The sequence below is a fragment of the Rhizobium leguminosarum bv. trifolii WSM2297 genome (genome assembly GCF_000271845.1).
Window position 1 is genome coordinate 6,828 of sequence record NZ_JH719394.1, and the last position, 55,750, is coordinate 62,577.

Sequence of the window (55,750 nt, forward strand, 5' to 3'; positions counted from 1 at the left end):
GCCGATGCGGCTCATCGGGTCCTCCACAGGTGCGATGCAATGAGTGGGTCGATCGAGACCGGTGATCTGATCGGTATTGAACACCGTGTAGGTCTTGAGGAATGGAATATCCCGTTCGATCTCCGCGCCTGTTTCCGTCGTCTCGGCACGGATGAAAGAACTGGCGAAGACAACGGTGGTGCCGGTTTCGCCCTTGCGGACGGCAGCGCCGAGTTCTTTTGCCTGGCGAAAGGTCATCCAGGTCGATGACGCAAAGCCGCGGGCGATGGCTTCCGTCCAGAGGAGCAGAACATTGATCCCGGTGTAGGGTTGGCCGTTGTGGCGCAGTGGCCGGCTGACCTCGGCTGTCGCATCTTTCGTCGTCCACGGTCTGGTCCATGGCCGTACGCCCTGTTCGAGATCGGCGATGATCTTGGTGGTGATGCGGCTGTAAATGTCTGATCGTTGATTGGATTGCTGCGTGCTCATGTCTGAACCTCCGTTTGGAGGTCGCGGCCATCGCGACCTGCTACGGCGGTCTGAAAGCCAGGCAACAAGCGCTGCCTGCACCCGCAGGGCCGCAACGAAGTGGAGGACGGCAAAGCCGTTGCTGGCGGCGCGAGCCTGGCAGGACCAAAAGCCGGGGCAGGACGCGATGGCAGCACCACTATCGTGAGTCCGTGACGGAGGCAGAGTGGCAAATCCAAGCGGCATCATGTCGCTCGCATCGCACATGAACCCCGATCGGGGATCGTTTACCTGCTCGGCCCTCTCACCCGATCGATCGCGGCAGAGAACGGCCGTGACTGCATGACCTGTATCCCGCATGTCCACACTACGGCCGAGCCGACACGGCCATTTGCACCGATCACGATGGACATCGCAGTTCTCCCGATAAGGCTGAACCCGAATTCCGCCTCACTTGGATTCGCAATCGAGACTGATCAATTACGGCCTGGGGCGAAGGACAGAAGCTTAGCCCAGCCACATCGATCGCCGAAATCGAATTCGGGGTTGGACGGACACGGCAATTTCCGCCACGCATCCCGCAAGGGCTGCGCGCTGCAGTATTTGAGCTGAATTGGGCGGGCCAGCGGCAGCTGAACGCAGTTCTAATTTTTTTGCGCCCGTACCCTTGAAATCGAAATTTCCGGAAACCAAATCGTTTGCCGCCAGCCGCTGACAACAGGGCTGGCATTGCTGGGAGCGCAAAACTTTCGGCGCTTCCGTACCCATGTTGCTTCAAGGAGGATATGGCTATGGCAACATCTTATGACTATGCACCACTGTTCCGCTCAAGCGTCGGTTTCGACCGGGTCTTCAATCTGCTGGAAAACGCCCAGCGCGCCCGCTCTATCAGTGATTGGCCGCCCTACGACATCGTCAAGACCGGCGATGACAGCTACCGGATCTCGATTGCGGTCGCCGGTTTCGCCCAGAACGAGCTCGATATCACCTTTCAGTCCAACCTGCTGACAGTGACCGGCAAGAGGCAGGAAGCTCCTACGGACGGCTACCTGCACCGCGGCATTGCCGCCCGGCCCTTCGAGCACCGGTTCGAGCTTGCCGATCATGTTCGGGTCGACGGCGCCGATTTGAGCAACGGCCTCCTCTCGATCGATCTGGTTCGGGAGATTCCGGAGGCCCTGAAGCCGCGGAAGATCTCTATCCAGAGCGCGCCGGCACTGAGTTCCGAAACGACGCCACAGATCGAAGCGCAAAAAGCGGCTTAATCCACACTGTCCACTGAAAGAGGGCGCCGTTGCGACGGCGCCCACCAACATCCGGGTCGGGAAGGAGAGAACGATGAAACCCGATATGTTCAGAGAACCTATATCCATTCTTGTCGGTCTTGGTTTTCCGGCAGAAGTGCGTTCAGTGATGGACGCCTACCGACATCTTATCGAATGGCCGGTGTCACAGAGAGACACCGCCCATTCAGTTGCGCTGAAGGCCTGCAGCGCTGCGCTGCGCGGTGAAATAGAAGCGGAAACCGCGCGCGGCCTATTCGCCGCCTTTGCCGAAAAACACGATCTGCTGGCACCTGATATCGACGCCATCGCACCATCCCGTCTGCGGCGCGACGGCGACCCTCACGCGTGCTGAGGTGGACTGATGATGAACGCCGTGGTGCAGGAGATCGTCAATAATGCTGTCGCGATGGGACCTTCCGTCCTGATGCCGGAAGGGCTGCAGTTTCGGCGGCCAATCGATGTGGTGAACGCGCCTGCCATTTCCGTCGATGACAAGCGGGCAATCCTTGCGGCATGGGCGTCGGACTTTTACGCACTGGACTCCCGACCGGTGCTGCGTCATGTTCCAGGCACGCCCGAGCCGGTTTCGATCGATGACCTCCAGTCTGCGCTCAAGGAACTCGACCGGCGCTACGATATCTGATTGGGTCTCACCTACACGGTCTGTTATCGACTTGGCGTGCCAACGTTGCTGCGGTTCCGGCGCGGGAATGAAAGTCTGAAAAACATTCTTTCGGGTGGTCGTCCATACGGTTGGCCTTATCGCAGGAAATCCGAGAGAGCTTCCGCCAGAGCGGTCGGGTTTTCTTCTGCGACGTGGTGGCCGCTGTTAATCCCGAAGCCCGTCACTTCGTCGGCCCAGCCACGCCAGATCGCAACCGGATCCCCGTAGATCTTCTCCAGATCATCCTTTGTCGACCACAAGCACAACATGGGACAGGTGACGCGTTTGCCTGCGGCTCGATCCGCACGGTCGTGTTCGTGGTCGATCCGAATTCCGGCGCGGTAGTCTTCGACCATGCCGTGGACGGCGCCAGGATTGTGAATGATGTCGAGAAGGTCGTTATAGGACTCGGCGCCCATCAGGTCGGGGTCAAGGTTGGAATACCACGCGACTGGGTCGGCCAGAATGGCCCTCTCCGGCTTCTCGGGTTCGGCAAAGAAGAACCAATGATACCAATCCCTGGCGAATTTCCAGTCGGCTCGTTCGAGATGCTCGAGCACCGGCAGGCCGTCTACCGTGACAAGGCGACGGACGACGCCCTGGTGGTCCATCGCCATCCGGAAGGCTGTGAGCGCCCCACGATCATGCCCGACGACATCGAAGCTTCGGTGGCCCAATGTGGTCATCATCTCGACAAGGACTGCCGCCTTGGCCCGTTTCGAGGAGTGCGTGCTATCGGCCGCGTAAGGGGGAACATAAGAGCGACCAAAACCTGGCAAATCGGGGCAGACGACGGTGAACCGGTCGGCGAGCAGGTCTGCCACTCCTCCCCACGTCATATGGGTTCGCGGATGGCCATGAAGCAGTAGGACCGGCTGCCCCGAGCCGCCATGCCGGACCCGGAGGTTTCCGGAGCTAGTCTCAATTTCGGTAAGTTCGAATCCATCGAACATGACGCTAGCTCTCGGACGCCAGAGGGCCCGGCTTGAAGTCGCCAGGAGCATCGGCATGGGACAGACTCGCGCCGGACGTGATCGAAGAACTCTCTTCGTCCCAGTCGTCCTTCGATGGAGCGACGCCGGTGCCATGGTCGGCCAACCAGGTCTGCGGCCGGTCGCCGGTCTTTCCCTTCACTTTCGCTTCGGGACAATTGCAGTCGCGATGGCCGTCTGGTCGGGCGTCCGCCTTTGAATGGTCTTTGGCCATTAATGGCTCCACAATTTTCGATCGTCGACTTCGATCATTCGTCAACTGGAGCACGGCGCCGTCGAGGCAAGGTAGAAGCTGGCTCTCACAGATCGTCGGCTAGACCTTTTCCTTTATGGCCTAGAGAAAGAGCCTCCATAAGGAGACGCCGAATTGCAAACGCCGCGGACTGGAAGCTCCGAGTGTTAAGGGCGAAACCAGCGCAGACTGAGGCAAGTAACGAGGAGGCATGAAGGGCTTTGGAGCTCGCACTCTGAACATACTGCCTGAGACACTAGGGCGCCGGTCGCTGGTGTTCCTCCATGGCGACGCCGGCGAATTAGCCCCACCCGGCCAGCCTGATGCGTCCAGCCGGGTGGGACCTAGAACGCTATTTGCCCATCATCTGCTTCGCGTTTTCGGGCGTGATGGCTGTGGTATCGACTGTTACCGTTGGTTCAACAGACGATGCGCAGTCGAGCAATATCGACTTTGCCATGTCGATCGCCTCTTTTGCTCCTGTAGGATATGTAAAGGTCGCGGACCAATCGCCCTTTGCGACCGCTTCAATTCCCCCCGCAGGCCCAGGCAAGCCATCGGTTCCGATGATCTTCACGCTTTTACCGGCACCTTTGGCTGCAAGCAGAGCACCGGCCGCCATCATGTCATTGCTGGCATAGACCATCTTGATGTCCGGATGAGCCTGCAGCATGGCCGCGAACGCCGTTTGCGCTTTATCCGGTAGCCAGTCGGCCGCCTGTTCTGCCACGATCTGGATTTTCGAATTGGCCTTCACGCCATCTTTGAAGCCATTGAGCCGCTCGACTGCCGGTGTGGAACTCGGCAAGCCCTCCAGCACGGCGGCCTCGCCGCCATCTGGAAGAAGCGTCTTGCTCGTATATTCGCCCGCTGCCAGCGCAATCTTATAGTTATCGCCTCCGATGAAAGCTGTGTAGTCCTTGCCCGCTTCACCGTTCGTCTTGCGATCGAGTTCGATGACTGGGATTCCCGCGTCCATTGCCCGCTTGACAGCGGGTGTAAGCGGAGCCGCCTCGAAAGGCGAGATCAACAGAAGGTCGACCTTTTGAGTGATGAAGTTGTCGACCTGCGACGTCTGCGTGTTGACGTTGCCTGCCCCGTCGGCAATCTGCAACGTAAACTGGGGGACTGCCTTGGCAGCTGCTTCCAGTTCATCGTTGACGTGCTGGCGGTAGGGTTCGGCATTGTTTGCCTGCGAGAAGCCGATGACGAATTCGCCGTCTTTGGCGCAAGCCTTCACAAGCGGGTCGGCAGCCTGGGCCACGCCAGCGATGCAAAGGCACGAGCCGGCAAGGAGTGCGATGCGTCCGGCATTCGAAAGTCGAAGTGCATTCTGTGTCATTACTTTCTCCTCCACATTGGTCCCGGATCCACCTTCCGGGAGATGCCGCCACACTACCTGCCCAATCCTTCGCGGCGACGAACGAGGGATTGAAGGACTGCCGCCAGAACGATGATTGCCGCTGTGGCAAGCAACTGCATGGCTGGCGTGATGTTGTTGAGCTGAAGAATATTGGCTAAGGCGCCAAGCATGATCGTACCGGCGATCGTTCCGACCATAGAGCCCGACCCGCCAAACAGGCTGGTCCCTCCAATGACGACAGCCGCGATCGCCGTCAATTCATATCCGGTCCCATCATTGGCACTTCCGAAATTGAATTGCCCGGCATGGACGATGCCGGCCAGCGCGGATGCAAAGCCGGTAATGGCGTAAACGGCAATCTTGATTGCCGAGACCGGAACACCCGAGATGCGAGCGGCGCGCTCGTTGCCGCCGACGGCATAGACGTAACGGCCGAACCTCGTCGTGTTCAACGCCAGCGTTGCGATGCAGGCAAAGATCAAGAAGACGATCGTGGCCACGGGAACGACGTTGCCGAACAATCGACCGCCGAGGACCGCAAAGATGGGGGGAGCCAGCCCAGGGCCATCGCCATAGGAGATATTGATGTACTGATTGCCCGAGACAACGAGCGCCAGCCCGCGCGCTGCCTGCAAACCGGCAAGAGTAACGATAAATGCCTCAAGCCGAAACTTGCTTGAGATCGCTCCCTGGACCAGGCCGAAACAGGTGCCCATCAACAGCACTGCCAGCACCGTTGTAATCAGTCCAAACCCGCCCGAGACCATCAATGTTGCTGTGACGACGCTCGCAAGACCAAGGGTCGCCCCAACCGAGAGATCGATCCCGGCGGTTATGATCACGAAGGTCATCCCGATTGCGATGATGCCGGTCTCGGACACCGCGCGAACGATGTTGGCGATATTATCGGGTTGAATGAACAGGATGACCCCATGGCGACGCGGCGAGAAGATGATGCCGCCGGCAAAAACCAGCACGAGGCCGATCAGACTTTGGAAGCGGACGATGACCGCAAGCGGATCAATGCGCTTTGCGGGTTGAATTGGAGAACTCGACGTAATTTGCTGTTCGGACATCATCCCTCCCTCCCGTTGGCGGCTGCCAGAACGTCGTGTTCGCTGACCCCGCCGGAAAATTCGGCAACGCTGCAGCCGTTGCGTAGGACCACTATTCGATCGCATAGGCCAATCAGCTCAGGCATTTCGCTTGAAGCGACAAGGATGCCCAATCCATCCGAGGCAAATTTGCGCAGGCGAGCGTAAATCTCCCCCTTCGCTCCGACATCCACACCGCGGGTCGGCTCGTCGAGAAGCAACAAGCTCGGATTGCCCAGCACTTCCTTGGCAAGCACCACTTTCTGCTGGTTGCCGCCAGACAGAGCACCCACCGCGATCTCCGGATTCTTAGGACGGATGTCGAAATTACCGAACGAGCTCTTGATCGCGTCATCCTGTCGACGTGCAGACAACAAGCCGTTTGGGGAAATCCGGCGAATGACCGACATAACCAGATTTAGGCCGACGGACATACGCAGCATGAGTCCGGCGCCGCGCCGATCGTCGGTCACGAATGCGAGACCAGCCCTGCGCGCGGCGGCGATGGATCTAAGCCGTGCCGGTTTGCCGCCAATTGTAACCTCACCCTGCCATCTGCCCGGCACGCCAGTCCCGTAAAGAGCGCTCAGAAGTTCCGTTCGCCCTGCACCCATCACCCCGGCCAAGCCGACAATTTCACCGCGGTGAACATCCAAGTCGATCTTCAATGGCGCCTGCCACCCGGGTGACGCACGGTGCGGGCGGAATGACGCCTGCCGCATCCTCAGCAGCACGTCGCCGACCCGATCCGACCGAGGCGGGTAAAGCTCGTTCAATGGACGGCCGACGAGAAGCTGCACCAACTGGGCTTGTGGCGCGTTCGGTTCGGTAACGCCGGCGACCTTGCCGTCGCGCATGACTGTCACTCGATGGGCAATCTGCGGCACTTCCTCTAGGCGATGCGAAATATAGACGATACCGACGCCTGACGATGCGAGCCCGCGCATAATATCGAACAATCGATCGACTTCGCCGACGGTCAATGCCGCTGTCGGCTCATCCATGATCAGAGCGCGGGATGCGTAGGACAGCGCCTTGACGATGGCGACGACTTGGCGCTGGCCGATCGAAAGTTCGCCGACAAGCTGGGCGGGATCGATCGATCGGTCGATTGCCTCCAGTCTTGTGCGTGCTTCGCGCAGCATCGCCTTGCCGTCGAGCATGCCGTGTGGATGGACAAGCTCACGGCCAAGAAAGAGATTGGCCGCGACGCTCAAACTCGAAACGAGATCCAATTCCTGGAAAATCGTTGCAATTCCTGCAGCTTGTGCATCCCGGGGGCTGTGAAATCGGGCGGGTTTGCCATCGATGAAGATCTCTCCCTGATCCGGCGTGTGCACGCCGGACATCAGGTTCATCAACGTTGATTTGCCCGCACCATTCTCTCCAAGCAGAGCATGGATTTCACCAACTCTAAGATCGAAGTCCACCCCGCGCAGCGCTTGAACACCGCCGAAATGCTTGGTGACCCCCTTCGCCGAAAGAACAACCTCGTTCATGCCGCTTCTCCACACGATTCACGCACCCGCAAAACCGGCGACAGCCGAACGGTCTCGCGGGGGCGGTGCTTGTTGCCGATCCGCGCAATCAGCAAGTCCGCCGCCCTCCTTCCAATCTCATCGCAAGGCTGAGCCATCAGCGTCAGGCGCGGCTCGAAGTAATCTGCCCATTCGAAGTCATCGATTCCGAGCACCGAAATGTCCGCGGGAACGCGCAGGCCCCGTTCCCGAATGGCTCTCATCGCGCCGATCATCGCAAGATTGTTTGAGGCAAGGATGGCTGTCGGTGGCTCCCTCAGCTCCAGCAAGCGGTGCGTCGAAGCAGTGGCGTCAGCAGTGCTGCGGTTGCCGTCGCTGATGAACGCATGAGGGACCTTAATTCCCTTCTCCGTCATAGCTGCGCGGAAAGCCTTGGTGCGCTCGACGGTCGTCGCAAATCCAGGCTGGCCGAGGATGATCCCGACCCGTCGGTGATGGAGCGTGACGAGATGGTCGACCAGCATGCGAATTGCCGCCGCGTTGTCGGTTCCGACCTGATCGAAACGATCATCGGAGAGCCTGTCAACGAGCACACAGGGAACATCGCATTCGACTAGATAGTCCAGCGACTTTTTAGGGGCGCCAGAAGCGGCAAGGATAATCCCGTCGACACGACGCTGATGCAGATGCCGGACGAGCTCCAGTTCACGATCTGGATCGTCCTGGGTATCACACAGAAATACGATCAAGCCTCGCTTGGAACATTCGGCTTCAATCGCGCAGATGATGTCGCTGAAGTAAGGGTTGGAAATGGCGGAAATCACTAGGCCGACGGTGCCCGTCGACGATAATTTGAGAGAACGCGCAACCGCGTTCGGGATGTATCCGATCTCGTCCACCGCCTCCATGACGAGCTTCGCCTTCTCGGGCGACACGTAGCGCGTCTTATTGAGCACATGGGAAACCGTGGAGACCGAGACCCCCGCCGCCTTTGCAACTTCCGAAATCGTGGTCATGAGCGCGCTCCGGCGTTCGCCGTCAGCGCAACAGGAAAGCGTCTCAAATTTTCCTCCCAGGCGGAATTCCAACCTTAAAAAGGCTCTCCGAGGATCCGCGAATATAGTCACGCTAGCGCCATCGAAACGTTTGCGCAATCGTTTTTTTGCCGCTACTGTCCGCCCCGTGATCATCTCTTGGGAGGGAAATGATATGCTGAAAGGCGTCCCACCGTTCGTCACGGCCGACTTGTTGTGGGTTATGGCCTCCATGGGTCATGGCGACGAACTGGCTATCGTAGATCGAAACTTCTCGGGCTTTAGGGTGGCGACGCAAACCACGAGCGGAAAGCTTCTCATCCTGGAGGGGATCGACGCGCCGACTGCAGTTCGCGGGATCCTTAAATTGATGCCTCTAGACACATTCGGCGACACGCCGCTCATGCACATGGAGGCCGTTGACGCGCCAGGTGAGTTGCTGGAAGTGCATAGAGAGGTTATCGCCGTTTGCACTGAGGCAGAAGCGCGTTCGATCGTGAGCCAACCTGTGGAGAGGTTTGCTTATTATCCCATCGCGATGCGATCGTTTGCAATAATCCAGACTGCTGAATCGCGTCCCTATGGAAACTTCATCCTGAGGAAGGGCGTCTGAGGGCCGTCAGACCGTGAGGCGTCCTTGAGCGCGAAGGAGCAGTATCCAAATAGACGCTCGAGTGGGCGGCATGACATAATCGATGCCTATAGACCGCAAGACAGGCTGACGAGGACTTGGGGATGAGGTGTTTTATCTGCACGACATGCGGCACGCAGTTCAGCGAGAGCCTCGAACCGCCGCTGGCCTGCCTCATCTGTGAAGATGAGCGCCAATTCGTGCCGCAAGGCGGGCAAGAGTGGACGGACTTTGCGGCGCTCAGCCAGACGCACAGCGTCATCTGGAACGAGGAAGCGGAAGGCATTCACAGCTTGCAGATTGCGCCCGACTTCGGAATTGGTCAGCGCGCCTTTTTCATCGAGAGACCAGATGGCAATATTCTCTGGGATTGCCTCAGCCTCATTGACGAGGCCAGCAAAGATCGAATTGCCGCCTTGGGTGGTCTGAGCGCGATCGCAATTTCCCACCCTCATTTCTATTCGTCGATGATTGAATGGAGCGCGGCCTGCGGCGACGTGCCAATCCATATCCACGCCGATGATCTTGAATGGACGCAAAGATCCGGCCGGCCCTTACGACCGTGGGCAGGTGAGGCGCTCCAGGTGGGCAAGGCGACCATGATCCGGTGTGGCGGCCATTTCGCAGGCAGCTCTGTGCTTCATTGCCCTTGGCTGGAGAACAGACGAGGCGCTCTCTTTGTCGGAGACACGATGCAAGTCACCATGGATCGCAAATGGGTCAGCTTCATGCGCAGCTATCCGAACCTCATTCCACTGAACGGACGCGCCGTGAAAGGAATTGCTGAGGCGGTCAAGCCATATCGTTTTGAAACAATTTATGGCGCCTTCCCGGGAAGAACGATCGGAAGCGATGGAAATCGTGCGGTGGAACGGTCCATGGAAAGATATTTGACCGCCATTGAAGGCTAACATTCACGGATCACCGCATCTTGAGGCCCCACAATCGCATCAGTTCCAGTGGTGCCGAAACTGTTGCGTCGAGCACGTAGGGATCGGACCGCGCCTTGGACGTTTTCACGGATGGCCTGCGCACCGGCAGACCGTGACCGAAGGCCTTCAATGCGTAGAGGGAGATCTGACCCGAGTCCCGTGGTTTCCATTTTGCGAGCGTGCCCCAAGCTTTCACGGCGGCACTGCTGTGCCCGACGTTTGCTTGAGAAACCGCCAGCCATTGGGAGACCAACGCTTCCGCATTCTTGAAGGTCACCACCCGGTCCTCATCGCCATGCCAGATCGAGATTGGGGGCCATACCTTTTGCCCCGGGGAGACGTTGCGGACCAACTCTGCCCAGTCATCGGCAGTGAGGCTCTTGCCGGACCTCATCGCACGCAGTCCCGACATCGCGTCTCGAGCGGCGCCGAACGGCATTCCAGCAACGATCGCGGCGCCGGCGAAGAGATCAGGATAAGTGGCCACGAGCGCGGACACCATCGCTCCGCCCGCCGACAGCCCGGCGATGTAAACACGAGACTGATCGACCTTATAGCGGGTGGAGGCATGCCCGATCATCTGCCGGATCGACATCAGTTCGCCTCGATCACGCGCGACCGCACTTGGCCGAAACCAATTGAAGCACTGCTGTGTGTTGTTTGCCTTTGTCTGTTCGGGGTAAAGGAGTATGAACCCGCGTTGGCGCGCGAGAGTGGAGAACCCGCTCGCGGCGTCGAGACTTTCCGGCGTTTGCCGGCAACCGTGAAGAACGACGACGAGCGGCGGCTTCTCCGCGGTTGTTTCGGGCGCGAACAGCTTCATCTCGAGTCGACCTGGATTGCTGCCGAACCCTTTCACCTCGTTAAGGGCAGCCTTTGGGGCAGCTCGCTGTGTATTACGTGGTCTGGTTTTTATCGGGGTCTGCCGCAAGGCCTTTTCAACGATGCGTCTGTATTTCCTTTGCGCCTTGACGATCTGCGACAGCGTCTTCGGAAACCTGAACGACATTACAGTTCCTTATCTAAGCCAGCCGTTGACAAGGGACAGCGGTCATTGCCGAAGGTAAACTAGTGCAAGCCTGTCCAGTGACAACGCATGTTCCACAAGCGAGGTCGGCAGAATGGTCTTTTCGCAACTATCTGGACTCGCCGAAGTCGGTCCACCCGGCAGGTGAAGATCTCTCAAACGGCGGTCGAACCACGGTCATATCGCAAGGGAGCTGCCGCGTTCTAGGAACCAATCGGGGTTGTTGAAGCTGGAAAGCGAAGAGGAGTTGAACATGGCCTGGAGAGAGCGGCCGTTGGGGGATTGGTGAGGATGGTCACTCGGCTGGTCCGCAAACATGCGATGATCGCTGCCGATCTTTTGTTCGCGGGCACTGGGCGCGCCGGTCAAGTCGGGTGGGAGCACGGACTTAGACGGCCCAAGAGAAAGGTCTTACACGCAGTGCCGCTCGTTGCTTTGGCAAGGACTGCGGATGCTGTTCGCTCGCAAGAACCTTCTTCAGAAACGGCGCAACCTCGCAGCTATCGGCTCCGGCCGCGTGAGGAAGGCAAGAAGCCCCGCCATCTAAGCTGATCATGCCGAAAGATCAAACAACGAAGTCGAGCTCCTCAGGACCTGGAGGGTGACGCCAGGCGCTACAATGGGATCGTCCGTGCGTGCGAAAGACATCCGCCTCGAGCTTCGCGCGAGACTCCCAGCGCCGGCAGGAAGTCGCTTGCGATCGGGGCGATCGGCCTTGATCATTCTTTCAACCGCGGCTCCGAGACGGCACTCTGAGCTTTCCGCGGAAAAGGCCTCGTTTTTCGATCGGTTCGAACACGGCGTCCGGACCTTCTGGGTCTAGAATTTCGTTATCTGCGAGCCATTCCGCGAGATCTGAAATCTCCGGCGTGACATATGGGATCAACGTACGCGAGGCGGGTTGCGCGCCGGACCTCGGCCTCGTTCTGACTTCTTCAATAGCGCCGATCAGCGATCCACTCCGCTCGACGATTGCCGAGAACTCTTCCACTCCCATGCCAAGGTGCTCAGCGAGCATGTCGTTTCTCAGGTCCAGCAGCCGTTGCGCGAGGGCATCCGATCCGGACGCCTCGAACGCTACGTCGCACTCATTGTCGAACCGCATAGACCGGTTATTAAAGTTCGACGAACCGACACGCATCGCCCGGTCATCGACGATCATGAGCTTGGAGTGGACGTAGACGGGGGCGCCCTGCGCGGTTACGGGATGGTAGATGCGAAACCGATTGCGCGCGTCGTGCCGCCGCATAGATTCCCGCAACCTCGCACGGGCGGTGTCCATGGCGAGCGAACCAAGCCAGTTATCCGCCTCAACCGGATTGATCAGGACAATCTCGGGGCCATCTGGTTCCGCGAGCCTGCGCGCCATCGCCTGAGCGACGATGCGGGAAGCGAAGTATTGGCTTTCGGCATAAATGACGGCCCGCGCCGACATGATCATATCGACATAGAGCCTCTCGACCTCTGTTACACGCTGGCGACCGTCATATTCAGGACTGGTTCGCGAGATCGCGAGATCGACGGCCCCAAAGGCTATCGCGCCGTCGACCCGGGGGAATGCCTGATGCCACTCGGCAGGTTCCAGCTCCTCGCCGCCCGCGAGCTTCCACCGTTCCCGGCAAAGGTCGCCCAGCGCACGCGCGGCCGGGCCGATGCAGTAGCTGGACGCGTCGTGCCAAGGGCCATACAGAGCTCCGTTTGGCCGCTTGCGCCTCGGATCGTTGTCGAGGTGCTCGCGCGTGTCCCAACGATCCGAGGTGACGTCTATACCGCCGCAAAACGCGAGGCTGTCGTCGACGACCAGAATCTTCTGATGGTGCGAGCTGCCTACCGGGTGGTTGCCGTCCAGCCTGACTGTAATACGCGGGTGCAGTTTCCAGCGCAGTAAGTATGGAACATTAGAGAACTTGGCCCAGTTCGCTAGAAAAGCAGGGTTCCAAAGAAGTAGTCGGATTTCAAGATCTGAATTTCGCCTCGCGAGCCAGAGCAAAAAATCACCGACTGCGCGGGGCCCCTCGTCGCTGACATCAGGGTGTCCAAGAGTGACACGTGCATCGAAATCCCAGCCAACCAAGAAGATTGAGCGCTTCGCGGCCTTCATTGCCGCACGCGCTGCGGCAAAATAGCAGTCCGCATCAATCAGTAAAGCAAACTCGTCGGCACGCTCGATCCGCCAGCAATTTTCGGGCGGGTTTAGCAGCGGCTGCGGCGACATTCTTTCTCCATTACGCGAATTGGGTGTCAAGCACGGACGATAGAGGGGACCCTTAACACGCTTCCATGCTAGGTCCCGCAATTCCCCTACACTCGAGCATAACGAGGAGCCCGGGATCGCAGTTCCCGCCTGTGAAAATCTTGCGCTTGTCGGGATCGAAGCCTTGCGGCGCGTTACGGACTCGATGAGGCGATAGTAGACGAGCAGTGAAACCAGCGGCCTTGATCGCCGACCAAAAAGACGGCGCCGGCGCTTCGCAAGATCTAATACCAGATGCCGAAGCCGCGCTATCCTCAGCGAGGTGCGATTTGGCCTTTAACTTTCCGCGGCGACAAGAGGTTGATAATCTGGTCTGTGAACAAGCATCCTCCCGCCGCCACGAGCATCAATACCATGCCAGACACACTCTGAAGCGTGATCGGCTCACTCGCCAGCAGCGCACCGACGGCGACGGCTATTGCCGGTGACACAAAGGCGAAACTCCCGGCTCTCGCGGGGCCGATGTCGCGAAGCAGCTGCATATATATGCTGTATCCGATCAGCGAGCCGAAGATGACAAGAAAGAGCCATCCGGCAATTGCCTGCCAGTTCCACGTCGTTGCCAAGGCGCTTGCTGCGCCTGGCTCAACCATCAAGGAAGCGGCCAAGAGGACACTGCCGCCGATCAACGTCGTCGAACCAGAGAGAAACTTGCTGCCATAATTCGACACCAGCGTTCGCGCGAGAACTGATCCCCAAGCTGACGAGATCGCCGCCCAGGCCACAGCGGCAAGGCCGAACATAGTCGGAGAGCTTGTATTCGACGCCGTTGTCTCCGGTGTGAAGAGAACTGCCAGCCCAATGACGCCGAGCGCCAAGGCACCGAGACGCGTCCAGCTCCATCTCTCCTCGCCCATTGCAATTCCAAACGCCAGCAACGCCAGTGGCGTCAGGGACATCTCCAGAACCGCAGCCGTGCCGGATGCGACAAACTTCATACCCCAGAACAGCGGGCCATAGCAAAGAGTGATCATCAACAAGCTTGCGATCAGCAGGCGTACCATGTCCCTCCCCTGCGGAACGACGATAGCGCCTTTGGCTGCCGCAAACCCGAGTAAAATAAGGCCGGCGGCCATAAAACGCGTCGCTGCGAGCACCATCGGGGGTACAGTGGTGACGCCGACCTTTACAGCGATCCAGGTCAGCCCCCAGACAAGACATAAAACGAGAAACTTCGTTAGGTTGCGCGCAGAGGACATAAGATTTATTCTGCCTTGTAACGGTTTATCTGCACTATTACCGTTACGAACGAAGCGACATCCGACTTGTTCCGAAGGTAGCATGGCAACGTCAACATTCGATATGCCGCTGAGCGGCGGACATGCTGCGCTGGACTTCGCCAACACGGTTGACAGCCGGCGGGGGCGATGGGGTCCTGATCTCCTGCGATCGTATTGTGACATCATTATCTTGGCAGAACGGTCCGCACTGATCGATCAAGCGCAAAAGGGCGAGCTTGTTGCATTTGCCCAAGCCCATCCCAGGAAAGCCGCGGCCGCGTGGAAGGAGGCGGTGCGCCTACGCGAGGCGATCTATGCGATCTTCCTGTCGGAAGAGGCGGACCAGCCATATCCAAATGAGGCGTTCGAAATTGTTCATGACATCGCTAAGCGCGCTCGAGCGCGAGAGGTCCTAACGGAGACAGAGAATGGGTTTGGCTGGCTGCAGCCGCTCACGGACCTGACCGACGTCGTCGGCCTATTTGCCGTGGCGGCGGCCGAGTTGATCACAAGCCGCAATGAACGCCGCATGATCCGGGGATGCAAAGGTGACAATTGTGGCTGGTTATTTCTAGATACTTCGAAGGGCGGCCGGCGTCTTTGGTGTTCCGAGGCCACCTGCGGCACACAGGCGCGCGTCAAGCGTTTTCGGAAAAATCAAAGAGAGAAGTTGCCTTAACTCTTTTGGATATGGCTGGCATGCTGCGCTTGGTGCGCCAGATAAGAGACTTGTCATCATTCTCGCTCGATCATATCTGCGCTACCGCGCACATAACGGGCGGCGACGCCTGCGACGAGCTCGCAACCCAGATTATCTATTTCTATCAGCATGGCGTCAGGAACGAAGACAGCTTGGAACAGCTACTCGCGAGAGTTGCCGACAAACAAAGGCGGACGAAACGGGCGACTACGGCCGCGGCAGTTATGTGGTCAACGCATCTGGTACCGAACACTCGGTCTGGAGCGAAGCCGGTTGTGTCGTTCTCATCCAATGGGATCGGCCTGTGACAATACTGGGCGAGGAAGGAGAATGAATTCGGCGATACCAGTCGTCGATAGGCTCGCAATTGGATATCTTATTCGGAAGCCTCAATTCAAATATGGATCGCGCTTCCCAAGGCTTTCAGCGCCGCCTCCATGACCGCTTCGCTGCGGGTCGGATGGGCGTGGATGGTGCCGGCGATGTCTTCCAGGCGTGCACCCATTTCAATGGCCAGCGCAAAAGCTGCCGAGAGCTCGGAGACCCCGGCTCCGACCGCCTGCAGGCCGAGCACGAGATTGGTGTCGGCGCGGGCCACGACGCGCACGAAACCCTCTTCGGACAGCATCGTCATCGCCCGCCCGTTGGCGCTGAACGGAAACTGGCCGGTGCGGATTTCATAGCCTTGCGCCCGCGCCTCCGCTGGCGAGAGACCGGCGCTTACGATTTCGGGGTCGGTAAAGCAGATGGCGGGTATGCAGCGCTTGTCCCAGGCCCGCTTCTTGCCGGCGATGATCTCCGCCACCATCTCCCCTTGCGCCATGGCCCGATGAGCGAGCATCGGCTCACCTGTCACGTCGCCGATCGCATAGATGCCGCGCATCGATGTGCGGCATCGGTCATCGATCCTCAGATAAGGGCCGGCACGATCGAGATCGAGCTCCTCGAGACCGGTGCCTGCCGTTCTTGGGCGGCGGCCGACAGTCACGAGGATGCGGTCCGCCGGCAGGCTCTGCTGGTGGCCATCGGACGTTTCGACGATCAATGCTTCGCCATCATCGGCAAGGCCGATTGCCTTTGCACCCGTCAACACCCGGATGCCGCTCTCGGTCAGCTTGCGCATGACGGGCCGCACCAGCTCGGCATCGTAGAGGGGCAGCACCTGTGGCGTCGCCTCGACGACCGTCACCTCCGAGCCCATCTTGGCAAAGGCCGTGCCGAGCTCCAGACCGATATAGCCGCCGCCGACCACGACGAGCTTTTTCGGCAGCTCCGTCAGCGACAGCGCCTCCGTCGAAGAAATGACGCGGCCGCCGAAGGGCAGGGTTTGAAGCTCCACTGGATCGGAGCCGGTGGCAATCACCACGGTCTCGGCGCGGATGATCTGCTGGCCGGTTTCCGTCTCCACCTCCACCGTCTTGCCGTCGCGGAAGCGGGCCCGGCCGTGGACGATCTTCACCCGCGCCTTCTGTAAGAGCCCCGAGACACCGCTCGTCAGCCGGCCGACAATGCCGTCTTTCCAGGATATCGTCCTGCCGAGATCGATCGAGAGGCCTTCGACGCGGATGCCCATCGGGTTCTTGCCAACGAGCATCTTTTGCGTTGCGTCGAATTCCTCTGCCGCGTGGATCAACGCCTTGGAAGGAATGCAGCCGACCGTCAGGCAGGTGCCCCCCGGCTTGCCGGCCTCGACGATAACGGTATCGACGCCGAGCTGGCCGGCGCGGATGGCGCAGACATAACCTCCCGGGCCGGCGCCGATGACGAGGAGCTTGCAGACAATTTCTTTCATGGGTCAGCCTTCGATGAAAATGAGCGCAGGCGTTTCGAGCAGCGTACGGATTCGCTGCACGAAGGTCGCCGCATCCCAGCCGTCGATGATACGATGATCGAAGCTGGAGGAGAGGTTCATCATCTTACGCGGCACGAACTGCGCGCCATCCCAGACCGGTCGCGTGGCGATCTTGTTGACGCCGATGATCGCCACCTCGGGGTGATTGATGACCGGTGTCGAAACGATGCCGCCGAGCGCGCCGAGCGAGCTGATGGTGATGGTAGAGCCGGAAAGTTCGTCGCGCGTCGCAGTCCCCGAGCGCGCCGCGTCCGCCAGCCGGCTCATCTCGGCGCCGCAATCCCAGATGCCGCGGGCTTCCGCATGCCGCACCACCGGTACGGTCAGGCCGGCCGGCGTCTGCGTGGCGATGCCGATATGCACGGCGCTGTAACGCGTTATGATGCCGGCATCGTCGTCGAAGGTGGCGTTGACGTCAGGCTGATCGGAAATAGCCTTGACCAGCGCCCGCATCAGGAAGGGCAGAACCGTCAGCTTCGGGTGATCCGGCCTGCGGTCGTTATTCATGGTGGCGCGTAATTCCTCGAGCGCGGTCATATCCACTTCCTCCACATAGGTGATGTGGGGGATACGCGAGGTGGACAGCACCATCTTTTCGGCAATGCGGCGGCGCAAGCCTATCAGCTTGATCTCCTCGGTCGCCGTCTTCCTGGCAAAACCGTTCTTTGCCGCGGCAGGCGCGGTTCCCTGGGTCAGGAATTGGTCGATATCCTCGCGCAGGATACGCCCGGCCGGCCCGGTTCCCTGCACTTGCCTGAGATCGACGCCACTTTCCCTGGCGAAGAGCCGAACGGAGGGCGCGGCAAGCGGCTTTTCAGCCGGTGCAGCCGCAGCTGGCGTCGCCGCAAGAACCGGCGCTGGCGGAGCGGGCTTTGCAATCTCGACCTTCGGCGCTTCGGCAACCGGCGTCTGCGAGATCGCCACGGATTTGGTGTCGCCGCCATCACCTGCCGTCTCGATCCGCACCAGCGGCGCCTTGACTGCGATGCGGTCTCCGACCTCGCCGGCAAGCCAGATGACGGTGCCATTGACGGGAGATGGAATTTCCACCGTCGCCTTGTCGGTCATGACGGCGGCAATCACCATGTCCTCGCGGACCGGATCTCCTGTTTTCACGTGCCATTCGACCAGCTCGGCCTCGGCGACCCCTTCCCCGACATCCGGCATCTTGATGATGAATTCGCCCATGGCTTAGGCCTCCATGACTTCGGCGAGCGCCCGCCCGACACGGCCGGGTCCGGGGAAATAATCCCACTCCTGCGCATGCGGATAGGGCGTGTCCCAGCCGGCGACGCGCACGACCGGCGCTTCCAGATGATAGAAGCAATGTTCCTGCACCAGCGCTGCGACCTCCGCACCGAAGCCCGACGTCAGCGTCGCCTCATGCACGACTACGCAGCGCCCCGTCTTGGTGACTGACTTGACGATCGTGTCGAGGTCGAGCGGCAACAGGCTTCTCAAATCGATGACCTCGGCATCGATGCCGGCATCTTCGGCCGCGGCAAGCGCCACATGTACCATGGTGCCATAGGCAACCACTGTTACCGCCGATCCCACCCGTCGCACCTCGGCCTTGCCGATCGGGATCGTGTAGTGGCCATCCGGCACCTCGCCGAGGTCGTGTTTCGACCAGGGCGTCACCGGCCGCTCGTGATGACCGTCGAAGGGGCCGTTATAGAGCCGCTTCGGCTCGAGGAACATGACTGGGTCCGGGTCCTCTATCGCCGCGATCAGCAGGCCTTTGGCGTCATAGGGGTTGGAAGGCACGATCACCTTCAATCCGCAGACATGAGTAAACAGCGCTTCCGGGCTCTGGCTGTGCGTCTGGCCGCCGAAGATGCCGCCGCCTGTGGGCATACGCACGACGATCGGGCAGGTGAAATCGCCGTTGGAACGGTAGCGGATGCGCGCCGCCTCCTGCGTCAGCTGGTCATAGGCCGGATACATGTAATCGGCGAACTGGATTTCGACACAGGGCTTCAGCCCGTAGGCGGCCATGCCGATCGCCGTGCCGACAATGCCGGATTCGCTGATCGGCGTATCGAAGCAGCGCGTCCTGCCGTATTTTGCCTGCAGGCCCTGTGTCGAGCGGAAGACACCGCCGAAATAGCCGACATCCTCGCCGAAAACCACGACATTGTCGTCGCGCGCCATTGAGACGTCCATGGCGCTACGCACCGCCTCGATCATCGTCATTCTGGCCATGTCAGTACCCCGCCTTCTGCCGCTGGCGGCGGATATGCGGCGGCATCTCGGCATAGACGCCCTCGAAAATGTCGCGCACCGACGGCCTGCCGCCGGCATGCAGCGTGCCATGCGCCTCCGCCTGGCGCTGCGCCTCGATCACCTCGTCGGCAATTTCGGCTTCCGCCTGCACATGCCGCTCCTCCGACCATACGCCCTTGACGATCAAATGTTTTTTCAGCCTCAGCACCGGATCGCCGAGCGGCCAGGCTTCCGATTCCGTTTTCGGCCGATAGGCGCTCGGATCGTCCGAGGTCGAATGCGCGCCGACTCGGTAGGTTACATATTCGATCAGCGTCGGACCGAGATTGCGCCGCGCCCGCTCGGCCGCCCAGCGGGCGACGGCATGGACGGCGAGATAGTCGTTTCCGTCGACACGCAGCGCCGGAATGCCGAAACCGAGGCCACGGGCAGCGAAGGTGCCGGAACCGCCGCGGGCGATGCCCTGGAAGGTGGAGATCGCCCATTGATTGTTGACGATGTTGAGGATCACGGGCGCCTTGTAGGTCGAGGCGAAAACCAACGCCGAATGGAAATCCGATTCCGCCGTCGATCCGTCGCCGATCCAGGCGGCGGCAATGCGGCTGTCGTTCTTGATCGCCGAGGCCATCGCCCAGCCGACGGCCTGTACATATTGGGTCGCAAGATTGCCGGAGATGGTGAAGAAGCCGTGCTCCTTGGAGGAATACATGATCGGCAGCTGCCGGCCGCGTAAGGGATCGCTCTCGTTCGAGTAGATCTGGTTCATCATCTCGACCATCGGATAGTCGTCGGCAATCAACAGGCCCGCCTGGCGATAGGTCGGAAAATTCATGTCTCCCTTGATGAGCGCCTTGCGGAAGGCGCAGCTGACGGCCTCCTCGCCGAGATGCTGCATGTAGAAGGAAGTCTTGCCCTGCCGCTGCGCCATCAGCATGCGGGCGTCGAAGGCGCGCAGCTTCATCATGTTGCGAAGCCCGGTCAGCAGTTCCTCGTCGGAAAGCGACCCTGCCCAAGGACCGACCGCTTCGCCGTCACGGTTCAGCACGCGGATGATCGAATAGGCGAGATCGCGGATGTCCTCGGAGGCGACATCCACCTCCGGCCGCGGCACCGAACCGGCCTTGGCGATCTTGACGTTGGAAAAATCGGGCTGGCCGCCCGGACGGACGGCGGGTTCGGGGACGTGCAGGCTCAAACGAGCGGAATCCACCATATCTTTTCTTTCCTCCCTTGTCGGCCGTGCCCCTCTCCCCAGGAGCGGGACCGGATATGGTTTTTATAGATTCCGGGCGATCACCATGCGCTGCACATCGCTCGTTCCCTCGTAGATCTGGCAGATGCGCACATCGCGATAGATGCGCTCGACCGGATAGTCGGCCATGTAGCCATAACCGCCATGGATCTGGATCGCGTCGGAGCAGACGCGCTCGGCCATCTCGGAGGCAAAGAGCTTTGCCATCGAGGCTTCCGACAGGCATGGCAGTTCGGCCTCCCTGAGGGAAGCTGCGTGAAAGACAAGCTGCCGCGCCGCCTCGATTCGCACCGCCATATCGGCAAGGCGGAAGGCGACGGCCTGATGTTCGAAAATCGGTTTGCCGAAGGCCGTGCGCTCCCTGGCGTAATCGCGGGCCGCCTCGAAGGCCGCTCGCGCCATGCCGACGGCCTGCGCGGCAATGCCGATCCGCCCGCCCTCGAGATTGGCGAGCGCGATGCGATAACCCTCGCCTTCCGCACCGAGCCTCAGCTCGACGGGAATGCGCATGTCGTTGAAGGCGATCTGGCAGGTGTCGGTGGAATGCAGGCCGAGCTTTTCCTCGACGCGGATCACCTCGTAGCCTGGTGTGTCCGTCGGCACGATGAAGGCGGTAATACCCTTCTTGCCGGCGTCTGGATCGGTAACGGCAAAAACGATGATGACATTGCCGTTCTTTCCCGACGTGATGAACTGCTTGGCGCCGTCGATCACGTAATGGTCGCCGTCACGCCGCGCCCGGGTCTTCAGGTTCGAGGCGTCGGAACCGGCCTGCGGCTCGGTGAGCGCAAAGCCGCCGATCCACTCGCCGCTTGCAAGTTTCGGCAGGAAGCGTTGCCGCTGTTCCTCGATACCGAATTTCAGGATCGGCACGCAGCCGACGGAACTATGCACGCTCATGATCGTCGAACAGGGGCCGTCGCCGGCGGCAATCTCCTCAAGTGCGGCGGCATAGGCGAGCACACCGGTATCCGACCCGCCATAGGCTTCCGGCACCAGCATGCCGAGCAGCCCGAGCTCGCCCATCTCCTGCAGCTCTTCACGCGGAAAAAGATGCTCCCGGTCGCGCCTGGCTGCCCCCGGCGCCAGCCGGTCACGGGCAAAGTCGCGGGCGAGATCTGAGATTTGCTGCTGAAGTTCGGAAAGGATCATCTGCCTGCCCTCCCCTCAGCCCGCTCGATGGCGACAGCCGTCGCCTCGCCGCCGCCGATGCAGAGCGCGGCCATGCCGCGCTTCAGGTCGTAGCGCTGCAACGCCGCAAGCAGCGTCACCAGGATGCGGGCTCCCGAAGCGCCGATCGGATGGCCAAGCGCGCAAGCGCCGCCATGTACATTGACCTTTTCATGCGGCAGGTCGAGATCGCGCATCGCCGCCATGGCAACGACCGCGAAAGCTTCGTTGATTTCGAAGAGATCGACGTCCGAGAGCGCCAGGCCGGTACGGTCGGACAGCTTCTGCAACGCGCCGATCGGCGCGGTGGCGAAAAGATTGGGCGCCTGTGAATGCGTGGCATGGCCGAGGATCGTGGCGAGCGGCGTCAGGCCGCGATGCTCCGCCTCGGAGCGGCGCATCAGCACAAGGGCTGCCGCACCATCGGAAATCGAGCTGGAGTTGGCAGCCGTCACCGTGCCGCCGTCGCGAAAGGCCGGCTTCAGCGTCGGGATCTTGTCGAGCTTGCCCTTGCCGGGCTGTTCGTCACGGCTCGCCACCTGCTCGGTCTTGCCCGATTTCACCCTGACCGGCACGATCTCGCTTTCGAAACAGCCATCGGCAATCGCCTTCTGCGCCCGCGTCAGGGAGGCGATGGCGTAGCTGTCCTGCGCCTCGCGCGTGAACTGATAGGCCTCGGCGCAATCCTCCGCGAAGCTGCCCATCAAACGCCCCTTGTCATAAGCATCCTCCAGCCCGTCGAGGAACATGTGATCCACGACACGCCCATGGCCGAGCCTGTAGCCGCCACGCGCCTTATCAAGGAGATAGGGCGCATTCGTCATGCTTTCCATGCCGCCTGCAACCGCCACCGAGGCGCTGCCGGCAGTGATCAGATCATGCGCCATCATCACCGCCTTCATGCCGGAGCCGCACATCTTGTTGACGGTGCTGGCCCCGGTCGAAAAAGGCAGGCCGGCGTGGATCGCCGCTTGGCGCGCCGGCGCCTGCCCCAGGCCTGCCGGCAGCACGCAGCCGAAGACGACCTCCTCGATCGCCTCGGCTTTGACGCGGCTGCGCTCAAGTGCCGCGCGGATCGCCGCTGCCCCGAGATCCGGTGCGGCCGCCTCCTTCAGCTCTCCCTGAAAACTGCCGATCGGGGTGCGTGCCGCACCGACGATAACGATGGGATCTTGCTGTGCCATCTTTCCTCCTTCGGGCAAGCGCTTACCGCGCGCCCATCCGTAATGCCCCGTCGAGGCGAATGACCTCGCCGTTCAGCATGTTGTTTTCGAAGATATGTCGCACCAGCCCGGCAAACTCCGCCGGCCGGCCGAGCCGCGGCGGAAAGGGCACGCTCTGGCCGAGTGCGGCCTGAACCTCGGCCGGCATGCCGGCCATCATCGGCGTCTCGAATATGCCGGGCGCGATCGAGACGACGCGGATGCCGTAGCGGGCAAGCTCGCGGGCGATCGGCAAGGTCATCGCCGCCACCCCGCCCTTGGAGGCGGCATAGGCGGCCTGACCGATCTGGCCGTCGAAGGCGGCAACCGACGCCGTATTGACGATGACGCCGCGTTCGCCTTCCGCATCCACCTCTGTGTTCTGGATCGCCACGGCCGCAAGCCGGATCATGTTGAATGTGCCGACGAGATTGATAGCGACGGTGCGCGCAAAATTCTCCAGCCGGTGCGGCCCGTCGCGGCCGATGACCTTTTCGGCCGGCGCAACGCCGGCGCAATTGACTAGGCCGCGCAAGTCGCCGAAAGCGTCGACGGCAGCAGCAACCACCGCCGCTCCATCGTCGCCATTGGTCACATCGGCCTTGGCGAAGCGGGCATCGCTTCCGAATTCCCGAGCGATCTCCTCGCCCGCCTGCGGATTGAGATCGGCGATCGTCACGCGCCCGCCGGCCTCGACAAGCGCACGCACTGTTGCCGCCCCGAGACCGGAGCCGCCGCCGGTGACGATAAAACTTGCTCCACGGATCAGCATTTATCTGTTCCTCCCTATCGTCCGCGCCCTCCTCCAAGCGCAACCGACAGGCATGATTTTATTCGCTCCACCTATTGCAAGCGATGACAGAACTGCTTCATTATTTCGGCCAGTTTTGCCATAGCGGGGTAGAAATGGCCGAGATCGAGCGACGGATGATTGCGCCGGGTTTCGTCGAAGAGGCGCTCGACAGCCTGCGACGGCTGGGCAAACCGACGGAACCGATCCTTGCCTGCGTTGGGCTGCCGGTCGTCATCGACCAGCCGGTTTCGGCGGAAACCTATGGCGCGCTCTGGCTGGCGATCGCTGCCGAACTCGACGACGAGTTTTTCGGCATGGGCGCCCGACCAATGCGCAGCGGCAGTTTCACGCTGCTTTGCCATTGCGTGCTGCACGCGCCGACGCTTGGTCATGCGCTGCGCCGGTCGCTGCGCTTCCTCGATGTTGTGCTCGACGATCCCCGCGGACGGCTCGTCATTCGCGACGGTCTGGCCGAGGTCGAGCTCAGAGATGCCGGCGGCCCGCGCTCGGCCTTCGCCTACCGCACCTACTGGATCATCCTGCACGGCATCACCTGCTGGCTGGTCGGCCGGCGCATCCCGATACGCCTCGTCGATTTTCGCTGCGCCGAGCCGAAGCAAGGCGCCGACTACCGACTGTTCTTTGGAGCACCGGTGCGGTTCTCGCAACCGGTCAGCCGCCTCGGCTTCGACAGCGCCATGCTCGACCTGCCGGTTTCACGCAGTCAGCACGCCCTCAAACAGTTCCTGCGCGGCGCGCCCGCCAATATTCTGGTGCGCTACCGGTACGATGCCGGCATCGCCGCCGCCGTCCGCCGGCGCCTGAACTTGGCCACACCAGCTGCCTGGTCGAGCTTTGCTGCGCTCGCCACCGATATGCGTATGCCGGCCTCGACGCTGCGCCACCGCCTGCACGACGAGGGGCAGAGTTATGCCGCCATCAAGGACGATATCCGCCGCGACCTCGCCGTCGAACTGCTGCTGAACACATCGAAGACCATCGGCGAGATCGCCGTGCAGCTCGGCTATTCCGAGCCCAGCGCCTTCTTCCGGGCCTTCCGGAAATGGATGGGCAAGAGCCCTGAGGTCTTTCGGCGAGAGGAAGTGGAAAATCAAACCTATGTCAGTCGAACCGCTTAACTCGACCCGAGTGGCTTCGCGCTTTCACGAACATGGCGGCAATCTTCATCACGTCGGTGCGCGTGCGAGCATCATTCTTTCCTCCGGTGTCGATGGCCTGATGGGCTCGGCTGTCGGATCCGCCGATGCGCTCTCATGTCGCCGAGACGCCTCCGGCTCAGTCGGCCGCGATCAGATTCCTCCAGAAAGCGCGTTCCGCGCTACACGAGCGGGATATTCTCGCGAAAGATGATCCGTGGCTCGATGTTCTTCAAAGACAAGGTCGGTGTGCTTGCCGCGATCGAGCCGAGCAGCCGTATGACGACCTGTTCGCCGATCAGGCGCGCGTTCTGGTCTATTACGACATCGATCAGATCTTCGGCCAGCCATGCCCGCGTCGCATCGGTCAGGTCATGCATGATCACGAAGGGGCGCTTGTTTCCGCCTGCCGCTTGCAGGACTTCGGCGATGCCGGCCCTGCCTGCGCCGACGCAATAGACGCCGACGAGATCGTCGGTGTCGCGCAGCATCCGTTCCATCGCCGGCCGGGACAGCTTGTTCTCGTCGCGGGTCTCGATCGCCGGAAGGATCGTCAGATGCTTGAACTGCTCCTCAAGCAGGGTTCGGAATCCATATTCCCGCTGTTGGTGCCCATGGAGCGTTCGCGATCCCAGGAACAGCCCTATCGATCCCGTCGCCCTCCGTGACATGAGCCCCATGATCAGGGCCGCCGTTCGGCCCGCCACCAGGTTATCGACGCCGACGAATGCGGATCGTGGGGTCGAGAGAACATCCGTCACGATGGTGACGACGCGGACGCCCGATTCGCACAGCCGCCGAATTGCGTGCCGCGTCTTCGGATGGTCGACGGTAATTACCCCGACGCCATTGGTCTGGAGCGGAAGGTCTTCAAGCGCCATCACGAGCGCGTCGGGATCAATGCCGTCGAGGGCCGTGACGTTACACGACGCCACGAGCGGCAGGGATGAGGCGAAGGCGGCGATCTTCCTGGCGACATCCTGCATGAACGAGTTGTGCCCAAACGGAATGAAGAACTCCAGATGCGCCGGTCGGGAAGGCAAGGCGAGCATTCCCTCGGTCGGCAGATAACCCAGTTCCTTCGCGGCGCGAAACACCCTCTGGCGATTGGCGGCAGTGACGCCTCCGCGGTCGTTCAATGCCCGGTCGACCGTTGCAGTCGAGAGACCGGATTTTCGCGCGATATCAGTGATCGTCGTTTTCTTCATGATCTCCCTCAGGCTTCCACCGAAGATAATGCGGCTACTGCAAAATCCCATCATCACATCAGCGGAGACGACTAAATTACATCACAGAATATTTCCCGGCATAAATTCATAAACTACCGTAAAGGCTACATATTTCTCCAATCCTAGCACCCATGAATATCATAAAATGGAAAAAACGTCTGATGTAATTTGATGTGATTGCGAGTTGCGAACATCTGACCAACGCGCCAGGCTCTATATCAGCAAGTTCATCACGGCATGACCGTGATCAGAGCGGGGATCGTGAGATTCGACCGCTGATCGGCGTGATGGACAAATATCTTATGGAGGAGCAAAGGAGTGACGGGTTCGCGGCGAGGCAACACCCATGAACCCTGCGTGCGCGACACCGTTCGTGCCGTTTCAGGCACTCCGCATTTGCCCCCAACTCCCGAGGCGATCGCATGAGTGTTCATTCGACCGACATCGAAAGGGATGGACCGGATCCAGCACTCGCTCGCGACTACAGCTTGACCGGGTCTTCCTCTCGCCGAGCCGTCGAAGCCGGCCTGGCAGCGGCCGAATGGTACCACACGGAAGTGCCGCGCAAGCTGATGAAGGAATTGATGCAGCGCAGCGACCAGCCGGCGATCCGTGACACGATCCTATGGGCAGTCCTCCATCTGGCTTTTGCCGCCGGTGGGATCTGGTTCTGGGGTAGCTGGTGGGCGGTGCCGTTCTGGCTCGCCTATGGGGTGATGTACGGCTCGGCCTGCGATGCGCGTTGGCACGAATGCGGCCACGGCACGGCCTTCCGCACCCGCTGGATGAACGATGTCCTTTACCACATCTGTTCGTTCCAGGTGGCGCGCAACCCGGTGAACTGGCGCTGGAGCCATGTCCGCCACCATACCGACACGATCATCGTCGGCCGCGACGCTGAGATCGCATGGATGCATCCGATCACGCTGACGCTGAAAGCTCTTGCCTATGCCGGTGTGGTCGAGGTCTGGCTGAGCCTCGGGACGCTCGCGCGCAATGCGGCCGGGATCCTCTCGCCGGATGAGAAGGATTACGTGCCAGAAAGCGAATGGCCCAAGGCGGTGTTCTGGGCGCGGGCGCATATGGCAATCTACGCAGTAACGGTGCTGACCGCCGTCGGCATGCTTGTCGCAGGTGCAGGCTGGAAGGCGACGATCCCGCTTCTTCTGATTGGCGGTCCGCGCATCTATGGCTGTTGGCACATGGTGATGACCGGGCTTCTGCAACACGGTGGGCTCGCCGAGGACGTGCTCGACCACCGGCTCAATTCGCGCACCGTCTATATGAACCCTGTAAGCAGCTTCATCTATTGGAACATGGGTTATCACGTCGAGCATCACATGTTCCCCATGGTCCCCTACCACGCGTTGAGAAAACTGCACGAGGCGATCAAGCACGATCTGCCGCCCGCCAACACTTCGATCTGGGACGGCTATCGCGAGATGTTCCAAGCGGTCATGCGGCAGCGGCGGGAACCGGGCTACTACCTCAAGCGCGCCTTGCCGGAAGGGGCGAAACCCTATCGCGAGGAACTGCATGCGGCGGTGCCGGAAAGAACCACGGCATGATCGTCGCACCATCAAACATACCCACCGAAGACCGAGACGAGGACAAAATGCCCTGGATTGCCGCGTGCAGTGAAGACGACATCGACAAGGAGGACGTTTTGGGCTGGGATCACGGCGGGCGGACCTTCGCGATCTTCCGAAGCCCCAACGATGAATTCTTCTGCACCGACGGGCTCTGTACCCATGAGCAGGTGGAGCTCTCAGACGGATTGGTGCTCGATTATCGGATCGAATGCCCGAAGCATAATGGCCAGTTCGACTATCGCACCGGAGAGGCGACGCGTTCTCCTGCCTGTGAGAACCTGCGAACCTACCCTGTACGGCGCGAGGGCGGGAAGGTTCTGGTGCTGGTCGAATGACTGCCGGAGCGGGACATAGGGAGCAAAGGGGCGCACCGCGCCGTTTGCCGACGGTGGCCGACCTGCGCGCCTGGAAGGGCCGGCGCCAGTTGACCATGCTGCGCTATTTCAGCCTCGACGAGGCGGCAGCCGCCGAAGCGGCAGGCATCGACATTGCCTCCGTGCCGGCCGAAATCGTGCTTGATCCGCGCTATCGAACGGCCGCGCCCACAGTCTTCTCGATGACCGGGCAAACTCATCTCGAGATGGGCACGCCGGACGACTATCTGCGCTGGTGCGGTGATGCGCTGAACCGGGGCGCGGATGCCGTCTATTGTTCTGGCTCGCTGAAGACGGTCGAAAAGCTCTCCCGCGAATATTTTCCGGTCGTCGGCCATGTCGGGCTGGTTCCCACCCGCGCCACCTGGACCGGCGGCTTCAAAGCAGTCGGCAAGACCGCCGAAGCGGCGCTGCGGCTCTTCGAGGAGGTGAAGGCCTACGAGAACGCGGGCGCCTTTGCAGTCGAGATCGAAGTGGTGCCTGCCGAGGTCGCGGCCGAGATCAGCAAACGGGTCGGAATCCTGCTGTGGTCGATGGGCGCCGGGCCGGGCTGCGACGCGCAATATCTCTTTGCCAACGATATACTGGGCTACACTGAAGGTCATGTTCCGCGCCACGCCCGAGCCTATCGCGATTTCGGTGCGGAATATGCGCGGCTGCAACGCGAGCGGGTCGCCGCTTTCAGCGAATATGCCGCGGATGTCGCCGGCGGCGCCTTTCCGGAGGAGCGCCATCTGATCCGCATGGATCCGCGCGAACTGGAGAAGTTCCTCGACGGGGTCGACCGGCAATGAGGAGGCCGTCCGACCCAACACGTCGCTTGTCACACAACAGATTTCACCGGCCGGGAGGAGCATAACAGACCGGCCAACCAACGGGAGGAGACAGGGCATGCTGAGACGATCTTTTCTGGGCGCGGTCGCCGCATTGGCGATGATGCCGGCAGTGGCAATGGCGCAGAACGCCGCAAACAAAACCTTTTACTGGATCTCGCACGGGGCTCCGACTGATCCGGTCTGGACCTACTTCCTGCAGGGCGCCGAGAAATTCGCCGCCGATACCGGCATCAAGGTGAACACCTCGTTCCACTCGAACGACGTGCCGAGCCATCAGGAGGCCATCCGCGCCGCCATTGCCGCCGGCGCCAACGGGATCTGCACGACCAGTCCCGGTCCGGGCACGTTGGTCGACGTGGTCAACGAGGCCAACCGGGCCAACATTCCGGTCATCAACTTCAACACCAAGGACGCCGCGCCGGCCTGGAGGGCCTATGTCGGCGTTGACCTCAAGGTCGTCGGCCGCACCTGGGCGCAATATCTCGTCGACCACAAGCTGGTGAAGAAGGGAGACTTCGTCTGGATGCCGCTCGAAGTTCCAGGCGCCGGTTATGGCGAAGAGGAATCTGCCGGTGCCGACGAAGTGTTCAAGCCGCTTGGGATCACCTGGGAAATCCAGGACGCTTCCTACGACCAGGCGGAGGTGATCAATCGGATGACCGACTACGTGACCGCCAACCGCAAGAAGATCAACGCCGTGATCGGCCTGGGCGATCTGGTAACCGGTTCGGTCAAACGTGTCTGGGATCAGGCCGGTATCGCCAAGGGCGAGATCCCAGTCGTGGGGTGGGGCAACTCCCTGGATACGACCTCGGAGGTTAGCGAAGGTTATGTGAATGCCGGCATGTGGCAGGATCCGCTGGCCACCTCCTACATGTGCCTTTCGGCACTGATGTCGGAAGCGAGCGGGATCCCGATCAACTTCGACATCATCACCGGCGCCCTCTACGAAGCTGACAAGGCACCGTTCTACGCCAAGATCATGGGCGGCAAATAAGCATACCGCCCCGTCGGCATCCGCGGTCCATCGGACTGCGGATGCCCGTTCTGCTCCCAACGCGAGTGTGCACTATGATCGAGCAAAGTAGCGATGCCCTGACCCCATCGCGTGAAAGACCCAGTTTTCTCAGGGCCTTCATCGCCTATCCGGAATTCGGGCCTTTCGTCCTTCTGATCGCGATGCTGGTTGTTTTCACGGCAATCAACCCCGCCTTCGTTTCACTGATCAATATCGGCAATGCCCTGACCTTTACCGTCGAACTCGGCCTGATTGCGCTGGCGATGACGCTTTTGATGACTGCGGGTGAATTCGACCTCTCGGTCGGCTCGGTCTTCGGCTTCGCACCCGTCGTGATGTGGACATTGTTCAATGCGGACCTGCTTCCCCTGCCGCTGGCATTCCTGGCGGGCATCGCCGTGGCGCTGGCGATCGGCCTTTTCAACGGGCTCTTCGTCACCCGTCTCGCCATCCCCTCATTCCTGGTGACGCTCGGAACGCTGCTGGTCATCCGCGGCACGGCCCTGTGGCTGACGGCAGGCTTTCCGCAGCGCACCTGGAATGCCGGCGAGCAATGGCTGGCGCAATTGCTGGTCGGCGACTTTTATATCGGGGATCTGCGCATCTTCATGAGCCTGATCTGGTTCGTGGTGCTGGCGCTCGCGCTCCACTACCTCCTGACCCGCACCCGGTTCGGCAACTGGATTCAGGCAACCGGCGGCAATCCCAATGCCGCTCGAAATCGCGGGGTGCCGACTGCTCGGGTGAAGGTAATCCTGTTCATGCTGTCGGCGGCGATGGCGGCCTTTGCGGGCATCATCTCATCGATCCGCGTTTCGGCCGCCAACCCGAATGCCGGGACCGGCTACGAGCTCGAGGTCATCGCGATGGTCGTGATCGGCGGCACCGTTTTGAATGGCGGCCGGGGGACAATCCTGGGGACCATGCTCGGCGTCCTGATCCTGCGACTGATGCGCAACGGGATCGTCCTGATCGGAGTACCGGGTCTCGCCTACAATATTTTCATCGGTGCCATCATCCTGGCGATGATGGCGCTCCACGCCGGCCTCGAGCGCCGGCACAATACAGGGGTCTGAGATGAGCGGTACCGAAACCCTGGTCGAGATGCGGCACATCGAGAAATTCTATGGCCGCGTCCACGCTTTACGCAACGTCAACCTCTCCATACGGAAGGGCGAAATCGTCGGTCTTCTCGGCGACAATGGTGCGGGCAAGTCCACCCTCATCAAGGTGCTGTCGGGCGCGGTTCCCTACACGTCCGGCCAGATCTTCATCAAGGGTCGCGAAGTTCAGCTCCGCAGCACCAACGACGCGATTGCCAGCGGCATTGAGACAATCTACCAGGATTCCGCCCTGGTCCCGCAGCTTTCCATCGCCCGCAATCTCTTTCTTGGGCGGGAACTCAGGACAGGCCCCCGGTTCCTCGACCGTCTGGATCAGGAGCGAATGAACACGGTCGCCGCCGACCTTCTGAAGCGAGTTGGCATCTCCAAGAACATTCCGCCCACCACGCCGATCGGATCACTTTCCGGGGGTGAACGGCAGGCCGTGGCCATTGCGCGCGCCATGTATTTCGAGAGCGACTTGATCGTCCTCGACGAACCAACCAACAATCTTGGCGTCGCCGAGACTCAGGGCGTGCTTCGCTTCGTGCGCGAGGCGCGCGACACCGGCCACTCCTGCATTTTTATCGCGCACAACATTCACCATGTCTTCCAGGTGGTGGACCGCATGGTCGTGATGCGGCGCGGCACCGTCGTTGCCGACGATCTAAGCCCGGCCACCGCATCGATCCAGGAGGTGGAAAACATCATCACCGGCGAACATTTGGCGGCATGATCGAGTTCGGCGCCAAGGGAATCCGCTTGCGCTTCGATGCGGAAACCGGTCTCCTCGACGGCTTCACGGTGGAGGATGAGGGGCACGAGATCACTCCGCTGCACCGTGCGCCCTGGGTCGGCACCGACGAGGCAATGCCGCCCGGCACACCGCCGCATCTTGCGACGCTCGGCGGCGATTTCTTCTGCGCCCCCTTCGCGGGTAGTGAAGAGGGATCACCCCTTCATGGCTGGACGGCCAATTCGCCCTGGGACGTCGTCGAACGGGAGGCGACGCGGCTCCGGGCGAGGCTCCAACGCACCGTCTGCAGCGCGATCGTCATCAAGGAACTCGAGATCGAAGACGGGCACCCATTCGTCTACCAACGCCATGTCTTCACCGGTGGCAGCGGCCGCATTGCCGTCTCGAACCATGCCAACGTGTCGCTGCCCCAGGGTGGGCTGATCAGTTGCTCGCCCAAATCGGCCTGGGAGACGCCGCCGGCACCGCCCGAAGCCGATTCCGCGCGCGGGCGGTCCGGGCTGCGCTACCCTGGGCGATCAACGATGCCCGAGCGGTTTCCCGGGGTCGACGGATCGGTCGATCTCTCCCGGTTCCCATGGAGCCCGCGGCATGAAGACGTCGTCATCGGCGTCGAAGCCCGAGAGCACAGCTTGGGCTGGACGGCGGTGACGCGGCCGGTCGAGTGCGATCTGTTCCTGTCCCTGCGGAATGCTCGCCGATTGCCGATGACGGTATTTTGGCATTCCAACGGCGGCCGCGATTATCCCCCCTGGTCGGGCCGCCACTTTGGCTGTTTGGGGGTCGAGGAGAGTGCGGCGGCAGCCTTGCTCAGCCACTCCGGCGAAGGCGACCTCTCAGGTCCGGGTGCCCTCACCCTTATCCGGGATGGGGAATCTGAAGTCCGGCATGCCATTGGCGCCATCCGCTGGCCTTCGGGCGAACGGGTCAAGAATGTTCGCATGGTGGACCATGCGATCGAAGTGTGCGGCGATCGAGGAGGGTTCCGGCGCCTGGCCTTCCGCAAGCACTTTCTCGACTGAAGCGAGGGATGCAAGATCGGTGGATTGGCTCCTGCCCTGAAAACACGGGTGGCTCGCTCAGCGCGTCTGGACTGCGCCGGTCCCATGTACCTGCCCTCCTTGCTCGACTTTGCGGCAGCATAGGCTCGAAGCGGCCTGAAACATTTCAGTGGGTTTGCGTTCCAGAGCTCGACCCAGGGTACAAACGCAAGAATAACAAAAAAGGCCGCCGAGTAGTATTTTCGAACGCAACCGAACTGGTCCCTATTTATTAGCAAGCTCGCGTGGTCGGATATCCGGCCCGCGGGAAGATGATCCCTCCTACTATATTAGAGGACGCTTGCAAAGCCCGGCAAATCAGCTCACCTTCGCGTGCCATGACCGAGATCGCACGACCGTCAGTGTCAGAGGATCATCCTGATCGGCACGTTCGATGCCAGGATGCTATGCAACTCGCTTTCGAGTGTCTCGTGGAAAGGGCAGCCGCTGCAGGCTGGTCTGAACGCGAAGCTGTCACTGCGATTATCGATTTGGCAGACAACCACATGCTTTCGATCGCCGCCAACAACAAGACGAACGCGCTTCTTGATCTGTTGAAGCGAATGACGTGATCCACCGGGGCGAGGCATTCGAATGCGGGAACATTCGCCTCGCTGTTCAATTACTGCGGGCAGCCAGCCCAAGGGCGCAGTGAACCCGCACGCCCTCAAGAAGCTTGTGGCGCTCGGCTATCCGTCGGCAGGCTTCTCGTCGAAGAGCTGGGACGTCTTCGCTAGCGCCTTCTCGCGAAATCGGCTTCACTATGCCCGGCAGGGCGAGTCAGCGATCCGCGCGATCGTTGTCGAAATCGTCAGGAAGGTTCGCCCATTTGGCCAGCATAAATTCTTCTTCGGCGCATTGGGTCGCTGGCTGCGGAGCAATTCGAAGCAGGCAGAATTTGCGGAACTGCTAGAGCTCTTCCAGGAGCGCGGAAAAACCGCCAACTTTGAATCAGATCACAAGACAACTCCGCCATGGCATTGAAAACAAAGCATTATTTATGTTGAGAATGATTCTCAGGTGCAAACATATGCGGATTCATCACAAGAACCTCTTTGATGCGGCTCGATATACCAAGATTGCTCGACAATATCGTAGTTATATTCGTCTACGACGATCCAGCTCTGCTTGAGATCACCAAGACCGGCACGCCGACGCTCGATATCGGGAATTTCGAGGGCGATCCGCTCCGCCTGCGGCGGCTGCGTGGTGATCGCCAGAAGCGCAAGGTGCGTATTTCCATCGCCTGCACTGCGGATTGCGACGACAACACAAACCGGCCGCTGTTTGCGTCCTTCGGTCTCGCCACGCTGCTGCTGCCACGCCCAGAGATAGGGATAGGTTATCACCTCACCGGGACGAAATTCATGGCTCATCGTCGTAGCCTTCACCCTTCGCCAGCCGCTCGATCGCCTCGCCGAACAACTCGGCATGTTCGTCCGGCATGTCTGAGAGGTGGTGGGCGCGACGCGGGTCCATGCCGCTGCGCATACGCTCATAGTGCTCGTAGCTCATCAGCACAAAACGCGGCTTGTTATGGCGGGTGAGGACGATTGGCTCCCGACTTGCGGCATCGGTCACATCACCGACCTGTTTGTTGAGATCACCCGTTGTGAACTGTCGCATGATATATTCTCCAGCATTATTTCCATATATTCCATATTTCCCATGTTTTCAAGAAAACGGCGTTCGCGTAGCTTCGAATAGGAAGGCTCTCACCCGCATCAGAATCAACGGCACTTTGAACCTTTCGCAACCCGCGCTACATATTTCAGTGGGAGGAGTGCCATGTTTGATTTTTCGCTCGGCGACACCGCGGACGCGATCCGTGAAACGACGGCGCGGTTTGCTGCCGATCAAATTGCTCCGCTGGCTGCGGAGATCGACGAAAACAACACGTTTCCGCGCCAGCTCTGGCCCCAGATGGGCGCGCTCGGCCTGCATGGGATCACCGTCGAGGAAGAATTCGGCGGCGCCGGCCTCGGTTACCTCGAACATGTCGTCGCCATGGAAGAAGTCTCCCGCTCCTCGGCCTCCGTCGGCTTGAGCTACGGCGCCCATTCCAATCTCTGCGTCAACCAGATCCGCCGCTGGGCCTCGCCGGAACAGAAACATCGCTATCTGCCGAAGCTGATCTCCGGCGAACATGTCGGCTCGCTCGCCATGTCCGAGGTCGGCGCCGGTTCCGATGTCGTCTCCATGCGGTTGCGTGCCGAGCAAAAGGGCGACCGCTATATACTGAGCGGCACCAAGTTCTGGATCACCAATGCGCCGCATGCCGACGTGCTGGTCGTCTACGCCAAGACCGATCCCGCAGCCGGCGCGAAAGGCATATCAGCCTTCCTCATCGAAAAAGGCCTGCCGGGCTTCAGCGTTTCGAAGAAGCTCTCCAAGCTCGGTATGCGCGGCAGCGACACCGCCGAACTGGTCTTTCAGGATTGCGAAATACCGGCCGAGGCACTGATGGGCAAAGAGGGAGAAGGCGTGAAGATCCTGATGTCCGGCCTCGATTACGAACGCGCCGTGCTGGCCGGCGGCCCGCTCGGCATCATGCAGGCCTGCCTCGATGTTGTGCTGCCCTATGTGCGCGATCGCAAGCAGTTCGGCAAGGCGATCGGCGATTTTCAGCTGATGCAGGCCAAGATTGCCGACATGTATGTCGCGCTGAATTCGGCGCGTGCCTATGTCTATTCCGTCGCCCGCGCCTGCGATGCCGGCCGCACGACACGCACGGATGCGGCCGCCGCGATCCTCTTTGCCAGCGAAAATGCGGTCAAGGTGTCGCTGGAAGCGATCCAGGCGCTCGGCGGCGCCGGTTATACCAAGGAATGGCCGGTCGAACGCTTTTTGCGCGACGCCAAGCTCTACGATATCGGCGCCGGCACCAACGAGATCCGCCGCTACCTGATCGGCCGGGAGCTCATTGCGTCATGACGGTGATTTCGACTGCGATCGACCGCGACAGCGAGAGCTTCAAGGCCAATTCCGTCAAGAACAGAGCACTGATCGACGAACTCCGAGAGCGTTCGGCAAAAGCGCGCGAGGGCGGATCGCCAACAGCGCGCGAACGCCATACGAGCAAGGGTAAGCTCCTGCCGCGCGATCGCATCCAGCTGCTGCTCGATTCCGGCAGTCCCTTCCTGGAGATCGGCACGCTGGCGGCCAACGGCATGTATAACGACGAGGCCCCAGGCGCCGGTATCATCGCAGGCGTCGGCCGTGTTTGCGGCCGTGAGGTGATGATCCTTGCCAATGACGCGACGGTGAAAGGCGGCGCCTATTACCCCCTGACGGTGAAGAAACATCTGCGGGCGCAGGAAATTGCCCTGCAGAACCGGCTGCCCTGCCTCTATCTGGTCGATAGCGGCGGCGCCAATCTTCCGCATCAGGCCGAGGTCTTTCCCGACCGCGATCATTTTGGCGCGATCTTCTACAATCAGGCGCAGATGTCGGCCGAAGGCATTCCGCAGATCGCCTGCGTGATGGGAAGCTGTACCGCCGGCGGCGCCTATGTTCCCGCCATGTCCGACGAAACGGTGATCGTGCGCAATCAGGGCACGATCTTCCTCGCCGGCCCGCCGCTGGTCAAAGCCGCCACCGGCGAGATCATCTCGGCCGAAGAGCTCGGCGGCGCCGATACCCATGGCCGCCGCTCCGGCGTCGTCGACCATGTCGCCGAGAACGACGAACATGCGCTGCTCCTCATGCGCGAAATCGCAGCCAGTCTCAACAGCGTCAAATCAGTCGATATCGACCTGCAAAAGCCGCGGCCGCCGAAGCTCGATCCCGAGGATCTCTGCGGCCTCATTCCGGATGACGTGCGCTCGCCCTATGACGTGCGCGAGGTCATCGGCCGGATCGTCGATGGCTCGGAACTGCACGAGTTCAAGACGCTCTACGGCACCACGCTGGTCTGTGGCTTTGCCCGCATCTGGGGCATGCCCGTCGCCGTCATCGCCAATAACGGCGTGCTGTTTTCCGAAAGCGCGCTGAAGGGCGCGCATTTTATCGAGCTCGCCTGCCAGCGCCGCGTGCCCTTGCTGTTTCTGCAGAATATCTCCGGCTTCATGGTCGGCGGCCGCTATGAGGCCGGCGGCATCGCCAAGGATGGGGCAAAGCTGGTCACGGCGGTCGCGACCGCAACCGTCCCGAAGGTCACCGTCATCATCGGCGGCAGCTTCGGCGCCGGCAATTACGGCATGTGCGGCCGCGCCTATCGCCCGCGTTTCCTCTTCACCTGGCCGAACAGCCGCATCAGCGTCATGGGCGGCGAACAGGCGGCCTCCGTTCTCGCCACCATCCGCCGCGACGCGATGGAGGCGCGCGGAGAGGATTGGCCTGTTGAAGAAGAGGAGGCCTTCAAGGCGCCGATCCGCGCCGGCTACGAGGCGGAAGGCAATCCCTATTATGCGACCGCCCGCCTTTGGGACGACGGCATCATCGATCCGCGCCAGACACGCGATGTGCTGGGCCTTGCCTTTTCCGCCTGCCTGAACGCGCCGATCCCGAAAGGGCCGCGCTTCGGCCTGTTCAGAATGTGAGGCGGCGATGATGGAAAGCCTTCTCATTGCCAACAGGGGCGAGATCGCCTGCCGCATCATCCGCACGGCAAAGCGGCTCGGCATCCGCACGATCGCCGTCTATTCCGAGGCCGATGCCGGCTTGCCCTTCGTGAGAGCAGCCGACGAGGCAATCGCCATCGGCCCCTCCCCGGCCCGCGAAAGCTATCTCTCGCCGGATCGCATCCTGGAAGCCGCCCGCAAAACCGGTGCTGCCGCGATCCACCCCGGTTACGGTTTCCTGTCTGAAAATGCCGAATTTGCCGAAGCGGTTGAGAGGGCCGGCATCGTCTGGGTCGGCGCGCCCCCGGCTGCCATCCGGGCGATGGGACTGAAGGACGCCGCCAAACAATTGATGCAGTCAGCCGGCGTGCCGGTGACCCCCGGTTACCTCGGCCCGGACCAGAGCGAAGCAAGGCTCGCGGCCGAGGCCGATGCCATCGGTTATCCCGTGCTCATCAAGGCCATCGCCGGCGGCGGCGGCAAGGGCATGCGCCGCGTCGACCGGCGGGAGGATTTCACCGAGCTTCTTGGCTCCTGCCGCCGCGAGGCGTCGGCTTCCTTCGGCGACGATCGCGTTCTGATGGAACGCTATATCGGCAATCCGCGTCACATCGAGGTGCAGATCTTCGCCGACAAGCTCGGCAACTGCGTTCATCTCTTCGAACGCGATTGCTCGCTGCAGCGCCGTCACCAGAAGGTCATCGAAGAGGCCCCTGCCCCCGGCCTCGATGCCCCGACCCGGGCTGCGATCTGCGATGCAGCGGTAACGGCCGCAAAAGCGGTGAATTACCTCGGCGCCGGCACCATCGAATTCATCGCCGACGCCTCCTCCGGCCTGCATCCTGACCGCATCTGGTTCATGGAGATGAACACGCGGCTGCAGGTGGAACACCCGGTTACCGAGGCCATATCGGGGGAGGATCTGGTGCTCTGGCAGCTGAAGGTCGCAAGCGGCGAGCCGCTGCCGAAAAGCCAGGACGAAATCACCATGACCGGCTGGGCATTCGAAGCCAGGCTCTATGCCGAAAATCCCGCCGCCGGCTATCTGCCCTCGACCGGCCGGCTCGAACATCTCAAGCTCCCGGAAACTGTCCGGGTCGACAGCGGCGTCGAACAGGGCAATGAGATCACCGCCTTCTACGATCCGATGATTGCCAAGATCATTGCGCATGGACCGACCCGCGAGGCCGCACTGTCGAAGCTCGCAGCCGCCTGCGCCGGTATTGAGGTCTGGCCGGTCAGATCGAATGCCGGCCTGCTCGCCCGCATCGCCGTCGACCCGGATTTTCGCGCGGCACGGATCGATACCGGCTTCCTCGACCGCCACGGCGAAAGCCTTGTGACAAGCGAGCCTGATAAAACTGTCATCGACAGAGCCGCCACCGCACTTTCAAAGGATACGGATGGCGATCCCTGGTCAGAGCTGACCGGCTTCCGCATCGCCGGGGCGAGCGACAGCCGCGTGCGGCTGCGCATCGACGGTCACCTCCATTGGGGACGCGCGCGCCCCGATCTCGAAGCAAATGCCGTCGAGATGGACGAGACGACGGTGCTTTTCGATGCGGGTAATGCCTGGTCGATCGGCTTACCGCGCGCGAGCGAAATCGAAGCAAATCACGGCGTGGGCGACGGCGTGATCCTTTCGCCTATGCCCGGCCTCGTGATTTCGGTGGATGTCGCCGAAGGCGACCCTGTCGCCAAGGGGGATCGGTTGCTCACCGTCGAAGCCATGAAGATGGAACATTCGCTGCGGGCGCCCTTCGACGGCATCGTCGGCAAACTGCAGGTTTCCCCCGGCGTCAGGGTCTCGGAAAACCAGCCGGTCGCCAGCGTCATCAAGGAGCAGGACTGATGGCCGGCCGCTATTTCGACGAGTGGACGGTCGGCGACCGCATCGCCCATGAGATCCGCCGCACGGTCACCGAGACCGACAACCTGCTCTTTTCGACGCTCTCCCACAATCCGCAGCCGCTCCACCTCGATGCCGATTATGCGGCCGGCACCGAATTCGGCCGGATCGTCGTCAACGGCACCTTCACCTTTGCGCTGACCGTCGGCCTTTCGGTCGGCGACACCACGCTCGGCACGCTCGTCGCCAATCTCGGCTATGACAAGGTGACGATGCCGAAACCGGTCTTCATCGGCGATACGCTGCGGGTGGAAACGGAGGTGACGGAATTGCGCCGCTCGAACTCCCGCCCCGACGCCGGCATCGTCACCTTCCGGCACATCACCCTGAACCAGCGTGACGAGATCGTCTGCCAGTGCCTGCGCACGGCAATGCTGAAGGTGAAACCGTCATGAGGCTGCGCTCGCTGATTTTCGTGCCCGGCGATCGGCCGGAGCGTTTCGAGAAAGCGCTCGCCTCCGGCGCCGATGCCGTCATTCTCGATTTGGAAGATTCGGTTGCGCCTGCGAACAAGCCGCGCGCACGCGACGCCGTGCACGATTTCGTGTTGCACCGTGCCGGTGCGACCACTCTTATTATCCGCATCAATCCCCTGACCTCCCCTGAATTCGAAGCCGATCTTGCCGCCCTTAACGACCTTCATCCCTTCGCGATCATGTTGCCTAAGGCCGAAGGCGCTGCCTCCGTGCGCAGGCTCGCAGGCTCTCTCGCATCTGCTATTCCCATCCTGCCGATCGCTACCGAAACACCATCCGCGATCTTCGAGATCGGCAGTTACCGGGACGTCTCGCCGAACCTTTGCGGCCTGACCTGGGGTGCGGAGGACCTGCCCGCCGCGATTGGGGCTTCGACCGCCCGGAGGACGGATGGCCGTTATACGCCACCTTACGAACTTGCCCGCTCGCTGACGCTATTTGCGGCCCATGCCGCCGCCGTCCCCGCGATCGAAACCGTCTATCCGGATTTCCGCGATCTCAAGGGTCTGAGCGCCTATGTCGGCCGCGCCCGGCGCGACGGCTTTTCCGGCATGATGGCCATCCACCCGAGCCAGGTCGAAACGATCAATCTGGCCTTCACACCTGAGGCCTCCGAGATCGCCTGGGCAGAGCAAGTCGTTGCCGCCTTTGCCGCCAGGCCCGACGCCGGCGTCATCCAGCTTGATGGCCGCATGCTGGATTTGCCGCATCACAAGCTCGCGCTCCGCATTCTGGAAAGCGCCGGGCGATAGCCGCAGCCCTCCGGTGAACTAACCCGGTTTTGCAGTTTGCTTGGCGGCGACATGCTCCGGCTCGAGGTAACCGGCACCGACGGCGACGTATAGATCCACGTAGTCCTTGGCAACCTGCTGCACGGTGGCGGCAAGGCTTGCCTCAGCATCGGAGACCGAACGCTGTGCGTCCAGGATATCGAGCAGCGACGAGGCGCCCTCCTTGTAGCTCGTTGTGGAAAGTGCGAGCGATTCCTGCGACGTCTCTACCTGCCTGCGCAATGGTTGCAGCGTCTGCGTGTCGCGGCGAACCGCCGACAGCGCGTCTTCGACCTCCTCGACGCCGTTCAGCACCGCCGCTTTCCAGGCGAGATATTGGGTCTTGGCATCGGATTTCTCGATGTCGACATTCGCCCGCAATTTGCCGCCATCGAAGATCGGCAGGTTGAGCGATGGCCCGAAGGACCAGCTGGTCAGGCTTGCGCCGCTGGCGCCTGATGATTTCACCCAACTCGGCGAGATCGAACCGGAGAGCGAGATCGACGGGTAGAGCTGGGCTTCGGCAGCACCAATATCGGCAACGGCCGCCGTCAGCTCGCGCTCGGCCTTGCGGATATCGGGGCGGTTGCGGATGAGATCGGCCGGAATGCCGGCGCGAATATCGCCGCGAAAAACCGGCTGGCCGGCGCTCTTCTGCAGCTCGTCGACCAGCGAGGATGCCGGCATCCCAAGCAGCGTGGCAATGTGATGGGCCGATTCCGTAAAGCTCTTTTCGTGGCCGGGAACGTCGGCCTTTGTCGACTGCACTAGGCCCTCGGCCTGAACGACGTCGAGGCGGGAGGCCGCACCTGCCTTGAGCTGCAGCTGCGTGAGTTCGTAGGTCTGCTGGCGGGATTTCAAATTCGCCTGGGAAAGCGCGATACGCGCCTGATAGTAGCGGGCGTCGATATAGCTTTCGACAAGATCCTTCAGAAAGGTGAGCTTCGCATTGTCGGCCGTCGCATAGGCTGCCCCAAGCGAGGCAATCGCACTCTCCTTCGAGCGGCGGTACTGGCCGAAGACGTCGAGCAGCCAGGAAAGGCTGGCCTCACCGCCCATGGTGTTCGTGGTGCCGACCGTCGTGCGCAGCCGACCCTTCTCGCCGGATAGCGTGTGCGATCCGTCCACGCTCAGGCTCGGCAGGCCACCGGCGCCGGCAATGGTGACGTTGGCCGAAGCCGAGTTGATGCTCTCGAGTGCCTGCAGCACATCGAGGTTCTCGCTGAGGCCGTGGGCCACCAGGCCATCGAGCCGCTTGTCGCGGTAGGCCCTCCACCACTCAGCTGTCACGACATTGCCGTTGCTCTTGCTGCTCCCCTCTTCGAATTTGGCTGGAAGCGGCATCTCAGGGGGAACGTGGTCCGGACCGCTGACGCAACCTGCGAGCAGCAGTGTGAATGCCGATGCGGCGTAGCGGAGGGACGATAGTCTTGTGCGAAGCGAGGGAATCACTGGGGCCGCCTTCTGAACCGGGATCGTGCGTTCAGGCTTAGCGACGCCAGCGTTAATGGCGGTTAAGAAACTGTAAAGTTAGGTAAAAGCCGGCAGAAGGGATCAGCGCCTTCTCGGAAGCTCCAGGGTGATCGCCAGCCCCCCCGCCTCCGGCAATGCCGCATGCACGCGGCCGCCATGACGTTCGATGGCCTGCCTGGTGATGGCGAGACCGAGACCGTATCCGCCTCTTGGCACCGCCTCTTTGCCGCGAGAGAACGGCTGGAAAATCCGTTCGAGTTCATCGCGTTTGACGCCCGGCCCCTGATCCGCGACGCAGATTTTGAGACGGTCGGCTGCCGCCTCGCAGGACACTGAAATGGATGAATGCTCGGCCGTGTATTTGACCGCGTTGCGAACGACGTTTTCGAGCGCCCGGTAGATCAGTTCGCCTTCGACCTCGGCCCGGAAGCCGCCCTCGACACTCGTCGTGATCGAGACCTGCCGTGCCTGGGCTTCGAAGGCCGCATCGCCGAGAATTTCGTTCAGCAGCTCGATGACATCGACGGTCTGCGTCTTCAGCGGCAAGCCGGATCCCGCCGTCAACCTGGCAAGCGTCAGAACTTCGCCCACCAGCGCATCGAGCCGTTCGACCTCCCGGTCCATACCATCCAGCATGGCGCCGAGTTTGGCCGGGCTCTGCCGGAGCACGCCGACGGCAGCCTGCAGGCGTGACAAGGGCGAACGCAATTCATGGGAGACGTCATGGAACAGCCTCTGCTGCGCATCCTGAAGCTCCTGAAGCCGGGCGGCGGTGGAATCGAAATCATGCGCAAGTGCGGTGACCTCATCCCTGTGTCCCGCCATCTGGTCTCCGATACGGACGTCGAAACGGCCGTGGGCAAGCGCACTCAGGCCGTCGCGAAGGTGGACGACAGGACGAATGAGGTATCTGGCGAGTGCTGCCGCCGCGACCGTGCTCGAAACGAAAATCGAAAGCCACGGCACCAGCAGAGCCAGATTGTCCATAACGTTGAAAAAGAAGCTGGCTTCCGGCGCCACGGAAATCCGGTAGCAAATTCCGTCCTTGAGGACGGATCTCGCCTCTGCCGTGGTCGCGTCTGCGCAGGCAGTTGAATTGGCGATTTTCGACAGGGTCAGGCCAAGCGGCACCGCATCTTCGCTGGTGCGGACAAAGCGCGCGGCGGCGTCCTCGCCATCCCTTGCAAGCACGTTCGCCGTCAGCTTCAGAATGATCGCCCGCTCCTGGTACTCCCGATCGCGGCCGGGGGGTGGGATCTGAAACAGGTTGACGATCCCGATGATGATCGTGAGCGTCATTGCCAGCGTCAACCAGATCGTCGCGAAGAATTTCCAGAAAAGCCGGGGCATGGTCAGTCCACGAGAAGTTGATAGCCCTGACCGCGAACGGACTGGATCCAGGATTGTCCGTCCTCCCTCAATCCGAGCTTTTGACGAACGCTGCTGATATGGACGTCGATACGGCGATCGAACGGCGTGAGCGGCTTGCCGAAGGCCCGCTTCGAAATCTCCTGCTTCGACACGAGCTGGCCGGCGCTGCGGGCGAGAACCTCGAGCAGGCTGAACTCCGTGCCGGTCAGGTCAAGCGTTTCTCCGCGCCACTCGACGATCCTGCTGCCCGGATGGATCACCAGCCGCCCGGCCCTGACTGTGTCGATCGAGGCGCCTGCGGCCGGCTGACCGGCGCGGCGCAGGATAGCGCGCAATCTCGCAGCAAGTTCGCCCGGCGAGCATGGCTTCGGCACATAGTCGTCGGCGCCGAGATTGAGGCCCGATATCCTGTCGACGTCGTCGCCCCTTGCTGTCAGCATCAGAACGGGAACCTGGCTCAGTTTCCTGATCCGTTGCAGCACTTCGATGCCGTTCATCCGGGGCATCATGATGTCGAGCACGATGATGTCGACCGTATTACCGGCAGCCGCGGCAATGGCGGCGCGGCCGTCGGTGTCGGTTACGACGTCATATCCTTCCTCGACCAGATATTCCTGCAGAAGCGTCGTCAGCTCGGCATCGTCGTCGATGAGGAGAACCTTGTTCATTCGCGTTATCCATTATCAATCCCGGCAAGCCATACAGCACAAACCCGGTCAAGCGACCAAGTTTTACCCAACTTAACACTAACTTGACGGCACTTAACGTTCGCCGCGTTACTTATCCTGCCATGACATCGACGCGCGCCGAGACCCGGTTGCCATGCATGAACGGCAATCCTTCGTCGAATTGGCGCCGATCGGGAAAAAGGCGCCGGTGCCTTTGACCACAAGGAGTGCATCGTTGAGAAAACCGTCCGGAATAGTCGCCGCCGCTCTTGTTGCGGCAGCGCTGCTGCTTCCCCATCCTAACGCCATGGCGGATCAAGCCGCGGCACCTGCCCTTACCGTCTCCCTCGTGGCGCCGGCACAGCGAGACTGGCCAGAGACCGTTCCCGCAAGCGGCTGGTTGAAGCCGTGGCAGGAAGCCATAATCGCCTCCGAGACGAGCGGCCTGCGCATAACAGAAATCCTGGCCGACGTCGGCTCCGTGGTCAAAAAGGGGCAGCCTCTCGTCAACCTGTCACGCGACAGCGTGCTGGCCGACCTTCGCAAGCAGGAGGCGGCTGTCGTGACAGCCAAGGCAAAGCTGGTCAAGGCGAAGGCGGATGGGGACCGGGCGCGGCAGCTTCAGCCGTCAGGCGCCCTTTCGGACGAGAAGATCACCGAATATCTCGCCGATGAGCAGACGGCGATCGCCAGCGTCGATTCCGAACAGGCAGCTCTCGACAGCGAAAAGATCAAGCTCGACCAGACAACCATCACCGCCGTCGACGACGGACTGATCACCTCGCGCTCGGCCGAACTCGGCGCCGTCGTCTCGTCCGGCACCGAGTTGTTCCGCCTGGTTCGCCAGCAGCGGGTCGAATGGCAGGCCGAAGTATCAGCGCGCTACCTTCCACGTATCACCGAAGGACTGACCGTTAAAATCGACGGGCCGGACGGCCAGCCGGTTCAAGGCAAGGTGAGGCTTGTCGCGCCATCGGTCGATACCAGTACGAGCCGCGCGATCGTCTATGTGGCACTTCCCACGGACGTGCGCCCACGCGTCGGTCTTTATGTCACCGGCGCGATCGAACTCAGAACCACAGCGGCGTTGACGGTTCCGGAGACGGCAATCGTGTTTCGCGACGGGATCAACTACGTCTTCACGGCCGGGAAGGACAACCGGGTAAAACGGGTAAGGGTAGAGGCCGGCCGCCGCAACAACGGCGAAGTCGAGATCGTCTCGGGCATAGATCCGTCGGCGAAGGTGGTGACGTCGGGCGGCGCATTTCTGTCGGACAACGATCTCGTGAAGATTGCGGGAGAAGGCTGATGAATTTTTCCTCCTGGTCTATCCGCAATCCGGTACCGGCGATCCTGCTCTTTGCAATGCTTGCCGTCGGCGGGCTGCTGGCATTCAAGCATCTGCCGATCCAGAACTTCCCCGATATGGATCTCCCGACGATCAAGATCAGCGCCACGCTCGATGGCGCCGCGCCGACGCAGCTCGAGACGGAAGTCGCTCGTACGATCGAGGACAATCTTGCGTCGCTCAGCTATCTCGACCACATCACCACGACGATTACCGATGGCACGGTGTCGATCAGCGTATCCTTCAAACTGGACAAGGACAGCGAAACGGCCTTGAACGAGGTTCGCAACGCCGTCGACAGCGCCAAGGCCGACCTGCCGGCGCAGATGCAGACGCCGAGCGTCACCAAGGTTACCGTGCAGAATTCGGCGCTGGTCACCTACGCCATCCGGTCTGACGCCCTCGACGAAACCGAGCTCTCCTGGTTCGTCGACAACGATCTGACAAAGGCACTGCTGTCGGTACAGGGTGTCGGGCAGGTCAGTCGCATCGGCGGCATCGACCGTGAGGTTCACGTCGATCTCGACCCCAAGGCGATGGCCACGTTCGGCGTCACGGCGGCCACGGTCTCGGCTCAATTGAAATCGGTCCAGGCGGATACGTCAGGCGGCCTCGGAGAAATCGGCGGCACCCGCCAGACATTGCGCACACTCGGCGCCGTGGCCTCGATCGATGCGCTGAAGGAACTGCGAATCCCCCTGGCGAACGGCCAACAGGTTCGCCTCGACGACGTCGCCTCCGTTACCGACAGCTTCGCCGAACGGTCCTCGATCGCCTATCTCGACGGCAAACCGGTCATTGCAGTCGAGGTCAAGCGGTCGAACGGGTTTTCCGACAGCGGCGTCGCTGATGCCGTCGACAAGGCGGTCAAGCAGTTTGCAGCCGGGCATGCCAACGTAGAGATCGGCGAGGCCTACAGCACGATCGGCCCGATCATCGACAATTACGATGGTTCGATGCACATGCTGTTTGAAGGGGGGATCCTGGCGATCATCGTCGTCTGGCTATTCCTCCGCGACTGGCGCGCGACGATCCTGTCGGCCGTGGCGCTGCCCTTGTCCGTTATCCCGACCTTCCTAGTCATGTACCTCTGCGGCTTCAGCCTGAACATTATCACGCTGCTGGCGCTATCGCTCGTGGTCGGCATTCTCGTCGACGACGCCATCGTCGAGATCGAGAACATCGCCCGTCACCTGCAGATGGGCAAACGGCCCATCGATGCCGCCCTCGAAGCCGCCAACGAGATCGGGCTCGCCGTCATTGCAACCACCTTCACGCTGGTCGCAGTCTTCCTGCCAACGGCCTTCATGAGTGGCATTCCGGGGCTTCTGTTCCGCCAGTTCGGGGTGACCGCCGCCGTTGCGGTCCTCGCCTCGCTCGTCGTCGCCCGTTTGTTGACGCCGATGATGGCCGCCTATTTCATGAAGGCCCATCCGACGGAGGAAAAGGATGGCCGCATCATGCGCGTCTATCTGGCAATCGTGAAGGCGGCCATGAACCGCAGGAAGACCACGGTGGCCGTGACCGCCGTTGTCGTGGCGTTTTCGCTTTCAACCATCCCCTTGTTGAAATCGGGGTTCCTGCCGGCTTCCGACGATGCGCGAACCGAGATCACCCTGACCATGCAGCCGGGCGCCACCATCGAGCAGACGGATGCTGCAACCAGGCAGGCAGCAACCATCGTCGGCAAGCTGCAAGATGTGACGCGGGTGTTTTCCGCGGTCGGTTCCGCCTCCTCGGGGGGCGGGCCGGGCGCCAGCACCACGAGCGATGTCGGATCCGCCACGCTCGTCGCCATGCTGTCGCCCATCGGTGAACGTGACCGCAAGCAGTCGGAGATCGAAAACGACATCCGGCAGGCTCTTTCGGTCATTCCCGGCGTGCGGGTCGCGGTCGGCGGTGGCGCCAACGGCACGAAACTCGAGATCACCCTTGCCAGTGACGATGCCAACGCCCTCGACAGTGCGAGCACGGCGTTCGAAGAACAGCTGCGCACGCTGCCGGGCATCGGCGCGGTGACATCGACCGCATCCCGGCAGGCACCCGAAATCCAGATCACCCCCGATTTTGCGCGCGCTGCAGCGCTCGGGGTGACGTCGAGCGCGATTGCCGAAGCGGTACGCGTAGCAACCAACGGTGAATATTCTTCTGATTTGCCGAAGCTCAATCTGCCGCAGCGCCAGGTCCCGATCGTCGTCCGCTTCAACCCCGAGACACGCACCAATCTCGACGATATCAAGAACATGCGCGTGGTCGGGACGAACGGGAACGTCGATCTCGGATCGATTGCCGATATCCGGATCGGCGGCAGTCCCTCCGAGATCGATCGGATCGACCGCATGCGCAACGTCACCCTTTCCGTCGAGCTCAACGGCCGCATCCTGGGCGACGTCAACCGCGAGGCGCAGGCTCTGCCGGCGCTGCGGCACCTGCCGCCGGGCGTCACCCTTGTCGAACAAGGCGAACTTCAGCGCAGTTCGGAGCTGTTCCAGAGCTTTGCGCTGGCAATGGCAATTGGCGTCTTCTGCATCTATGCGGTCCTCGTCCTGCTCTTCCACGATTTCCTGCAGCCGTTCACCCTGCTGATGGCTCTGCCGCTCTCGCTCGGCGGCGCGCTGCTGCCGCTGGTGATGACCGACACCAGCTTCTCGATGGCGGCGGTTATCGGGCTGCTCATGCTGATGGGTGTGGTGACGAAGAACTCCATCCTGCTGATCGAATATGCGATTATGTCGCGCCGCCAGGGCATGTCCAGGTTCGATGCCCTCGTGGATGCCTGCCACAAACGGGCGCGGCCGATTATCATGACCACCATCGCCATGGCTTCGGGCATGCTTCCGGTCGCTCTCAGCCTGACCGGCGGCGATTCGAGCTTCCGCCAACCGATGGCCATCGTCGTGATCGGCGGCGTAATGATGTCGACGCTGCTCAGCCTGATCGTCATTCCCGTCATCTTCACCTTCGTCGATGACCTGGAACAGATCCTCAAGCGGTTGCTAGGCCGGATCGGTCTCGCCCAGGAGATCGCTGGGGATAAGCCGCATGCGTCCAACGATCACGCGGCGATCACCTTCAAGCCGGAGCAATCAAGACGGGGCAGTCAGAGATGATCTCCATTCCCCGAGCGGTTGGGCAGATGATCCTGCACCGGACAACGGCCGGTGACGGCAACCTCTTCGGTCGCGTTCCCTCCCCCGGAACAAGGCCGCGGGACGTGTTCCCCCGCAGGCGGCCTCAAGCCGCCTGCGCGTCCTGCTATCCAATTGACAGCGGCTCCATCGCTTCGAAATCAGGTAAGGCGCGACTGGCGTAGCCGATTGCCGTCAGCGAGCCGATGTCGATCCGGCCACCGCGGATCGACAGGAGCGGCCCGTCGGCGCCTTGCTCGTAAAGATCCGGGTGGGCCGCGGCAAAGCGCGCTTTCTCCGCGTGTGGCGCACCCTGCATACCGGCCACATAGTGATGACCGTTGCGCTCGACATGGGAAAGGCCGAGCAATGAAACGAGCGCCAGATCCTGCTGCACCGCAAGCCCGGCCTGGCAGGTCAAATCCTCGCCCGAGAGGAAAAGCCCTGGCACACCTCCCGTCCTGATGCGGATCGCTTTGATCAGCGAGCGGTAGATGCCCTTGCAGGTTTTCACGGAGACGCCGGTATAACCAAGCTTCCGGGCGCGGGCGAAGGCCTCGTCGCCGTCGTCACTCTCGTCGATCAGGAAAGGCAGTTGCGCCGCCAGCTCCCCGAGCGGCGTTTGCATGGTGATCTCGCGCGAGAACGGCTGTTCGACAAAGGCGATGGCCGCACGCAGCCTCGCCAGCCGCGATATTGAATCGATCCGCGACAGCAAGGCGCCAAGCTGCTCGGCGGCGCCGAACTGTTCGTTGCCGTCAACCGTCACCCGGTAGTCGGGCAGGCGATCCAAGACGGCGGCGATCCGCGCCAGGCGGTCGACATCCGCATCGACCGTGCCCGAAAGCTTGATCTTGAACCAATGGTTGCCGTAGCGCTCTATCACCGCCTCGAGACTCTGCGGCAGGCCGTCATCGACGGGATTTTCGATATCGCTCTCGGTGATCGGATCGAGAAGCCCGATCGTATGCCGGGCTGAGATCGAACCGGCAGGACGAAGGCCGGCAAGCACGGCGGAAGCGGCAGCCGCGTCGATATCGCCGGGCAGCATCGGGCCACCGACGCCGACGAGGTTGCGGCGCACCGCATCGAAGAAGGAAAGCCCCCTAAGGCGGCAATAGGCATCGAGCGCGGCACGGGCGATGAGCGAAGGGCCGAAACCGGCGGCCAGCGGATTTCCAGGCAGGCGCCGCACGGTCTCCAACTCGTTCAGCCGGGCGGCGGTAAACAATGTCGTCGGCTCGGACGCTTCGAGCGAGGCGGCGGCTGCGGCGCGGATCGAGGCGCGCAATTGGTCTACATTCTGTGCCGGCGTCAGCGCCGGGTTTTTGTCGAACCATTTCGGCACCATCATTTCGGCGGCACCGCCGATGGCGGATTTCCCTTCCTCATCCTCAACGCGCACTCTGAGGAAGGCCTGCGTCGCCCTTTCGAGGGTTGCCGCACCAAAACGGAACGGCAGGCGCAGGCTGATATCGCGCTCGAAAGCGTCGATCTCGACAATTCTGACGCCCGGCGCCGTCACGGGATCTCCCACGCTTCTGTCCATGGTCATGCCATCCGGTCGAGCATGGCGCTCGACACTTCGTGCTGGAGCGGTTCCCGGCGCAGCAGTCGGCCGATCTCGTCCACCATGGCCTGACCCTGGGCGAAATGTGCCTCTTCGGTGTGGCCGGCGGCATGCGGCGAAATCGTGACATTGGCGAGTGCGGGGTCGCGGAAGGGACTGTCCAGCGGCAGCGGTTCATTGTCGAAGACATCAAGGGCCGCCTCGATACGGCCGGAGCGGATCTCGGCGAGCAACGCCGCCTCATCGACCAGCTCGGCGCGCGCCGTGTTGATGAACAGCGAGCCGGAGCGCAGCAGCGCCAGTTCACGGGCGCCGATCATCCGCCGCGTTTCCGGCAGGACAGGCGCATGCAGGGAAATTACATCGCTCTCAGTGAGCGCATCGTCCAGTCCGGTGCTGACGACGCCGAGTGCTGCGGCCTCGCTGTCGCTGAGATAGGGATCGACGACCAGCACGCGGCAGCCGAAGGGAACGAGCAGGCGTATGACCGCCCGCCCGACATAGCCGGCGCCGACGATGCCGACTGTTCTGGCACCAAGCAATCTTTGCGGCACGGCGGCACGGACGTCGAGCCATTCGCCGCCCTTGCGCAATCGCTGATGCAGCCGATGAATGCCGCGCATGGCGAGCAACGCTTCGGCGACGACGAACTCGGCGACCGAGGCGGCGATTTTCGAAGCGGCATGGGTGACGCGGAGGCCCTCGTCGAACAGGCGGGCGGGGACAAGCGTGCGGATGCTGCCGGCCGAATGGGCGACGAGGGCGAGTTGCGGATGGCGCTGGCGCGCGGCGGGATCGAAGGGCGGCGTGCCCCATCCGGTGAGGCATGCCGCGGCACCCTGCAGCAGCCGGTCGACATCGGCAGCGTCAATTGTGGCGTCACTCGGCCAACGCACCTCCCCGAGGGCGTTCAACTGGGCGACTGCCGCATCGTCCAACATCATCCGGCGGGTCTTTTCGGTCAAAAGAACGGCGATGACGGGAGCCTGTTTACTCATGATTCTGCTCTTTCGCTGCGGCGACCAGGCGCCTGAGATGGGAAAGATCGGCGCGGACCTTGTCGAGCGCCTGCTGCCGGGGGACCCGGTATTGCGACTGCACCGAGAGCACGCCGGTAAATCCGGTAGCCGCCAGATGCGGGACGATTTCGTTCCACGGCACCATGCCCTCGTCGAGGCCGTACCAATCCGAATGCCAGGCGCGCTGGCCGTCGGCCCCGTAGGCGCCGGGAAACCAGCCGCAATTCTTGACGCCCATGCAGCAGAACCACCGATCGAGAAGATCGAGGGTCAGACGCCAGTCCTCGCTGCCCTCGCGAATGATCTGGTTGGCCGGATCGAGATAGGCGCCGATCCTGATCGGATCGCGCCCGGCCAGCAATTGCATCGCCAGCGCGCCCGAGCTGTGCAGTGTCCCGCCGTGAAGCTGGATCGTCAGCTGGATGCCGAACTGTTCGGCGAGACGCTCGAAACCATCGAGATCACGGCTGGCTTCATCGACCTGTTCCTTCCAGCGCCGCGACGGATCATAGCGCCAGAAGCCGAGCCGGACCTGCCCGATGCCGACCTCGCCACAGTAGCCCAGCAGCCAGGACGCGGCAGTGTCGGGCCGTGTCGAATCGATCGTCGCCATCGGGATGCGCAGACCGGCTGCGGCAAAGAGCTTTGCAGCCTTGACGATTTCCTCCGGCCTATCGGGAGAAACGGCGTGGCCGTCGCGAACGAGAAGATCGGCACAGTCGAAACCCAGCCCAGCCGTGATTTCTGCCGCCTTATCCAGCGGCAGGCCTTCCAGAGTCTTGGTGAAATAGGCGATATCCATGGTTCAGATCCACGAGGAGGAGCGTTCTCCCGAGCGAAGGACACAAAGCTCGCTGTGGCGGCCAAAGGCATCGCGGGCACGCACCGCGTATTGCGCTCCCTGCGGCGGCGACATGTGCAGGAATGCCGTCGAGATCAGCGGCACGGGACTGACCTTTTCGAAAGACTTGCCGTCGGTGCTGATAAGGACATCGTAGAAGATGGCCGGACCGGTATCGCCGGCCGCCCAGAACAGCATCCGCTCCTCCCGGCCGCCAAGACCGAGGTAACGTTCGACGACGAGACCGGTGGGTGCGGCGGGAGGCGCCCCGCTATCGGGAACGACAAGCACCTGCGTCAGCGACGGCAACGGCACGTCCAGATCGACGCTGATCCGCCCCTCTTCGCATGCGACGAGGCTGATTGGATGCAGCAGAGCGGGCTCCTGCGCGCGGCGCAGTTCGGCAAACTGCGCTTCATCAGGTTGGGGCGGCGCGCCGACCGGCTCGAAGGGTCCGCGGGGATTGCTTTCGTCCCGCTGGGCCTCCCAGACCTCCATCGGATTGGTGAATTCCTCATCGATGCGTAGCAGGCAAAGTGCGTGGCGGCCGGGAACCAGCCCCTCCACCTCAAGGCGGACCGCGGTCCGGCCCGAACGGTTGATGGCATCGACGCTGTGAATGAGGCTGATGGAGACACCGCCGCCCGGCAGCCGGGTCGGCAGGATCGCCAGTCCATCCTGGTCGGGCGCCAGCGGCGGCTCAGCCGTCACCTTGCAGATGGTATCGCCGAGCGTTGCCAGCAGTTCCATCGATGTGAGGCCGGGCTTCTTGATGATGTCGAAGGGTGGCGCACGATCGATGTCCGTCACCAGCGTATCGAGATCGGTCTTGTGTTCCCACTGCGCCTTGGTGAAATTGCGCGAACCGAAATAGGCAAAGATTGTGCGCTGGCTCCAGCCGCCGATAAAGGCGTGGTCATTGCTGAGGAAGGTGAAATTTGCGGCTTTCGGGGCAATGATGCGCCGGTCGTGCTGTTCGATGATGCGGGCGATGATCCCGGCGTAATAGGCCTTGCCGTGCCAGCTATGGTGATCGCTCCAGCCGAGTTGCGGGTCGCATTCGTCGTTGACGATCGGCAGGCCCGCAAGCCGCGGGTGGTGCTCCTTGAGATAGTCGACGACCAGAAGCGTGCGGTCGACGATGGCGTTCGTCTTCGGGGTCAGGTCGTCCTTGCTGCCGTTGACGCCCTTTTCGTGGATCGAGATATAGTCGATGCGCGGCGGCCCGTCGCCGGTCAGGCAGCTCGTGCCGCTGTCGCAATGGGCCATGAGGGCGCGAAAGATCGGCGAGAGCGTGCGGGCAGTACCCGGCCCGCCCATCGGTAGGCTCGGGTCGATGGCCTCGAGGCCTGCGATACAAGCGTCGTAATAGTTGGCGTAGCCCTTGACCCCGTAGGTCCACCAGCCGGAGTCGGCTTCGTTGGTCGTTTCGAAATACCAGCTGCGCAATTCGTCCATGCCATAACGCGCGCCGTAGCGGTCCACCGTCACTGTGACGAGATCGCGCCAGCGTTTGACCTGATCCATGTCCTCATAATCGGTGAATAGACCGGACGGATTGCCCATCAACTCGAAAAACGGCTTCAGACGGTGTTCGATCATCACGTCGAGCGCGCGGTCGAGCAGGGACCAGTCGTAGACAACCCTGCCCTCGCCGCCGGTCGAGCGCAGCAGATTGTAGAGATAGTGCACCCGCAGGTACCTGATGCCCTCGTTCGGCAGGCCGCCGATATAGGCGAGCATCTGGCGCATCTCGGGTTCGAGCAGCAACTCGGCAGGCGAAAAGCCGGTGCCGCGCCAGAACCGGTTGAACGGGCGGAGCGCTTGGCTGGCATCAACATTTATTCGCGTACGTTCACGCATGGATCGTCTCTCCTCGGGGCGGAAGCCTGGCGGTGCCGAAAGGGCCGGATTATTTGAACTTGTCACGCATCGCATCGATGCCGGGGATGGTTTTGGTCAGATGCTGATGGGCGGGATCGAAGCGCTGGATCAGCCCTCGGCGATGCTTTCCGACAAGGATGGTGAAGATATAGCCGCGATGGCCGGGAGAGGTGACGGTCGGGTGGTAACCGCGGTCGAGCAGGAAGGTGTCGCCGTTGCGGGTCATGAGGATCTTGACCGGGCCGTCGTCGTCATAGGTGATCTGGCTGCCGAAGCCGGTCTCTGGCTGGAAACGGTAGTGATAGAGCTCCTCGTGCAGGGTCTCGGCATCGCCGTCTTCGGTATCGTGCTTGTGCGGGGGATAGCCGGACCAGCAGCCTTCACCGGCATAGAGTTCACTGACCAGCAGGTTGCCGCAGCGTCCGTTCTGCCGTTGCCCGAGCAAATGGGCGATCCGCCGCTGGCTATGCGTGTCGGGCGAGCCGACATTAACCGCATCGACCTCATCGGGCGTCACCCGGAACGGGGCGTAGCGCGTGTCGCAAAGGCCGCCGGCAATGGCGACTTCCGCAGGGCCGCCACGGGCCGATATCCGGACATTGGCGTCGACCGGCGCGTAAACCGAGTCCGCATCGCCTCCCCAGATATCGGCTCGCCGGCCCACAGCTTCGAAGCTGATGTCATCCACCTCGATATTCACCTGCCCCGACAGCACGACGTAGAGGCTTTCGTGCATAGGCAGCCGCCGCGTCTCCCGGCCATCGGCCGGGAGCGTGACGAGGTCGAAGTAAATGAGATCGAGCGTCCTGGAGGAGGTATCCACAATGGGACGCTGCTCGGAGCGTGGAATGAATTCGGGCATCAATTGAACTCCGGAACGGTACGGTCGGCGAAAGGGTTGAGCGTCAGGGTCTCGGCGTAATGGCAGGCGACCGCGTGTCCATCATCCGTGACGGTACGCAGGGCCGGCACCTCCTGCCTGCAAAGCTCGGTGGCGTAGCGGCAGCGCGGATGGAAGGCGCAACCGGGCGGCGGATGCGCGGGGTCGGCCACCTCGCCTGCCAGCCGGATGCGCTTGCCATGGCGGCGCATCCGCGGATCGGCAATCGGCACGGCCGAAAGCAGCGCTTCGGTGTAGGGATGGAGCGGTCGCGAAAAGATCTGCTCAGTCGGCGCCTTTTCCACAACCCGGCCGACATACATGACGGCAATATTGTCGGAGATATGCCGGACGACCGAAAGATCGTGGGCGACGAACAGATAGGTCAGACCGAACTGTTCCTGCAGATCCTGCAGCAGGTTGATGGTTTGCGCCTGCACGCTGACATCGAGCGCCGAGACGGCCTCATCGGCGATCACCAGCCGTGGATTGGACGCCAGCGCCCGGGCAATGCCGATGCGCTGGCGTTCGCCGCCGGAGAACGCATGGGGATAGCGGCGCATATATTCGGGCCGCAGACCGACGCTCTGCATCAGTTCGGCGACCCGGTGCTCAAGTTCGCGGCCCCTGGCGATGCCGTTGACGGCAAGCACCTCGCCGATGATGTCGATGACGGGCAGGCGCGGGTTGAGCGAGGATTGCGGATCCTGGAAGACGATGCGCAGGTCGCGGTGGATTTCGTCAAGTGCGGGACCGGACAGGGTCGCCAGATCGAGCGTGCCGCCGCTGCGGTTGCGGTAGCGGATCTCGCCGCCTGTGGGGCGATAGATGCGCAGGACCGTGCGGGCAAGCGTCGACTTGCCGCAGCCGGATTCCCCGACAATGCCGAGTGTTTC

The 55,750-nt window shown here is 61.7% G+C and carries 51 protein-coding genes and 2 pseudogenes (1 of these 53 running past the window's edge); 24 read left to right on the forward strand and 29 right to left on the reverse strand.

The genetic code is table 11. From position 1 onward, the window contains the following. Nucleotides 1-468, reverse strand: a 468-nt coding sequence (locus RLEG4DRAFT_RS47045) for an ArdC-like ssDNA-binding domain-containing protein (protein ID WP_003577442.1), incomplete at its 3' end; no start/stop codon positions are given. A gap of 770 nt (nucleotides 469-1,238) precedes the next feature. Between RLEG4DRAFT_RS47045 and RLEG4DRAFT_RS13940 the strand changes: the two genes are divergently transcribed. From RLEG4DRAFT_RS13940 to RLEG4DRAFT_RS13950, 3 genes are all read left to right on the forward strand, one after another. Further along, nucleotides 1,239-1,712: an Hsp20 family protein gene (locus RLEG4DRAFT_RS13940; protein WP_003577443.1), complete on the forward strand. Its 474-nt coding sequence runs from the start codon at nucleotides 1,239-1,241 to the stop codon at nucleotides 1,710-1,712. 73 nt (nucleotides 1,713-1,785) lie between these two features. Then, nucleotides 1,786-2,085 (forward strand): DUF982 domain-containing protein, encoded by a 300-nt coding sequence (locus RLEG4DRAFT_RS13945; RefSeq protein ID WP_003577444.1) that lies wholly within the window; start codon nucleotides 1,786-1,788, stop codon nucleotides 2,083-2,085. Nucleotides 2,086-2,094: 9 nt separating this feature from the next. Beyond that, nucleotides 2,095-2,376, forward strand: coding sequence for a hypothetical protein (locus RLEG4DRAFT_RS13950; protein WP_003577445.1), 282 nt, complete (start codon nucleotides 2,095-2,097; stop codon nucleotides 2,374-2,376). Between the two features lie 116 nt (nucleotides 2,377-2,492). On the opposite strand, the gene RLEG4DRAFT_RS13955 is transcribed toward RLEG4DRAFT_RS13950, so the two are convergent. From RLEG4DRAFT_RS13955 to RLEG4DRAFT_RS13980, 6 genes are all read right to left on the reverse strand, one after another. Then, on the reverse strand, nucleotides 2,493-3,350 hold the full coding sequence (locus RLEG4DRAFT_RS13955) for an alpha/beta fold hydrolase (RefSeq protein WP_003577447.1): 858 nt from the start codon (nucleotides 3,348-3,350) through the stop codon (nucleotides 2,493-2,495). A 4-nt stretch (nucleotides 3,351-3,354) separates the two neighbouring features. After that, complete coding sequence (locus RLEG4DRAFT_RS13960; RefSeq protein ID WP_003577449.1) at nucleotides 3,355-3,603, reverse strand: hypothetical protein; 249 nt, start codon at nucleotides 3,601-3,603, stop codon at nucleotides 3,355-3,357. Nucleotides 3,604-3,973: 370 nt separating this feature from the next. Then, nucleotides 3,974-4,963 (reverse strand): substrate-binding domain-containing protein, encoded by a 990-nt coding sequence (locus tag RLEG4DRAFT_RS13965; protein WP_003577451.1) that lies wholly within the window; start codon nucleotides 4,961-4,963, stop codon nucleotides 3,974-3,976. 53 nt (nucleotides 4,964-5,016) lie between these two features. Further along, entirely contained in the window at nucleotides 5,017-6,060 is a 1,044-nt protein-coding gene (locus RLEG4DRAFT_RS13970) for an ABC transporter permease subunit (RefSeq protein ID WP_051040900.1), read from the reverse strand. Beyond that, on the reverse strand, nucleotides 6,060-7,577 hold the full coding sequence (locus RLEG4DRAFT_RS13975; protein ID WP_003577455.1) for a sugar ABC transporter ATP-binding protein: 1,518 nt from the start codon (nucleotides 7,575-7,577) through the stop codon (nucleotides 6,060-6,062). Before RLEG4DRAFT_RS13975 ends, RLEG4DRAFT_RS13970 begins: the two co-directional genes overlap by 1 nt. Further along, entirely contained in the window at nucleotides 7,574-8,572 is a 999-nt protein-coding gene (locus tag RLEG4DRAFT_RS13980) for a LacI family DNA-binding transcriptional regulator (RefSeq protein WP_003577457.1), read from the reverse strand. Before RLEG4DRAFT_RS13980 ends, RLEG4DRAFT_RS13975 begins: the two co-directional genes overlap by 4 nt. Nucleotides 8,573-8,765: 193 nt before the next feature. On the opposite strand from RLEG4DRAFT_RS13980, the gene RLEG4DRAFT_RS13985 reads away from it, so the two are divergent. Together RLEG4DRAFT_RS13985 and RLEG4DRAFT_RS13990 are read left to right on the forward strand one after the other, a co-directional pair. Then, complete coding sequence (locus tag RLEG4DRAFT_RS13985; protein WP_003577459.1) at nucleotides 8,766-9,203, forward strand: RbsD/FucU family protein; 438 nt, start codon at nucleotides 8,766-8,768, stop codon at nucleotides 9,201-9,203. 122 nt (nucleotides 9,204-9,325) lie between these two features. Continuing rightward, the gene (locus tag RLEG4DRAFT_RS13990; protein ID WP_003577461.1) at nucleotides 9,326-10,132 is read left to right on the forward strand and encodes a hypothetical protein; all 807 of its coding nucleotides are present in this window, start codon (nucleotides 9,326-9,328) and stop codon (nucleotides 10,130-10,132) included. A gap of 10 nt (nucleotides 10,133-10,142) precedes the next feature. On the opposite strand, the gene RLEG4DRAFT_RS13995 is transcribed toward RLEG4DRAFT_RS13990, so the two are convergent. The 3 genes from RLEG4DRAFT_RS13995 to RLEG4DRAFT_RS14005 all read right to left on the reverse strand — a co-directional run bounded on the left by RLEG4DRAFT_RS13995 (nucleotide 10,143) and on the right by RLEG4DRAFT_RS14005 (nucleotide 14,633). Then, the gene (locus RLEG4DRAFT_RS13995) at nucleotides 10,143-11,162 is read right to left on the reverse strand and encodes an extracellular catalytic domain type 1 short-chain-length polyhydroxyalkanoate depolymerase (RefSeq protein WP_003577463.1); all 1,020 of its coding nucleotides are present in this window, start codon (nucleotides 11,160-11,162) and stop codon (nucleotides 10,143-10,145) included. Nucleotides 11,163-11,907: 745 nt separating this feature from the next. After that, nucleotides 11,908-13,395: a phospholipase D-like domain-containing protein gene (locus RLEG4DRAFT_RS14000; RefSeq protein ID WP_003577465.1), complete on the reverse strand. Its 1,488-nt coding sequence runs from the start codon at nucleotides 13,393-13,395 to the stop codon at nucleotides 11,908-11,910. Between the two features lie 293 nt (nucleotides 13,396-13,688). Beyond that, nucleotides 13,689-14,633: a DMT family transporter gene (locus tag RLEG4DRAFT_RS14005; protein ID WP_003577467.1), complete on the reverse strand. Its 945-nt coding sequence runs from the start codon at nucleotides 14,631-14,633 to the stop codon at nucleotides 13,689-13,691. 82 nt (nucleotides 14,634-14,715) lie between these two features. Here RLEG4DRAFT_RS14005 and RLEG4DRAFT_RS14010 point away from each other — a divergent pair, with 82 nt between their 5' ends. Next, entirely contained in the window at nucleotides 14,716-15,333 is a 618-nt protein-coding gene (locus RLEG4DRAFT_RS14010) for a CGNR zinc finger domain-containing protein (protein ID WP_003577469.1), read from the forward strand. A gap of 208 nt (nucleotides 15,334-15,541) precedes the next feature. Next, a pseudogene (locus RLEG4DRAFT_RS40135) lies at nucleotides 15,542-15,688 on the forward strand (cupin domain-containing protein); the annotation flags it as partial. Between the two features lie 60 nt (nucleotides 15,689-15,748). On the opposite strand, the gene lpdA reads toward RLEG4DRAFT_RS40135, so the two are convergent. The 7 genes from lpdA to RLEG4DRAFT_RS14050 form a co-directional block, all read right to left on the reverse strand. Next, complete coding sequence (lpdA, locus tag RLEG4DRAFT_RS14020) at nucleotides 15,749-17,146, reverse strand: dihydrolipoyl dehydrogenase (RefSeq protein ID WP_003577471.1); 1,398 nt, start codon at nucleotides 17,144-17,146, stop codon at nucleotides 15,749-15,751. 3 nt (nucleotides 17,147-17,149) lie between these two features. Continuing rightward, on the reverse strand, nucleotides 17,150-18,394 hold the full coding sequence (locus RLEG4DRAFT_RS14025) for a dihydrolipoamide acetyltransferase family protein (RefSeq protein ID WP_003577473.1): 1,245 nt from the start codon (nucleotides 18,392-18,394) through the stop codon (nucleotides 17,150-17,152). Nucleotides 18,395-18,397: 3 nt separating this feature from the next. Next, nucleotides 18,398-19,411: an alpha-ketoacid dehydrogenase subunit beta gene (locus RLEG4DRAFT_RS14030; RefSeq protein WP_003577475.1), complete on the reverse strand. Its 1,014-nt coding sequence runs from the start codon at nucleotides 19,409-19,411 to the stop codon at nucleotides 18,398-18,400. A 1-nt stretch (nucleotide 19,412) separates the two neighbouring features. Further along, nucleotides 19,413-20,645 carry a 3-methyl-2-oxobutanoate dehydrogenase (2-methylpropanoyl-transferring) subunit alpha gene (locus tag RLEG4DRAFT_RS14035; protein WP_003577477.1) on the reverse strand — a complete coding sequence of 411 codons (1,233 nt, stop codon included), beginning with the start codon at nucleotides 20,643-20,645 and terminating at the stop codon, nucleotides 19,413-19,415. Between the two features lie 63 nt (nucleotides 20,646-20,708). Continuing rightward, nucleotides 20,709-21,836 carry an acyl-CoA dehydrogenase family protein gene (locus RLEG4DRAFT_RS14040; RefSeq protein WP_003577478.1) on the reverse strand — a complete coding sequence of 376 codons (1,128 nt, stop codon included), beginning with the start codon at nucleotides 21,834-21,836 and terminating at the stop codon, nucleotides 20,709-20,711. After that, nucleotides 21,833-23,038: an acetyl-CoA C-acyltransferase gene (locus RLEG4DRAFT_RS14045; RefSeq protein ID WP_003577480.1), complete on the reverse strand. Its 1,206-nt coding sequence runs from the start codon at nucleotides 23,036-23,038 to the stop codon at nucleotides 21,833-21,835. The genes RLEG4DRAFT_RS14040 and RLEG4DRAFT_RS14045 overlap by 4 nt, the downstream gene beginning before the upstream one ends. 22 nt (nucleotides 23,039-23,060) lie before the next feature. Next, complete coding sequence (locus RLEG4DRAFT_RS14050; protein WP_003577482.1) at nucleotides 23,061-23,828, reverse strand: SDR family NAD(P)-dependent oxidoreductase; 768 nt, start codon at nucleotides 23,826-23,828, stop codon at nucleotides 23,061-23,063. An 83-nt stretch (nucleotides 23,829-23,911) separates the two neighbouring features. On the opposite strand from RLEG4DRAFT_RS14050, the gene RLEG4DRAFT_RS14055 reads away from it, so the two are divergent. Beyond that, nucleotides 23,912-24,988, forward strand: coding sequence for an AraC family transcriptional regulator (locus RLEG4DRAFT_RS14055; protein WP_037093598.1), 1,077 nt, complete (start codon nucleotides 23,912-23,914; stop codon nucleotides 24,986-24,988). Between the two features lie 200 nt (nucleotides 24,989-25,188). Here the strand turns inward: RLEG4DRAFT_RS14055 and RLEG4DRAFT_RS14060 are convergent, their stop codons facing one another. After that, entirely contained in the window at nucleotides 25,189-26,214 is a 1,026-nt protein-coding gene (locus tag RLEG4DRAFT_RS14060) for a LacI family DNA-binding transcriptional regulator (RefSeq protein ID WP_003577486.1), read from the reverse strand. A 443-nt stretch (nucleotides 26,215-26,657) separates the two neighbouring features. Between RLEG4DRAFT_RS14060 and RLEG4DRAFT_RS14065 the strand changes: the two genes are divergently transcribed. From RLEG4DRAFT_RS14065 to RLEG4DRAFT_RS38835, 9 genes and pseudogenes are all read left to right on the forward strand, one after another. Further along, nucleotides 26,658-27,803: a fatty acid desaturase family protein gene (locus RLEG4DRAFT_RS14065; RefSeq protein WP_003577487.1), complete on the forward strand. Its 1,146-nt coding sequence runs from the start codon at nucleotides 26,658-26,660 to the stop codon at nucleotides 27,801-27,803. Between the two features lie 47 nt (nucleotides 27,804-27,850). Next, a complete protein-coding gene (locus RLEG4DRAFT_RS14070) occupies nucleotides 27,851-28,162 on the forward strand; it encodes a MocE family 2Fe-2S type ferredoxin (protein WP_003577489.1) in 312 nt (103 codons plus the stop codon). Beyond that, nucleotides 28,159-28,995 (forward strand): 3-methyl-2-oxobutanoate hydroxymethyltransferase, encoded by an 837-nt coding sequence (locus RLEG4DRAFT_RS14075; RefSeq protein ID WP_003577492.1) that lies wholly within the window; start codon nucleotides 28,159-28,161, stop codon nucleotides 28,993-28,995. The genes RLEG4DRAFT_RS14070 and RLEG4DRAFT_RS14075 overlap by 4 nt, the downstream gene beginning before the upstream one ends. 97 nt (nucleotides 28,996-29,092) lie before the next feature. Then, on the forward strand, nucleotides 29,093-30,034 hold the full coding sequence (locus RLEG4DRAFT_RS14080; RefSeq protein WP_003577494.1) for a substrate-binding domain-containing protein: 942 nt from the start codon (nucleotides 29,093-29,095) through the stop codon (nucleotides 30,032-30,034). A gap of 74 nt (nucleotides 30,035-30,108) precedes the next feature. Then, on the forward strand, nucleotides 30,109-31,131 hold the full coding sequence (locus tag RLEG4DRAFT_RS14085) for an ABC transporter permease (protein WP_003577495.1): 1,023 nt from the start codon (nucleotides 30,109-30,111) through the stop codon (nucleotides 31,129-31,131). Between the two features lies 1 nt (nucleotide 31,132). Then, on the forward strand, nucleotides 31,133-31,894 hold the full coding sequence (locus RLEG4DRAFT_RS14090) for an ATP-binding cassette domain-containing protein (RefSeq protein ID WP_003577497.1): 762 nt from the start codon (nucleotides 31,133-31,135) through the stop codon (nucleotides 31,892-31,894). Beyond that, nucleotides 31,891-32,937: a hypothetical protein gene (locus RLEG4DRAFT_RS14095; RefSeq protein ID WP_003577499.1), complete on the forward strand. Its 1,047-nt coding sequence runs from the start codon at nucleotides 31,891-31,893 to the stop codon at nucleotides 32,935-32,937. The genes RLEG4DRAFT_RS14090 and RLEG4DRAFT_RS14095 overlap by 4 nt, the downstream gene beginning before the upstream one ends. Before the next feature lie 449 nt (nucleotides 32,938-33,386). Then, on the forward strand, nucleotides 33,387-33,527 hold the full coding sequence (locus RLEG4DRAFT_RS47050; RefSeq protein ID WP_245277959.1) for a hypothetical protein: 141 nt from the start codon (nucleotides 33,387-33,389) through the stop codon (nucleotides 33,525-33,527). Nucleotides 33,528-33,579: 52 nt separating this feature from the next. Next, a pseudogene (locus RLEG4DRAFT_RS38835) lies at nucleotides 33,580-33,690 on the forward strand (arsenate reductase ArsC); the annotation flags it as partial. A 281-nt stretch (nucleotides 33,691-33,971) separates the two neighbouring features. On the opposite strand, the gene RLEG4DRAFT_RS14110 reads toward RLEG4DRAFT_RS38835, so the two are convergent. Next, complete coding sequence (locus RLEG4DRAFT_RS14110; RefSeq protein ID WP_003577505.1) at nucleotides 33,972-34,331, reverse strand: hypothetical protein; 360 nt, start codon at nucleotides 34,329-34,331, stop codon at nucleotides 33,972-33,974. Continuing rightward, complete coding sequence (locus RLEG4DRAFT_RS14115; protein ID WP_003577507.1) at nucleotides 34,321-34,581, reverse strand: type II toxin-antitoxin system Phd/YefM family antitoxin; 261 nt, start codon at nucleotides 34,579-34,581, stop codon at nucleotides 34,321-34,323. Before RLEG4DRAFT_RS14115 ends, RLEG4DRAFT_RS14110 begins: the two co-directional genes overlap by 11 nt. A 162-nt stretch (nucleotides 34,582-34,743) precedes the next feature. Between RLEG4DRAFT_RS14115 and RLEG4DRAFT_RS14120 the strand changes: the two genes are divergently transcribed. The 5 genes from RLEG4DRAFT_RS14120 to RLEG4DRAFT_RS14140 are packed head-to-tail and all read left to right on the forward strand — an operon-like array spanning nucleotide 34,744 to nucleotide 40,654. Continuing rightward, nucleotides 34,744-35,889: an isovaleryl-CoA dehydrogenase gene (locus tag RLEG4DRAFT_RS14120; RefSeq protein ID WP_003577508.1), complete on the forward strand. Its 1,146-nt coding sequence runs from the start codon at nucleotides 34,744-34,746 to the stop codon at nucleotides 35,887-35,889. Beyond that, nucleotides 35,886-37,496 (forward strand): carboxyl transferase domain-containing protein, encoded by a 1,611-nt coding sequence (locus tag RLEG4DRAFT_RS14125; RefSeq protein WP_003577510.1) that lies wholly within the window; start codon nucleotides 35,886-35,888, stop codon nucleotides 37,494-37,496. The genes RLEG4DRAFT_RS14120 and RLEG4DRAFT_RS14125 overlap by 4 nt, the downstream gene beginning before the upstream one ends. Nucleotides 37,497-37,503: 7 nt before the next feature. Next, the gene (locus tag RLEG4DRAFT_RS14130; RefSeq protein ID WP_003577512.1) at nucleotides 37,504-39,369 is read left to right on the forward strand and encodes an acetyl/propionyl/methylcrotonyl-CoA carboxylase subunit alpha; all 1,866 of its coding nucleotides are present in this window, start codon (nucleotides 37,504-37,506) and stop codon (nucleotides 39,367-39,369) included. Continuing rightward, nucleotides 39,369-39,821: a MaoC family dehydratase gene (locus RLEG4DRAFT_RS14135; RefSeq protein ID WP_003577514.1), complete on the forward strand. Its 453-nt coding sequence runs from the start codon at nucleotides 39,369-39,371 to the stop codon at nucleotides 39,819-39,821. The genes RLEG4DRAFT_RS14130 and RLEG4DRAFT_RS14135 overlap by 1 nt, the downstream gene beginning before the upstream one ends. Further along, nucleotides 39,818-40,654 (forward strand): HpcH/HpaI aldolase/citrate lyase family protein, encoded by an 837-nt coding sequence (locus RLEG4DRAFT_RS14140; RefSeq protein WP_003577515.1) that lies wholly within the window; start codon nucleotides 39,818-39,820, stop codon nucleotides 40,652-40,654. The genes RLEG4DRAFT_RS14135 and RLEG4DRAFT_RS14140 overlap by 4 nt, the downstream gene beginning before the upstream one ends. An 18-nt stretch (nucleotides 40,655-40,672) precedes the next feature. Here RLEG4DRAFT_RS14140 and RLEG4DRAFT_RS14145 read toward each other — a convergent pair whose 3' ends face one another. The 3 genes from RLEG4DRAFT_RS14145 to RLEG4DRAFT_RS14155 form a co-directional block, all read right to left on the reverse strand. Further along, complete coding sequence (locus RLEG4DRAFT_RS14145) at nucleotides 40,673-42,124, reverse strand: efflux transporter outer membrane subunit (protein ID WP_003577517.1); 1,452 nt, start codon at nucleotides 42,122-42,124, stop codon at nucleotides 40,673-40,675. 102 nt (nucleotides 42,125-42,226) lie between these two features. Next, on the reverse strand, nucleotides 42,227-43,495 hold the full coding sequence (locus RLEG4DRAFT_RS14150; RefSeq protein WP_003577519.1) for a HAMP domain-containing sensor histidine kinase: 1,269 nt from the start codon (nucleotides 43,493-43,495) through the stop codon (nucleotides 42,227-42,229). Nucleotides 43,496-43,497: 2 nt separating this feature from the next. After that, nucleotides 43,498-44,184, reverse strand: a complete 687-nt coding sequence (locus tag RLEG4DRAFT_RS14155; protein ID WP_003577522.1) for a response regulator — start codon at nucleotides 44,182-44,184, stop codon at nucleotides 43,498-43,500. A gap of 235 nt (nucleotides 44,185-44,419) precedes the next feature. On the opposite strand from RLEG4DRAFT_RS14155, the gene RLEG4DRAFT_RS14160 reads away from it, so the two are divergent. Both RLEG4DRAFT_RS14160 and RLEG4DRAFT_RS14165 read left to right on the forward strand, forming a co-directional pair. Next, nucleotides 44,420-45,493 carry an efflux RND transporter periplasmic adaptor subunit gene (locus tag RLEG4DRAFT_RS14160; protein ID WP_003577524.1) on the forward strand — a complete coding sequence of 358 codons (1,074 nt, stop codon included), beginning with the start codon at nucleotides 44,420-44,422 and terminating at the stop codon, nucleotides 45,491-45,493. Then, on the forward strand, nucleotides 45,493-48,642 hold the full coding sequence (locus RLEG4DRAFT_RS14165) for an efflux RND transporter permease subunit (RefSeq protein WP_003577526.1): 3,150 nt from the start codon (nucleotides 45,493-45,495) through the stop codon (nucleotides 48,640-48,642). The genes RLEG4DRAFT_RS14160 and RLEG4DRAFT_RS14165 overlap by 1 nt, the downstream gene beginning before the upstream one ends. Before the next feature lie 145 nt (nucleotides 48,643-48,787). On the opposite strand, the gene RLEG4DRAFT_RS14170 is transcribed toward RLEG4DRAFT_RS14165, so the two are convergent. The 6 genes in view from RLEG4DRAFT_RS14170 to RLEG4DRAFT_RS14195 are tightly spaced (at most 49 nt apart) and all read right to left on the reverse strand, a layout consistent with a single transcriptional unit that may run on beyond the window. After that, nucleotides 48,788-50,215 (reverse strand): mandelate racemase, encoded by a 1,428-nt coding sequence (locus RLEG4DRAFT_RS14170; protein ID WP_037093606.1) that lies wholly within the window; start codon nucleotides 50,213-50,215, stop codon nucleotides 48,788-48,790. Then, complete coding sequence (locus RLEG4DRAFT_RS14175) at nucleotides 50,212-51,228, reverse strand: hydroxyacid dehydrogenase (RefSeq protein WP_003577529.1); 1,017 nt, start codon at nucleotides 51,226-51,228, stop codon at nucleotides 50,212-50,214. The genes RLEG4DRAFT_RS14170 and RLEG4DRAFT_RS14175 overlap by 4 nt, the downstream gene beginning before the upstream one ends. Continuing rightward, nucleotides 51,221-52,051, reverse strand: coding sequence for a sugar phosphate isomerase/epimerase family protein (locus tag RLEG4DRAFT_RS14180; protein WP_003577531.1), 831 nt, complete (start codon nucleotides 52,049-52,051; stop codon nucleotides 51,221-51,223). The genes RLEG4DRAFT_RS14175 and RLEG4DRAFT_RS14180 overlap by 8 nt, the downstream gene beginning before the upstream one ends. 3 nt (nucleotides 52,052-52,054) lie before the next feature. Next, nucleotides 52,055-53,953 carry a GH39 family glycosyl hydrolase gene (locus RLEG4DRAFT_RS14185; protein ID WP_003577533.1) on the reverse strand — a complete coding sequence of 633 codons (1,899 nt, stop codon included), beginning with the start codon at nucleotides 53,951-53,953 and terminating at the stop codon, nucleotides 52,055-52,057. A 49-nt stretch (nucleotides 53,954-54,002) separates the two neighbouring features. Further along, on the reverse strand, nucleotides 54,003-54,836 hold the full coding sequence (locus RLEG4DRAFT_RS14190; RefSeq protein ID WP_003577535.1) for a 5-deoxy-glucuronate isomerase: 834 nt from the start codon (nucleotides 54,834-54,836) through the stop codon (nucleotides 54,003-54,005). Next, on the reverse strand, nucleotides 54,836-55,750 hold the 3' portion of the coding sequence (locus tag RLEG4DRAFT_RS14195; protein ID WP_003577537.1) for an ABC transporter ATP-binding protein. 144 nt of this gene lie beyond the right edge of the window; the window shows 915 of its 1,059 coding nt (coding positions 145-1,059); the start codon falls outside the window, past its right edge — the gene reads right to left on this strand; the stop codon is at nucleotides 54,836-54,838. Before RLEG4DRAFT_RS14195 ends, RLEG4DRAFT_RS14190 begins: the two co-directional genes overlap by 1 nt.

Coding starts and splice junctions, on each gene's coding strand:
- RLEG4DRAFT_RS14090 (WP_003577497.1), top strand. CDS start 31,133: ATGAGCGGTACCGAAACCCTGGTCGAGATGCGGCACATCGAGAAATTC.
- RLEG4DRAFT_RS14030 (WP_003577475.1), bottom strand. CDS start 19,411: ATGGCCAGAATGACGATGATCGAGGCGGTGCGTAGCGCCATGGACGTC.
- RLEG4DRAFT_RS14190 (WP_003577535.1), bottom strand. CDS start 54,836: ATGCCCGAATTCATTCCACGCTCCGAGCAGCGTCCCATTGTGGATACC.
- RLEG4DRAFT_RS14075 (WP_003577492.1), top strand. CDS start 28,159: ATGACTGCCGGAGCGGGACATAGGGAGCAAAGGGGCGCACCGCGCCGT.
- lpdA (WP_003577471.1), bottom strand. CDS start 17,146: ATGAAAGAAATTGTCTGCAAGCTCCTCGTCATCGGCGCCGGCCCGGGA.
- RLEG4DRAFT_RS14050 (WP_003577482.1), bottom strand. CDS start 23,828: ATGCTGATCCGTGGAGCAAGTTTTATCGTCACCGGCGGCGGCTCCGGT.
- RLEG4DRAFT_RS14010 (WP_003577469.1), top strand. CDS start 14,716: ATGGCAACGTCAACATTCGATATGCCGCTGAGCGGCGGACATGCTGCG.
- RLEG4DRAFT_RS14040 (WP_003577478.1), bottom strand. CDS start 21,836: ATGATCCTTTCCGAACTTCAGCAGCAAATCTCAGATCTCGCCCGCGAC.
- RLEG4DRAFT_RS14110 (WP_003577505.1), bottom strand. CDS start 34,331: ATGAGCCATGAATTTCGTCCCGGTGAGGTGATAACCTATCCCTATCTC.
- RLEG4DRAFT_RS13950 (WP_003577445.1), top strand. CDS start 2,095: ATGATGAACGCCGTGGTGCAGGAGATCGTCAATAATGCTGTCGCGATG.
- RLEG4DRAFT_RS14025 (WP_003577473.1), bottom strand. CDS start 18,394: ATGGGCGAATTCATCATCAAGATGCCGGATGTCGGGGAAGGGGTCGCC.
- RLEG4DRAFT_RS13960 (WP_003577449.1), bottom strand. CDS start 3,603: ATGGCCAAAGACCATTCAAAGGCGGACGCCCGACCAGACGGCCATCGC.
- RLEG4DRAFT_RS14005 (WP_003577467.1), bottom strand. CDS start 14,633: ATGTCCTCTGCGCGCAACCTAACGAAGTTTCTCGTTTTATGTCTTGTC.
- RLEG4DRAFT_RS14045 (WP_003577480.1), bottom strand. CDS start 23,038: ATGGCACAGCAAGATCCCATCGTTATCGTCGGTGCGGCACGCACCCCG.
- RLEG4DRAFT_RS14000 (WP_003577465.1), bottom strand. CDS start 13,395: ATGTCGCCGCAGCCGCTGCTAAACCCGCCCGAAAATTGCTGGCGGATC.
- RLEG4DRAFT_RS14055 (WP_037093598.1), top strand. CDS start 23,912: ATGACAGAACTGCTTCATTATTTCGGCCAGTTTTGCCATAGCGGGGTA.
- RLEG4DRAFT_RS14070 (WP_003577489.1), top strand. CDS start 27,851: ATGCCCTGGATTGCCGCGTGCAGTGAAGACGACATCGACAAGGAGGAC.
- RLEG4DRAFT_RS13945 (WP_003577444.1), top strand. CDS start 1,786: ATGAAACCCGATATGTTCAGAGAACCTATATCCATTCTTGTCGGTCTT.
- RLEG4DRAFT_RS14135 (WP_003577514.1), top strand. CDS start 39,369: ATGGCCGGCCGCTATTTCGACGAGTGGACGGTCGGCGACCGCATCGCC.
- RLEG4DRAFT_RS13975 (WP_003577455.1), bottom strand. CDS start 7,577: ATGAACGAGGTTGTTCTTTCGGCGAAGGGGGTCACCAAGCATTTCGGC.
- RLEG4DRAFT_RS14155 (WP_003577522.1), bottom strand. CDS start 44,184: ATGAACAAGGTTCTCCTCATCGACGACGATGCCGAGCTGACGACGCTT.
- RLEG4DRAFT_RS14115 (WP_003577507.1), bottom strand. CDS start 34,581: ATGCGACAGTTCACAACGGGTGATCTCAACAAACAGGTCGGTGATGTG.
- RLEG4DRAFT_RS14085 (WP_003577495.1), top strand. CDS start 30,109: ATGATCGAGCAAAGTAGCGATGCCCTGACCCCATCGCGTGAAAGACCC.
- RLEG4DRAFT_RS13985 (WP_003577459.1), top strand. CDS start 8,766: ATGCTGAAAGGCGTCCCACCGTTCGTCACGGCCGACTTGTTGTGGGTT.
- RLEG4DRAFT_RS13955 (WP_003577447.1), bottom strand. CDS start 3,350: ATGTTCGATGGATTCGAACTTACCGAAATTGAGACTAGCTCCGGAAAC.
- RLEG4DRAFT_RS14165 (WP_003577526.1), top strand. CDS start 45,493: ATGAATTTTTCCTCCTGGTCTATCCGCAATCCGGTACCGGCGATCCTG.
- RLEG4DRAFT_RS14150 (WP_003577519.1), bottom strand. CDS start 43,495: ATGCCCCGGCTTTTCTGGAAATTCTTCGCGACGATCTGGTTGACGCTG.
- RLEG4DRAFT_RS13995 (WP_003577463.1), bottom strand. CDS start 11,162: ATGTCGTTCAGGTTTCCGAAGACGCTGTCGCAGATCGTCAAGGCGCAA.
- RLEG4DRAFT_RS14125 (WP_003577510.1), top strand. CDS start 35,886: ATGACGGTGATTTCGACTGCGATCGACCGCGACAGCGAGAGCTTCAAG.
- RLEG4DRAFT_RS13965 (WP_003577451.1), bottom strand. CDS start 4,963: ATGACACAGAATGCACTTCGACTTTCGAATGCCGGACGCATCGCACTC.
- RLEG4DRAFT_RS14140 (WP_003577515.1), top strand. CDS start 39,818: ATGAGGCTGCGCTCGCTGATTTTCGTGCCCGGCGATCGGCCGGAGCGT.
- RLEG4DRAFT_RS14095 (WP_003577499.1), top strand. CDS start 31,891: ATGATCGAGTTCGGCGCCAAGGGAATCCGCTTGCGCTTCGATGCGGAA.
- RLEG4DRAFT_RS14170 (WP_037093606.1), bottom strand. CDS start 50,215: ATGACCATGGACAGAAGCGTGGGAGATCCCGTGACGGCGCCGGGCGTC.
- RLEG4DRAFT_RS14130 (WP_003577512.1), top strand. CDS start 37,504: ATGATGGAAAGCCTTCTCATTGCCAACAGGGGCGAGATCGCCTGCCGC.
- RLEG4DRAFT_RS13980 (WP_003577457.1), bottom strand. CDS start 8,572: ATGACCACGATTTCGGAAGTTGCAAAGGCGGCGGGGGTCTCGGTCTCC.
- RLEG4DRAFT_RS14060 (WP_003577486.1), bottom strand. CDS start 26,214: ATGAAGAAAACGACGATCACTGATATCGCGCGAAAATCCGGTCTCTCG.
- RLEG4DRAFT_RS14175 (WP_003577529.1), bottom strand. CDS start 51,228: ATGAGTAAACAGGCTCCCGTCATCGCCGTTCTTTTGACCGAAAAGACC.
- RLEG4DRAFT_RS13990 (WP_003577461.1), top strand. CDS start 9,326: ATGAGGTGTTTTATCTGCACGACATGCGGCACGCAGTTCAGCGAGAGC.
- RLEG4DRAFT_RS14035 (WP_003577477.1), bottom strand. CDS start 20,645: ATGGTGGATTCCGCTCGTTTGAGCCTGCACGTCCCCGAACCCGCCGTC.
- RLEG4DRAFT_RS13940 (WP_003577443.1), top strand. CDS start 1,239: ATGGCAACATCTTATGACTATGCACCACTGTTCCGCTCAAGCGTCGGT.
- RLEG4DRAFT_RS14185 (WP_003577533.1), bottom strand. CDS start 53,953: ATGCGTGAACGTACGCGAATAAATGTTGATGCCAGCCAAGCGCTCCGC.
- RLEG4DRAFT_RS14180 (WP_003577531.1), bottom strand. CDS start 52,051: ATGGATATCGCCTATTTCACCAAGACTCTGGAAGGCCTGCCGCTGGAT.
- RLEG4DRAFT_RS14065 (WP_003577487.1), top strand. CDS start 26,658: ATGAGTGTTCATTCGACCGACATCGAAAGGGATGGACCGGATCCAGCA.
- RLEG4DRAFT_RS14120 (WP_003577508.1), top strand. CDS start 34,744: ATGTTTGATTTTTCGCTCGGCGACACCGCGGACGCGATCCGTGAAACG.
- RLEG4DRAFT_RS14080 (WP_003577494.1), top strand. CDS start 29,093: ATGCTGAGACGATCTTTTCTGGGCGCGGTCGCCGCATTGGCGATGATG.
- RLEG4DRAFT_RS13970 (WP_051040900.1), bottom strand. CDS start 6,060: ATGTCCGAACAGCAAATTACGTCGAGTTCTCCAATTCAACCCGCAAAG.